This is a genomic window from Paenarthrobacter sp., from assembly GCF_031180005.1.
Lineage (GTDB): Bacteria > Actinomycetota > Actinomycetes > Actinomycetales > Micrococcaceae > Arthrobacter.
In genome coordinates, this window is record NZ_JAPSHI010000004.1 from 1 (window position 1) to 57,074 (window position 57,074).

General features: G+C 61.9%; 54 protein-coding genes, 1 tRNA gene and 2 riboswitches (1 of these 57 running past the window's edge). Of the genes, 32 read left to right on the top strand and 23 right to left on the bottom strand.

The window, feature by feature from the left end; all coding sequences use genetic code 11:
• From RIF72_RS04445 to RIF72_RS04475, 7 genes are all read left to right on the top strand, one after another.
• Positions 1 to 335, top strand: a 335-nt coding sequence (locus RIF72_RS04445; protein WP_309073650.1) for an L-serine ammonia-lyase, iron-sulfur-dependent, subunit alpha, incomplete at its 5' end; no start/stop codon positions are given.
• A gap of 38 nt (positions 336 to 373) precedes the next feature.
• A complete protein-coding gene (locus RIF72_RS04450) occupies positions 374 to 1,195 on the top strand; it encodes a DNA/RNA non-specific endonuclease (RefSeq protein WP_309073651.1) in 822 nt (273 codons plus the stop codon).
• A 463-nt stretch (positions 1,196 to 1,658) separates the two neighbouring features.
• The gene (locus tag RIF72_RS04455) at positions 1,659 to 1,964 is read left to right on the top strand and encodes a hypothetical protein (RefSeq protein ID WP_309073652.1); all 306 of its coding nucleotides are present in this window, start codon (positions 1,659 to 1,661) and stop codon (positions 1,962 to 1,964) included.
• 74 nt (positions 1,965 to 2,038) lie between these two features.
• Positions 2,039 to 2,500, top strand: coding sequence for a hypothetical protein (locus RIF72_RS04460; protein ID WP_309073653.1), 462 nt, complete (start codon positions 2,039 to 2,041; stop codon positions 2,498 to 2,500).
• Positions 2,501 to 2,666: 166 nt separating this feature from the next.
• Positions 2,667 to 3,755, top strand: coding sequence for a peptidoglycan bridge formation glycyltransferase FemA/FemB family protein (locus RIF72_RS04465; RefSeq protein WP_309073654.1), 1,089 nt, complete (start codon positions 2,667 to 2,669; stop codon positions 3,753 to 3,755).
• A gap of 111 nt (positions 3,756 to 3,866) precedes the next feature.
• Entirely contained in the window at positions 3,867 to 5,183 is a 1,317-nt protein-coding gene (locus RIF72_RS04470; protein ID WP_309073655.1) for a peptidoglycan bridge formation glycyltransferase FemA/FemB family protein, read from the top strand.
• Between the two features lie 27 nt (positions 5,184 to 5,210).
• Positions 5,211 to 6,698, top strand: a complete 1,488-nt coding sequence (locus RIF72_RS04475) for a threonine/serine exporter family protein (protein ID WP_309073656.1) — start codon at positions 5,211 to 5,213, stop codon at positions 6,696 to 6,698.
• Between the two features lie 58 nt (positions 6,699 to 6,756).
• On the opposite strand, the gene RIF72_RS04480 is transcribed toward RIF72_RS04475, so the two are convergent.
• On the bottom strand, positions 6,757 to 7,596 hold the full coding sequence (locus RIF72_RS04480) for a siderophore-interacting protein (protein WP_309073657.1): 840 nt from the start codon (positions 7,594 to 7,596) through the stop codon (positions 6,757 to 6,759).
• A 74-nt stretch (positions 7,597 to 7,670) separates the two neighbouring features.
• Entirely contained in the window at positions 7,671 to 8,441 is a 771-nt protein-coding gene (locus RIF72_RS04485; RefSeq protein WP_309073798.1) for a uracil-DNA glycosylase, read from the bottom strand.
• 105 nt (positions 8,442 to 8,546) lie between these two features.
• Between RIF72_RS04485 and RIF72_RS04490 the strand changes: the two genes are divergently transcribed.
• The 5 genes from RIF72_RS04490 (at position 8,547) to RIF72_RS04510 (ending at position 13,158) form a co-directional block, all read left to right on the top strand.
• Positions 8,547 to 8,882, top strand: a complete 336-nt coding sequence (locus RIF72_RS04490) for a DUF3263 domain-containing protein (RefSeq protein ID WP_375164197.1) — start codon at positions 8,547 to 8,549, stop codon at positions 8,880 to 8,882.
• Positions 8,883 to 8,931: 49 nt separating this feature from the next.
• Positions 8,932 to 9,552 carry a LytR C-terminal domain-containing protein gene (locus RIF72_RS04495; RefSeq protein ID WP_309073658.1) on the top strand — a complete coding sequence of 207 codons (621 nt, stop codon included), beginning with the start codon at positions 8,932 to 8,934 and terminating at the stop codon, positions 9,550 to 9,552.
• A gap of 171 nt (positions 9,553 to 9,723) precedes the next feature.
• Entirely contained in the window at positions 9,724 to 9,927 is a 204-nt protein-coding gene (locus RIF72_RS04500) for a cold-shock protein (protein WP_011773737.1), read from the top strand.
• A 324-nt stretch (positions 9,928 to 10,251) separates the two neighbouring features.
• Positions 10,252 to 11,877, top strand: coding sequence for a chaperonin GroEL (gene groL / locus RIF72_RS04505; RefSeq protein WP_011773738.1), 1,626 nt, complete (start codon positions 10,252 to 10,254; stop codon positions 11,875 to 11,877).
• Between the two features lie 234 nt (positions 11,878 to 12,111).
• A complete protein-coding gene (locus RIF72_RS04510; protein WP_309073659.1) occupies positions 12,112 to 13,158 on the top strand; it encodes a ribonuclease HI family protein in 1,047 nt (348 codons plus the stop codon).
• Between the two features lie 133 nt (positions 13,159 to 13,291).
• Here RIF72_RS04510 and RIF72_RS04515 read toward each other — a convergent pair whose 3' ends face one another.
• The 4 genes from RIF72_RS04515 to RIF72_RS04530 form a co-directional block, all read right to left on the bottom strand.
• Positions 13,292 to 13,582 (bottom strand): WXG100 family type VII secretion target, encoded by a 291-nt coding sequence (locus tag RIF72_RS04515; RefSeq protein WP_309073660.1) that lies wholly within the window; start codon positions 13,580 to 13,582, stop codon positions 13,292 to 13,294.
• Positions 13,583 to 13,755: 173 nt separating this feature from the next.
• The gene (locus RIF72_RS04520) at positions 13,756 to 15,219 is read right to left on the bottom strand and encodes a HAMP domain-containing sensor histidine kinase (RefSeq protein ID WP_309073661.1); all 1,464 of its coding nucleotides are present in this window, start codon (positions 15,217 to 15,219) and stop codon (positions 13,756 to 13,758) included.
• A gap of 3 nt (positions 15,220 to 15,222) precedes the next feature.
• Positions 15,223 to 15,933, bottom strand: a complete 711-nt coding sequence (locus RIF72_RS04525; RefSeq protein WP_024819794.1) for a response regulator transcription factor — start codon at positions 15,931 to 15,933, stop codon at positions 15,223 to 15,225.
• Between the two features lie 89 nt (positions 15,934 to 16,022).
• A complete protein-coding gene (locus tag RIF72_RS04530) occupies positions 16,023 to 16,655 on the bottom strand; it encodes a LysE family transporter (RefSeq protein WP_309073662.1) in 633 nt (210 codons plus the stop codon).
• Between the two features lie 68 nt (positions 16,656 to 16,723).
• On the opposite strand from RIF72_RS04530, the gene RIF72_RS04535 reads away from it, so the two are divergent.
• Together RIF72_RS04535 and RIF72_RS04540 are read left to right on the top strand one after the other, a co-directional pair.
• On the top strand, positions 16,724 to 17,665 hold the full coding sequence (locus RIF72_RS04535; RefSeq protein WP_309073663.1) for a LysR family transcriptional regulator ArgP: 942 nt from the start codon (positions 16,724 to 16,726) through the stop codon (positions 17,663 to 17,665).
• Between the two features lie 85 nt (positions 17,666 to 17,750).
• Entirely contained in the window at positions 17,751 to 17,972 is a 222-nt protein-coding gene (locus RIF72_RS04540) for a hypothetical protein (protein WP_309073664.1), read from the top strand.
• Between the two features lie 39 nt (positions 17,973 to 18,011).
• Here the strand turns inward: RIF72_RS04540 and RIF72_RS04545 are convergent, their stop codons facing one another.
• The 5 genes from RIF72_RS04545 to RIF72_RS04565 form a co-directional block, all read right to left on the bottom strand.
• A complete protein-coding gene (locus RIF72_RS04545; RefSeq protein ID WP_309073665.1) occupies positions 18,012 to 20,138 on the bottom strand; it encodes a multicopper oxidase family protein in 2,127 nt (708 codons plus the stop codon).
• Between the two features lie 12 nt (positions 20,139 to 20,150).
• Positions 20,151 to 20,624 carry a hypothetical protein gene (locus RIF72_RS04550; protein WP_309073666.1) on the bottom strand — a complete coding sequence of 158 codons (474 nt, stop codon included), beginning with the start codon at positions 20,622 to 20,624 and terminating at the stop codon, positions 20,151 to 20,153.
• A gap of 219 nt (positions 20,625 to 20,843) precedes the next feature.
• Entirely contained in the window at positions 20,844 to 22,502 is a 1,659-nt protein-coding gene (locus RIF72_RS04555; protein ID WP_309073667.1) for a DNA repair helicase XPB, read from the bottom strand.
• A 13-nt stretch (positions 22,503 to 22,515) separates the two neighbouring features.
• Positions 22,516 to 24,981 carry a helicase-associated domain-containing protein gene (locus tag RIF72_RS04560; protein ID WP_309073668.1) on the bottom strand — a complete coding sequence of 822 codons (2,466 nt, stop codon included), beginning with the start codon at positions 24,979 to 24,981 and terminating at the stop codon, positions 22,516 to 22,518.
• Positions 24,982 to 25,035: 54 nt separating this feature from the next.
• Positions 25,036 to 25,251: a hypothetical protein gene (locus RIF72_RS04565; RefSeq protein WP_309073669.1), complete on the bottom strand. Its 216-nt coding sequence runs from the start codon at positions 25,249 to 25,251 to the stop codon at positions 25,036 to 25,038.
• Between the two features lie 225 nt (positions 25,252 to 25,476).
• On the opposite strand from RIF72_RS04565, the gene RIF72_RS04570 reads away from it, so the two are divergent.
• Genes RIF72_RS04570 through RIF72_RS04580 form a run of 3 tightly spaced genes read left to right on the top strand, consistent with a single transcriptional unit; the run spans position 25,477 to position 27,813 of the window.
• A complete protein-coding gene (locus RIF72_RS04570) occupies positions 25,477 to 25,860 on the top strand; it encodes a cold-shock protein (protein WP_011773749.1) in 384 nt (127 codons plus the stop codon).
• 8 nt (positions 25,861 to 25,868) lie between these two features.
• On the top strand, positions 25,869 to 26,462 hold the full coding sequence (locus RIF72_RS04575; RefSeq protein WP_309073670.1) for a DUF3027 domain-containing protein: 594 nt from the start codon (positions 25,869 to 25,871) through the stop codon (positions 26,460 to 26,462).
• A gap of 43 nt (positions 26,463 to 26,505) precedes the next feature.
• Entirely contained in the window at positions 26,506 to 27,813 is a 1,308-nt protein-coding gene (locus tag RIF72_RS04580) for an MFS transporter (RefSeq protein ID WP_309073671.1), read from the top strand.
• Positions 27,814 to 27,879: 66 nt separating this feature from the next.
• On the opposite strand, the gene serC is transcribed toward RIF72_RS04580, so the two are convergent.
• Positions 27,880 to 29,010, bottom strand: a complete 1,131-nt coding sequence (gene serC, locus RIF72_RS04585; protein ID WP_309073672.1) for a phosphoserine transaminase — start codon at positions 29,008 to 29,010, stop codon at positions 27,880 to 27,882.
• 304 nt (positions 29,011 to 29,314) lie between these two features.
• Between serC and RIF72_RS04590 the strand changes: the two genes are divergently transcribed.
• The 10 genes from RIF72_RS04590 (at position 29,315) to RIF72_RS04635 (ending at position 42,822) form a co-directional block, all read left to right on the top strand.
• Positions 29,315 to 30,010 carry a metal-dependent transcriptional regulator gene (locus RIF72_RS04590; RefSeq protein ID WP_011773753.1) on the top strand — a complete coding sequence of 232 codons (696 nt, stop codon included), beginning with the start codon at positions 29,315 to 29,317 and terminating at the stop codon, positions 30,008 to 30,010.
• 183 nt (positions 30,011 to 30,193) lie between these two features.
• Positions 30,194 to 30,435, top strand: a riboswitch (cyclic di-AMP (ydaO/yuaA leader).
• Positions 30,436 to 30,439: 4 nt separating this feature from the next.
• Positions 30,440 to 31,276, top strand: a complete 837-nt coding sequence (locus RIF72_RS04595) for a M23 family metallopeptidase (RefSeq protein ID WP_309073673.1) — start codon at positions 30,440 to 30,442, stop codon at positions 31,274 to 31,276.
• A 138-nt stretch (positions 31,277 to 31,414) separates the two neighbouring features.
• A riboswitch (cyclic di-AMP (ydaO/yuaA leader) is annotated at positions 31,415 to 31,584 on the top strand.
• 4 nt (positions 31,585 to 31,588) lie between these two features.
• Positions 31,589 to 32,332 (top strand): NlpC/P60 family protein, encoded by a 744-nt coding sequence (locus RIF72_RS04600; RefSeq protein WP_309073674.1) that lies wholly within the window; start codon positions 31,589 to 31,591, stop codon positions 32,330 to 32,332.
• A gap of 94 nt (positions 32,333 to 32,426) precedes the next feature.
• Positions 32,427 to 33,224 carry an NlpC/P60 family protein gene (locus RIF72_RS04605; RefSeq protein WP_309073675.1) on the top strand — a complete coding sequence of 266 codons (798 nt, stop codon included), beginning with the start codon at positions 32,427 to 32,429 and terminating at the stop codon, positions 33,222 to 33,224.
• A gap of 361 nt (positions 33,225 to 33,585) precedes the next feature.
• Positions 33,586 to 34,086, top strand: coding sequence for an HNH endonuclease (locus RIF72_RS04610; RefSeq protein ID WP_014920921.1), 501 nt, complete (start codon positions 33,586 to 33,588; stop codon positions 34,084 to 34,086).
• Between the two features lie 43 nt (positions 34,087 to 34,129).
• Complete coding sequence (locus RIF72_RS04615; protein ID WP_309073676.1) at positions 34,130 to 35,038, top strand: NTP transferase domain-containing protein; 909 nt, start codon at positions 34,130 to 34,132, stop codon at positions 35,036 to 35,038.
• Positions 35,035 to 36,393, top strand: coding sequence for a molybdopterin molybdotransferase MoeA (locus RIF72_RS04620; RefSeq protein WP_309073677.1), 1,359 nt, complete (start codon positions 35,035 to 35,037; stop codon positions 36,391 to 36,393). The genes RIF72_RS04615 and RIF72_RS04620 overlap by 4 nt, the downstream gene beginning before the upstream one ends.
• 51 nt (positions 36,394 to 36,444) lie before the next feature.
• The gene (locus RIF72_RS04625; RefSeq protein WP_309073678.1) at positions 36,445 to 38,751 is read left to right on the top strand and encodes an FdhF/YdeP family oxidoreductase; all 2,307 of its coding nucleotides are present in this window, start codon (positions 36,445 to 36,447) and stop codon (positions 38,749 to 38,751) included.
• 1 nt (position 38,752) lies between these two features.
• Complete coding sequence (gene fdhD, locus RIF72_RS04630) at positions 38,753 to 39,664, top strand: formate dehydrogenase accessory sulfurtransferase FdhD (RefSeq protein ID WP_309073679.1); 912 nt, start codon at positions 38,753 to 38,755, stop codon at positions 39,662 to 39,664.
• A 128-nt stretch (positions 39,665 to 39,792) separates the two neighbouring features.
• Positions 39,793 to 42,822, top strand: coding sequence for a glycoside hydrolase family 38 C-terminal domain-containing protein (locus tag RIF72_RS04635; RefSeq protein WP_309073680.1), 3,030 nt, complete (start codon positions 39,793 to 39,795; stop codon positions 42,820 to 42,822).
• 27 nt (positions 42,823 to 42,849) lie between these two features.
• On the opposite strand, the gene RIF72_RS04640 is transcribed toward RIF72_RS04635, so the two are convergent.
• From RIF72_RS04640 to RIF72_RS04670, 7 genes are all read right to left on the bottom strand, one after another.
• On the bottom strand, positions 42,850 to 43,857 hold the full coding sequence (locus tag RIF72_RS04640; RefSeq protein ID WP_309073681.1) for a hypothetical protein: 1,008 nt from the start codon (positions 43,855 to 43,857) through the stop codon (positions 42,850 to 42,852).
• Between the two features lie 2 nt (positions 43,858 to 43,859).
• The gene (locus RIF72_RS04645; RefSeq protein ID WP_309073682.1) at positions 43,860 to 44,762 is read right to left on the bottom strand and encodes a hypothetical protein; all 903 of its coding nucleotides are present in this window, start codon (positions 44,760 to 44,762) and stop codon (positions 43,860 to 43,862) included.
• Between the two features lie 22 nt (positions 44,763 to 44,784).
• Positions 44,785 to 45,591 carry an amino acid ABC transporter ATP-binding protein gene (locus RIF72_RS04650; protein WP_309073683.1) on the bottom strand — a complete coding sequence of 269 codons (807 nt, stop codon included), beginning with the start codon at positions 45,589 to 45,591 and terminating at the stop codon, positions 44,785 to 44,787.
• Positions 45,578 to 46,237, bottom strand: a complete 660-nt coding sequence (locus tag RIF72_RS04655) for an amino acid ABC transporter permease (protein WP_309073684.1) — start codon at positions 46,235 to 46,237, stop codon at positions 45,578 to 45,580. Before RIF72_RS04655 ends, RIF72_RS04650 begins: the two co-directional genes overlap by 14 nt.
• Entirely contained in the window at positions 46,238 to 47,053 is an 816-nt protein-coding gene (locus tag RIF72_RS04660; protein ID WP_309073685.1) for an amino acid ABC transporter substrate-binding protein, read from the bottom strand.
• Positions 47,054 to 47,282: 229 nt separating this feature from the next.
• A complete protein-coding gene (locus RIF72_RS04665) occupies positions 47,283 to 47,990 on the bottom strand; it encodes a hypothetical protein (protein WP_309073686.1) in 708 nt (235 codons plus the stop codon).
• Entirely contained in the window at positions 47,987 to 48,709 is a 723-nt protein-coding gene (locus RIF72_RS04670) for a hypothetical protein (protein ID WP_309073687.1), read from the bottom strand. Before RIF72_RS04670 ends, RIF72_RS04665 begins: the two co-directional genes overlap by 4 nt.
• A gap of 208 nt (positions 48,710 to 48,917) precedes the next feature.
• Between RIF72_RS04670 and RIF72_RS04675 the strand changes: the two genes are divergently transcribed.
• The gene (locus RIF72_RS04675; protein ID WP_309073688.1) at positions 48,918 to 50,579 is read left to right on the top strand and encodes an ABC-F family ATP-binding cassette domain-containing protein; all 1,662 of its coding nucleotides are present in this window, start codon (positions 48,918 to 48,920) and stop codon (positions 50,577 to 50,579) included.
• A 3-nt stretch (positions 50,580 to 50,582) separates the two neighbouring features.
• The gene (locus RIF72_RS04680) at positions 50,583 to 52,496 is read left to right on the top strand and encodes an ABC transporter ATP-binding protein (protein ID WP_309073689.1); all 1,914 of its coding nucleotides are present in this window, start codon (positions 50,583 to 50,585) and stop codon (positions 52,494 to 52,496) included.
• A 57-nt stretch (positions 52,497 to 52,553) separates the two neighbouring features.
• Here the strand turns inward: RIF72_RS04680 and RIF72_RS04685 are convergent, their stop codons facing one another.
• The 3 genes from RIF72_RS04685 to RIF72_RS04695 form a co-directional block, all read right to left on the bottom strand.
• Positions 52,554 to 52,967: an NUDIX domain-containing protein gene (locus RIF72_RS04685; RefSeq protein ID WP_309073690.1), complete on the bottom strand. Its 414-nt coding sequence runs from the start codon at positions 52,965 to 52,967 to the stop codon at positions 52,554 to 52,556.
• Complete coding sequence (locus RIF72_RS04690) at positions 52,964 to 53,422, bottom strand: DUF6314 family protein (RefSeq protein ID WP_309073691.1); 459 nt, start codon at positions 53,420 to 53,422, stop codon at positions 52,964 to 52,966. The genes RIF72_RS04685 and RIF72_RS04690 overlap by 4 nt, the downstream gene beginning before the upstream one ends.
• A 1-nt stretch (position 53,423) precedes the next feature.
• Positions 53,424 to 53,496: transfer RNA gene (locus tag RIF72_RS04695), tRNA-Arg, on the bottom strand.
• A 108-nt stretch (positions 53,497 to 53,604) separates the two neighbouring features.
• On the opposite strand from RIF72_RS04695, the gene RIF72_RS04700 reads away from it, so the two are divergent.
• Positions 53,605 to 54,390, top strand: coding sequence for a DUF998 domain-containing protein (locus RIF72_RS04700; RefSeq protein WP_309073692.1), 786 nt, complete (start codon positions 53,605 to 53,607; stop codon positions 54,388 to 54,390).
• Here RIF72_RS04700 and RIF72_RS04705 read toward each other — a convergent pair.
• Positions 54,377 to 55,033, bottom strand: coding sequence for a hypothetical protein (locus tag RIF72_RS04705; protein ID WP_309073693.1), 657 nt, complete (start codon positions 55,031 to 55,033; stop codon positions 54,377 to 54,379). The two genes, RIF72_RS04700 and RIF72_RS04705, sit on opposite strands and share 14 nt — an antisense overlap.
• Before the next feature lie 33 nt (positions 55,034 to 55,066).
• Here RIF72_RS04705 and RIF72_RS04710 point away from each other — a divergent pair, with 33 nt between their 5' ends.
• Positions 55,067 to 55,912, top strand: a complete 846-nt coding sequence (locus tag RIF72_RS04710; RefSeq protein ID WP_309073694.1) for an inositol monophosphatase family protein — start codon at positions 55,067 to 55,069, stop codon at positions 55,910 to 55,912.
• 64 nt (positions 55,913 to 55,976) lie between these two features.
• Positions 55,977 to 57,074, top strand: the 5' portion of a protein-coding gene (gene pcrA / locus RIF72_RS04715) for a DNA helicase PcrA (RefSeq protein ID WP_309073695.1). It continues 1,449 nt past the right edge of the window; 1,098 of the gene's 2,547 nt are visible here — the first part of the coding sequence; it begins with the start codon at positions 55,977 to 55,979; its stop codon lies off the right edge, out of view.

The window sequence follows — 57,074 nt, forward strand, 5'->3', positions numbered from 1 at the left end:
GTTCGGCGTCGTCGATGGCTGCTGCGGGGTTGGCTGAGGTGATGGGTGGTACGCCGGGTCAGGTGGAGAACGCGGCGGAGATCGCGATGGAACATAATCTGGGGTTGACGTGTGATCCGATTGGGGGTTTGGTGCAGATTCCGTGTATTGAGCGGAACGCGATTGCTGCAGCGAAGGCGATCAACGCGGCGAAGATGGCGTTGTGGGGTGACGGGACGCACCGGGTGTCGTTGGATGAGGTGATTGTGACCATGCGTGAGACGGGCAAGGACATGTCCTCCAAGTACAAGGAAACCGCGATGGGCGGCCTGGCCGTCAACGTCGTCGAATGCTGACCCTATTTCCTGTCAGTCCCTGATGTCATGCTGTACCCATGAGCGGGGGATACAGCAGGGACTTTTTGCGGACACGGCTTGAACTGCCCAGTCCGCCGGCAACAACGATCCTTTTGGACTACACCCACTTTTCCGTGCGTTTCCGGGCTGCCCGGAAGCTCGCTGCGATCGTGGGCGTCAACATTAGCGGTGCTGAATTGAACCCACTGGCCCGGGAGGGGACGTGGCATTTCGATGACAGGATCCCCAGGGAGCAACAGGCCGGTCCGGACGTCTATAAAAACAACGCCTTCGATCGCGGACACTTGGTCCGTCGCTTGGATCCTGTGTGGGGAGACGCGGCAACGGCCAAAAAAGCCAACCAAGACACGTTTGCCTACACCAACGCCGCGCCACAGATCGATGACTTCAATCAAGGCAAGGAACTGTGGGTAGGGCTGGAAGACCACGTTCTAGGCCATGCCGATGCCCACGACGCAAAGCTCAGCGTCTTCACCGGACCTGTCTTCCTCGACGACGATCCTCTATATAGGGGCGTTCAGATCCCTCGAAAGTTTTGGAAGATCGCGGCCTGGACCAGCGAGGCCAAGCTGGCCGCCGTCGGCTTCGTCCTGGACCAGTCGCCGATGCTGGACAAAGTGGAACTGAAGAAGGCAACCAGCTTGTGGCTCCTTGACGGTGAGCCACCACCGCTAGGACCGTTCCGGACGTTCCAGGTACCCATAGGGCAGATTGCGGACCTGACCGGGCTCAGCCTCAGCAGGCTCAGCCGCGCAGACCGCCTGGTGAGCGGACAGCTGGAATCGGGTGTTGAACCCCGGGCCATGAAGTTGGAGAGGGCGGAGCAGATCCGGCTCTAGACGCCGTCATCTTAGGCGGCACGCCGCGCAACTGTCACCACTGAACGCGAACGTCGAACTGGGCTGCTTTACAGCATTGATAGAGCTTCGCGAACGTCCTGCGTGTTTTGCTAGCGCTGAAAGCACGCGTAAGCTCGCGAGTTGCCGCAATCCTAAGGGATCAATAAGTGCGCAGTATTACAGTATTACGATTTGGCATCAAATCGAATATTTACCGTCACGTTTTAGTGATGATCGATATTTCCCCCGGTGCTTGCATTAAGTATTTCGTTATGTTTGATTCTGTTTTCGGAGGTTGGGCGTTATCTATATGATTAAACTCGTCTTTTCGCATTGGCCATCGTTGTAATTCGGCTGGCCGATACAAATCGACTGGGTTTCAAATATAGCTTTTGTCTGACACGCCTGTTTGAATTTCGGCTAATTATCAATGCAGATAAATCTAAATTTATTGGGGGAAAGAATGCTGTTGAAATCCAGAGCAATCCTGACTGGCGCCGCTATAATGACGACGCTGCTTTTTGCTGCTACGACTCCGGCCTATGCTGAGGGTCCATCTGAAGCGCCCGAAGGGTACACAATCGCCATCCAACCCATGGGTGAATATCTACCGGCCTGCGATGCCTCCCGTGATGGCGACCAAGCCACCTATAACGGCTACCTATTCACCTGTAAGCTCAGTGATGGCCAGTGGCAATGGATCCTCTGTAACTGGGGCTGCGATCCGGGAGGTGGCGGTGATTATCGAATGATCGCACTGCGTTCATAGACCGGTCCTTTGGACTGCCGAAAGTGTTGGCCACGGCCAGCGCTTTCGGCTTTTTTCAGAAACAGGAGATAAGCATGGAGACGCTTCACATCGCACGGGAGTTCGCATCTGCTGCAGGAGAGAAACTCCGGAATATTCATATTTTCAAGGCACTCCTTTCCTTGCCGGAGGGGCAGCGGGTTGAACTTGAACCTGAGGAAGCGGGAAAGGCACTCGCCGCGCAACTGAGCTTTGAGCGGAAGGCATCAAACCAGGAGCCAGCCCAGACTCCCCGCACGCAGCGGCTCCTGAGCTCCGTTTATCCACACATGCCGGTTAACCTGCTCCACGGGTTGTTGGCGGATGCCGGCAATGGCGAGATAGCGGAACTGCTCGATCGTCACCGTGTCACAGGTTTCACAGTGCACGCAGCAGGCGGGCGCCGGAGCATTCCGAATACGTTTGTCTTGGAAGATTCATACATGGCCCTTGACCCTGAAACAGGCGATATTAGACAGCGCTATCGCGGCGGGCAGCAGGCCGGGGAATCCAACTAATTGCAGTAAGGGAGAGTTCCTCCGCAAACACGCGGGATGGTGCTTGATGTCCTTGGGCCCAAGCTCAGCCACCGATTGGATCGCCGATTTTTCCCGGCCCGATAGACTTGGGGCTGCATGTCCGCATGCGCACCGAGCTTTTGAACACTGCACCAAAACCCTGAGATTGGACACGGCCACCTTGCGAGAATTCAGCGCCCGCTTTGCCACCGCCGAGGAAATCGATAACTGGGACAAACATGTCACGGCGAACCCGAACGGCGGCAACATGCTGCAGTCGGATGCCTACGCGGCGGTCAAGGACGGTAACGGCTGGCTGGTCCGGAGGCTCGTCATCGAGACTCAGGAATACAGCAGCTACAACCTGCTCCTGGAAAAGAAGTTCCCCGTGATGGGCAGGCTCTGGTACCTCATCAAGGGACCGGACGTCCTGGATATCGCCGACATCCAGCCTGCTCTGACAGCAGTGGCTGCGCTGGCACGTGAGACGAAGATGAACGTCTTCACCATCAAGATCGAGCCTGACATCATCGAGTCGGACCAGGCAACGGCACAACTGAAAGCCGCGGGTCTGGTCAAGGCCCCCAACATCCAGTCCAACGACTCCACGGCCGTGCTGGATATCTCCGCTCCCGCCAATGAAGTTCTCCGCAGTATCTCCTCCAGGGCCCGTAACGCAGTCCGCAGGGCAGAACGCGAGGGGTGCGAGGTGGTCCAGGAAGAGGCAGGCCAGCAGACGTACAAAAAGCTCTACGCCCTCATGCAGAACACCGTAAACGCCAAGGGCGCCATGCCGCTGCGGAGCTACGACTACTACTCCAAGTTCTGGGAAGAGTTCTGCAGCCGCGGCCAGGGACACTTCTTCTTCATCCACGAGGACGGTGCACCAAGTGTCGGCGCTTTCGTCATCAACTACGGCTCCAAAGCAACGTACAAGGACGGCGGCTCCACCCAGAACCGCAAGCAGTACGGTGACTCCCATCTGGCCCAGTGGGCGGCGATCCAGCGCATGCAGGAACTCGGATGCGTGGAATACGACTTCTGTGGCACACCCCCCGCTGCGAGGATCAAGGACAAGACCCACCCCCTGTACGGCATGGGATTGTTCAAAACGAGCTTCACCAAGACCGTCACGGACTTCGTCGGTTGCTATGACCTCGTCCTGGGACCTGTCCGTCACAAGCTGTGGCTTAAGGGCGCGGAACGCATCTTCCGTCGACTCGAAACCATGCGTACCGGCGGCCAGTTTTACTGACCGCCACCCGCGGCCAGCAAATCAACTTCAGGCCCGCCCCGGCCACCAACGGGTGCATTCTACTTTTTAGGTTAGGTTATTTCTTTGACTCCGATCGAGGCTGGAACCGACATGGAATTTGTGATTCTCAGCGACGCTGATTTCGAAACATTCGCCAAGGGACACCCTCAGGGCAGCTTCATCCAGTCCATGGACCTCACGCGCTTCCAGCGTGCCCGTGGCCAGGAAGTTGAGCTTTTTGGCGTGACGCGCGGCGACAGCCTCATTGCTGCGGGGAAGCTCGTCTACTCGTCCAACCGTCTGGGCTACAAAACCGCAGATTGCGCCAAGGGACCCCTGATGGACTACAGCGACCCCACAGTGGTGCGCTTCGTCGTCGAGCAGTTGAAAAAGCACGCAGCCTCTAAGAAGGCTGCAGAGCTGCGTATCTCGCCCAACATCCGGTACATTGCACGTGATGAAGAGGGCGCCGAACACCCCGAAGTTGAGGATAACCGTCCGCTGCTGAAAGAGTTCGAAGGGCTGGGCTTAAAGCACCAGGGCTTCGACATGAACTTCGCCAACATCAACTGGATGTTCATCAAGCAGCTGGACGGGATCGCCGATTCCGAAGAGCTCATCATGGGCATGAACTACCGCACCCGCAAGGCCATCCGTAAAGCCGAGAAGAACGGCGTCTACCTGGAACAGGCCACGCTGGAAACGCTGGATGAGTTCTACAACGCGCTGAGCACGGCCGGCGATGAGAAGGGCTTCACGTACCGCGAACGCGAGTACTACGAGCAACTCCTCCGGAATACTTCGGACGAGTTCACTAAGCTCATGATGGCCAAGATCAATATTCCCGAATATCGGGCCTCCATAACGGAGCGCCTGGATGCTGAATCCAAGACTTTGGCAGACCTCAAGCGTGAGGTCGAGGAGACCGGCAGCAAGAAGAAGGCCAACCGTGTCAAAGTTGTCCAGGACCTCGTGGACAGCTACGAGCGCAGCCTCAAGGACATCGAACGTTTCCCCGATTCCGTAGGTGTCGCTACGGTGGCTGCCATCCATTTTGCCTGCTCCGGTGACGAACTGGTGTGCGTTATTGGTGGCACGGTTCAGGATTACATCTACTTCAACGGCGCCACGTCATTGTATTGGGGCATGATGCTGCACGCCCTGAACAATGGTTACTCGCGCTACAACTTCTACGGCACGTTCGGCATCCAAGGCCAGGACGAGACCGGGCACGGCGGGTACGAATTCAAGAAGGGCTTCGGTGGCGAGGTTGTCCAACTGGTGGGCGATTTCGTAGCACCGGTGAACCCGCTCGTCTTCCACGGCTACCGTGCGGTCAGGAAGCTTGCAGGGGCCGCCCAGACAGTACTGGGACGATTGCCACTTGAGAAATTGCCGGTAGTAGGAAAACTTCGGAGGAATCGCTAATCACACAAGCCAAGGGAGGATCACCGCGTGACTGAACGCCCCGACGGGTCCGCCAACAGGCCCCATACCGACGGGTTGCCCAAGACCCAGCCGTTGCGGCCGTCCCAGGTCCGGCAGAATGTCAACGCCAAACGCATGCTGATGCGCTTGGTTCAAGGTGACAGCCCGCCGACGGCACCCATGAACATCGTGGACCGGTTGGCCGGAAGTCCCTACGCCAACCCCACCATCCAAGTCGTGGGTGTGGACGCATCGGCCAGGAAGACCATCGATTTCGCTCTTCATCTTGCTGAAGTCATGTTCCGTTACGGTGCGGGTGCCCTTGAGGTGGAGACCAGCATGATTGCGGTCACCGCCGCCCTTGGCCTGAAGAACGTTGAAGTGGACATCACCAACCAGTCGGTGGCCATCAACTACGCGCCCAAGGACCAGACGCCCGTCACGCTGCTCCGCGTGGTGCGCTCGTGGACCAACAATTACGCCGGCCTTGCCCAAGTTCACCAATTGGTCACGGACATCGTGGCAGGTGGAGTGGGCCGTGACGAAGCTGTGCGCAGGTTGAATGAAATCATCCGCAGTGCCAAACCCTTCCCACGGTGGATGGTCACCATGGCCTTCGGCATCTTCGCTGCAGTATTCGTGGGCGTCCTCGGCGGGGGCATCGGTGCGTCCGCGGTCGCTTTTGCTTCCAACATCCTCATCAGCCTCCTCTCCCGGCAACTTGCCAGATGGCGGACGGCTGACTTCTTCAACACCATGGCGTGCGCGTTCCTGGTCACCTTCATCGCGCTGATGCTGCGTTGGGCGGGTGTGGAAATTGCGCCATCCATTGTGGTGGCGGGTGGAATCCTGCTGTTGCTCCCGACAGGTCGTCTCGTGTCCTCAGTACAAGACGCCATCAACGGCTTCCCGGTAACGGCAGCGGGCCGGTTTCTCTCGACTTTACTCACCTTCGGTGCGATCGTTGCGGGAATTGGCGTAGCCGTGGTCGTAGGAACGCTGATGGGCAGTGCAGTCCTGGATGTCACCCAGACATTCCCCGACGCGTATCCCTTGTGGATTCAAGCGGTCCTTATTGCTATCGCGGTTGTAGCCATCGGCGTCACCGAGCAGACGCAAATGCGGCTGTTACTCCCGACGGCGGCAGTGGGCATAGTGGGCTTCTTCGTTTTGTGGGGTGTGGGCGAAGCCGGCCTCGGCGACCGTTTGTCGCCAGCCGTCGCTGCGGTGGTCATCGGCTTGCTGGGTCGCGTGGTGGCGCTCAAGCTGGGTGCCCCGCAACTCGTAGTGGCCGTCCCCGCGGCGCTGATCCTGCTGCCCGGTTTGACGATCTTCCGTTCCATGTACGCCCTCACAGTTGAAGGTGGCAATATCCTGCTCGGTGCAGGTGGCATGCTCAACGCCGGCGCCATTGTGCTCGGAGTAGCGGCCGGCATCGTGCTCGGTGACAACCTGGCCAGGCCCCTGACGAAGGGCCTGTCCAGCAACGAACGGCGCAGGGTACGCAGACGCTAATGAAACCAAGCGAACGGCGCCGCCAGGAGGCGGCGCCGTTCGGCTTTAACGACTGCGGCTAGATCTGTCCCACTGGGAGCTTCTTCTCAGCCTGGAAGACTTCCTCCACGCGACCCTGTGCCCAATAGCCGGACAGCGAGACCTGAGAGCGCTCCAAGCCGCGCTGCACGAAGAAGATCTCGCGGAGTGCCTTCATGTAGCCCCGCTCGCCGTGGGCGAAGACGTCCACGCGTCCCGGCAACCATTCAGTGGCACGGAGGGCTTCGAGCAGCAGTTCGCTGGAGCCCGCTTGAACGCCCTTGCGGAAGAGCCAGTGCAACTCCACACCGGCAGGGGCGGAAATCGGAAGAATGTCGGCCTCGCTATCCACCTCAAGGAACACGGTTCCGCGGGCTTCGGGAGCAAGAACCTCGACGCAGGCTGCGATGGCCGGTATCGCGGCGTCGTCGCCGGCGAACAAGTACCAATCGGCATCGGGGGAGGGGTTGTACCCACCGCCCGGACCTGTGAAGATCAGCGAATCGCCGGGCTTGGCAGCGGCAGCCCAGGGACCGGCCAGTCCTTCATCGCCGTGCACCACAAAGTCGATAGCCAGCTCCTGTGCTTCCAGGTCTACCCAGCGGATGGTGTACGTGCGGGTGTGGGGCCACTGCTCACGGGGCATGGTGTCGCGGATGGCCCACAAGTCCATCGGGAGTTCGTACTCGACACCCGGCTGGGGAAACACAATCTTGATATAACGGTCCACGTATTCGTTGTTCGTGTAGTCGCTGAAACCAGGTCCTCCCGCCACGATGCGCACCATATGAGGCGAGAGGCGTTCATTTCGCAGGACGGTCAGGTTGACCTGCGGGCGGGTTTTGCGTGAGGCGGACGAAGTGACGGGGAGAGCAGTCATGAAGGTAAGCCTAAGCTAATTTCCTGCGCATCGGCTGGGTATGAGTCGAAGGTTACGGACCCGGCGGAACAGGACTACAGAACAGGCAATTCCCAATTAATGGGTTCAGCCCCCAAGCCAATCAGTAGTTCGTTGGTCCGGCTGAAGGGCTTGGAGCCGAAGAATCCTCGTGATGCAGAGAGCGGACTCGGATGGACTGAGACGATGGAAGGCGCCCCGCCCAGCAGGGGCACCACGCCCTCGGCGTCCTTTCCCCACAGGATTGCCACCAGCGGACTTTGGCGCCCCGCTCCGTCGGTGCGATTGGCGACGGCGGTGACCGCCGCCGTCGTGATGGCCTCCCACCCTTTGCCGCGGTGGGAGCCGGCATTTCCCGCTTCGACACTGAGGACACGGTTCAGGAGCAGGACGCCTTGCTCCGTCCAGGCGCTGAGGTCGCCGTGGACGCGGGGCGGAAGGCCGAGGTCGTCGTGGAGTTCGCGGTAGATGTTGGCGAGGCTCCGAGGGATGGGGCGGGTAGGGCGGGAAACGGCGAAGGACAACCCGATGGCGTGGCCCGGGGTCGGGTAAGGATCCTGGCCGAGAATCAATACTTTGACGTCCGCCAGGGGCTGTTTGAAGGCGCGCAACAGGTTCTTTGCAGCAGGCAGAACTTGGGCGCCATTGGCCGATTGACCCGCGACATAATCCAGTGCCTCACGGAGCTGGCCCTCGACAGGGCGCAATGCGTCAGCCCAATCGGGAGCCATCAGCTCTTCCAGCGGCTGTTTGAGCAGGGCGGCGAAGCCCGGGCCAGCAGCATCAGCCGGTTCAAGATCAAAGAGTGCATCCACGCCAGTCACCACGCCATTGTCTCCCGTGCGGGGCGCGGCTGCGAATGACACCGTTGTTATTCGCCCGTAACATGGGGGGTAGGACATTTTCCCCATCAAGCGTCGAAGGAGTGTGCCGTGGCAGAACCAGCACCGGAACCGATGGCGTCGCGGGCAACAGGCTTTGCCCTTGAGGACCTCGCGGCCGAGACCCGCAGTGACTCGCCGTTGAGCGAGCGGGACCAGCAGATGTTGGCGCTGGAGCGGCAATGGTGGAAGTACGCCGGAGCCAAGGAACAGGCTATCCGTGAGCTGTTCGATCTCTCCGCCACGCACTATTACCAAATCCTGAACGCGCTCATGGATACCGAGGACGCGTTGGCCCACGATCCCATGCTCGTCAAGAGACTGCGTAGACTACGTACGTCCCGCCAGCGTGCGAGGACTGCACGTCGCTTGGGGTCCGACGCGTAAATCGCCAGGCTGATCTGTCAGCAGCAACCAGCAAGGACATCGCTTCACCATGACCAAATATGCCAAGGACGAATTCGACCAGGTTCCGCAGAACACGTCCCGCCAGGGCGTTCATCGCGACGCCCAAGAGACTGCACGCCCCACCCTGTGGCCGGTCCTGACCGTCGGGGCAGTGGCCTTGGTGCTTGGACTGGTGGCCTTCCTGATCCTCCCCAACCTTGGGCTGGTAGCACCCAGCGCTTCGTCGAACACCACGACGCCGGCACCCTTGCAAACGTCTGCGGCACCGTCCGTTGCCCCCACTGAATCCAGCAGCGCGCCCCCCGCTTCCAGCGAACCCAGCAGTGACCCGACGCCGTCGGAATCTCCTTCCGCTACTCCATCGTCGGCCCCCGTGGACAAGGCCACTCCAGTGGCTGTCTATAACGGCGCCGGTACGGCAGGCTTGGCAGGCCGGGTAGCTGGCCTCGTCCAGGGCGACGGTTGGGCGCTAAGTACCGTAGGAAACTGGGGCGGACTGCCGCAGCAAACATCCGTGATCTTCTACAACGCTCCGGAGCAGAAGGCCAACGCGGAGGCGCTGGGTACCTTGCTGGGCATCCAGACAATCGTGGAAACGCCCGAGGTTCAACAGCCACTGGTGGTTGTGGCCGGGCCCGGCTACCAGTAGGCATCAGGCCCCTCCCGAGCTGAAAAGCCCCAACTCGGTTAAGCCTCAATAACAAAAGTGATGCCCTGCCCTTCCACGGCAGCGCGCCGCTGGTGACAGTGGTTACAGTGGACTAATTCCGGTACGGAGATCCCGGCTGCCGGTCTTGGCTACTGTGAAAGTGTGGGCATCATGGCTTTGGGAACCGTCAAATGGTTCAACGCCGAAAAAGGCTACGGATTCATCACTGTGGATGAATCCGGCGACGACGTCTTTGTGCACTGGTCTGCCATCCAGATGGATGGCTTCCGCGCCCTCGAAGAAGGCCAGCGGGTTGAGTTTGAACTGGGGGAGGGCCAGAAGGGTCCGCAAGCCGAAGGCGTCCGCGTCGCGTAGTTCGATTGCGGCGTCTACGCCAATTCCCCTCAGCCCACGGCTGAAAGCCCTTGGTTTATCAACCAAAGTGGCATCTCTGCTTGCACTCTCCCCGGTCGAGTGCTAATTATTGATTTAGCACTCCTATGGTTCGACTGCTAAGTCCGGCCCGGTTGACCCCGGCGGCGGGCAGGTAGTGAACCGGCGGAGGATCAAGAAACACCTTGGTGGGGTGAGGTCCGGAGCGCGGGGCATACAGAGGCCGCAAACGAAGGACCGTCCGTCGCGGGCACCCCATCTGATAGGTACCTTCTTAACGACTGTCCCGAAAGGACTACCGCCGTTATGGCCAAGATCATTGCATTTGATGAAGAGGCACGCCGCGGCCTCGAGCGAGGCCTGAACATCCTCGCAGACGCCGTCAAGGTCACCCTCGGCCCGCGTGGACGCAACGTCGTCCTCGAAAAGAAGTGGGGCGCCCCCACGATCACCAACGATGGTGTTTCCATCGCCAAGGAGATCGAGCTGGACGATCCTTACGAGAAGATCGGTGCAGAACTGGTCAAGGAAGTTGCCAAGAAGACGGATGATGTCGCTGGCGACGGTACCACCACTGCAACCGTTCTCGCCCAGGCACTGGTGAAGGAAGGCCTGCGCAACGTTGCCGCCGGCGCCGACCCGCTGTCCCTTAAGCGCGGTATCGAGAAGGCTGTTGAGGCAGTCATCAGCGAACTGCTGGCCTCCGCCAAGGAAATCGAAACCAAGGAAGAGATCGCAGCTACGGCTTCCATCTCCGCCGGTGACCCGGAAATCGGCAGCCTCATCGCCGAGGCCCTGGACAAGGTGGGCAAGGAAGGCGTCATCACGGTCGAGGAATCCAACACCTTCGGCCTTGAGCTCGAACTCACCGAAGGCATGCGCTTCGACAAGGGTTACATCTCTGCTTACTTCGTCACCGACGCAGAGCGTCAGGAAACGGTCCTCGAAGACCCGTACATCCTGATCGTCAACTCCAAGATCTCCAACGTGAAGGAACTCGTCACGGTTCTGGAGAAGGTCATGCAGTCCAACAAGCCGCTGCTGATCATCGCCGAAGACATCGAGGGCGAGGCCCTGGCCACCCTGATCGTCAACAAGATCCGTGGCACCTTCAAGTCCGTAGCCGTCAAGGCTCCGGGCTTCGGTGACCGCCGCAAGGCTCAGCTGGCCGACATCGCCATCCTCACCGGTGGCCAGGTCATCTCCGAAGAAGTTGGCCTCAAGCTCGAAAACGCCGGCCTGGAACTCCTCGGCACCGCCCGCAAGGTTGTTGTCACCAAGGACGAAACCACCATCGTCGAAGGTGCCGGCGACGCCGAGCAGATCGCAGGCCGCGTGGCCCAGATCCGTGCCGAAATCGAGAACTCCGACTCCGACTACGACCGCGAGAAGCTGCAGGAACGCCTGGCCAAGCTGGCCGGCGGCGTTGCAGTCATCAAGGCCGGTGCCGCAACCGAAGTTGAGCTCAAGGAACGCAAGCACCGCATTGAGGACGCAGTCCGCAACGCTAAGGCTGCTGTTGAAGAAGGTATCGTTGCCGGTGGTGGCGTTGCCCTCATCCAGGCAGGCGCAAAGGCATTCGCCAACCTCACCCTGCAGGGTGACGAGGCAACCGGTGCCAACATCGTCAAGGTTGCCATCGACGCACCGCTGAAGCAGATCGCCTTCAACGCTGGCCTCGAGCCGGGCGTTGTGGTGGACAAGGTTCGCGGCCTGCCTTCCGGCCACGGCCTGAACGCTGCCACGGGTGTCTACGAAGACCTTCTGGCTGCCGGCGTCAACGACCCCGTAAAGGTCACCCGTTCGGCTCTCCAGAACGCTGCTTCCATCGCTGGTCTCTTCCTGACCACCGAGGCTGTAGTTGCCGACAAGCCCGAGAAGAACGCTCCGGCTCCCGGTGGCGACGACATGGGTGGCATGGGCGGCTTCTAGGCCTCCCTGCTGTAGCGATACAGCCCCCGGCATCACGCTGAACAGCATCACGACGGCGGTCCTCACCTTTTGGTGGGGGCCGCTGTTTTGTTGCCACGTCAAAGCTGGACCGTCCGGGCTTGCCCAATTAGGTAGCAGATCAGGCCGTTTTGAGCGGCCGTAACGACCTGTACTGCGACTTACTTGGGTATTATCACGGTTTCAGTGTCGGTGGGGTCTGGCAGGATTAACGTCATGACGATTATTGCTGCCGCCGATGGGTCCGCCCTCGGTAATCCTGGGCCGGCCGGTTGGGCCTGGTATGTTGACGACTCCTGTTGGCGTGCAGGGGGTTGGCCGCACGGTACCAACAACCAGGGCGAATTGATGGCCGTCCTCGACCTGTTCAGGTCCACGGCCCACGTGCCACAAGAAGAATTGCTGATCCTTTGCGACAGTCAGTACGTCATCAACTGCATCACCAAGTGGATGCCGGGATGGAAGCGAAAGGGCTGGCGTAAGGCCGACGGAAAGCCCGTGCTGAATGTAGACCTTCTCAAGGACATCGACCAAGCGATCGTAGGCCGCAAATACACCTTCGAATGGGTCAAGGGCCATGCCGGCCATGACCTCAACGAGGCCGCCGATGAGCGTGCACGCGCCGTTGCCACGGCCTACCAGCAGGGCGTAGCGCACCGTGCGGGTCCCGGGTTCCCTGGCGCGCAGGAGCAGCGCGCTTCTCAGCCGCAGATGGAAGCACAGGCAGCACAAACCCGTTCTGCTGAGCCGATCCCTGCAAACGCTGCCGCCAGCGTCTCGTCGGCAAGCGCTGGTTCGGCGCCCGCGAAGACTGATCGCAGCTCCCGGCCGCACTTTGAGCCGGCACTCTTTGGCGAGTCGGGCATCTTTGGCCAAGCCGATCTCTTCAGCGAACTGGAAGATGACGCCTCGGCGCAGCAGTTGTCAGCTGAGGACACGGTCCTGGCGTTGGAACGGGAACTGCTCAGGCCGGACGTGCGGGCGGACATTGGCAGGATCGGTGTGCTGCTGCACCCCGACTTCGCGGAGATCGGCAGCTCGGGCAGGTTCTGGACACGGGACGCCATGATGATGGCCCTTGAAGAGGACCCTGGTGAACCGACTGAGCTTGAACTCCTCAGCGCAGACAGGCTCAGCGACAACACCATCCTGCTGAACTACCGCAGCTTCGCGCACACAGGCTCGGCGCTCCGCAGTTCCGTCTGGATGCTCGACCGCGGTCAATGGCGGTTGCGGTTCCACCAAGGGACTGTCGAGAACTAACTCCGGAGAGTCAAAGCCGGAAGAGGACAAGGGTGGGCGGGAAATCCCTCATGACCTGCGAGGCGGCTGCACAGGGGGGAAGGCAGCCAGCCCCGCAGGAGTTCATGGGTGAGGGAGGACCGGGGCGGGGCAGCTAGTACGTAAAGCGCTGGGTGTTTCCCTGCTCCACTTCCAGGTAGCTTGTGGCAGCTGAGGACAAAGCGATGTTGATGGAAGCCAAGGAGGCCTCAACCTTGCTCTGCGTCAGAGCCCACTCCAAAACGAGCGCCTGGAAATTCGTGGCCGCTGTTCCCCGCCAGGTCGCCTCAAGTTCCTCCAGGCCGCGCCGCATGGTCTGCACATCGGAGCTGATTCGATCAACAGTTCCTTTGACGTTGGCCGACTTGAGCTGGAGCAGGTCGGTATCGACGGAGATGACGCTCATGGGTGGTGCCTTTCGACGAAGAGGTTCCGCGGATTGCGGCGGGATGCGTGGCTACAACATCGAGCCTAGGCAGCCTCCCGCACCCGCAGAACAGGTGTTCGTCGCTATGTGGACAAAGGCATTATGTGGACAATGCCGTTATGTGGACAACGGCGTCATGTGCGTGGGGTGCCTCAGGTGGACAGGAGCTCCGCCGATTCCTCGTGGAACGGAAGGCTGACTACCAAAGTGGCACCGCCGCCGTCGGTCTCTGCCACTTGGACCGAACCGCCATGCGAACCGACAATCGCGGCAACAATCGCCAAGCCCAGGCCGCTGCCGCCCGTCTCGCGGGTCCTCGAGGTATCCGCACGGTAGAAGCGCTCAAAGATCTTGTTGGTTTCAGACTCCGGAATGCCCGGCCCGTGGTCGCGGATTTCAATGACGGAAACTGAACCGGTGGGGGTGTTTCGAACACCGACGGCCAGTTCTATGGGGCTTCCCTCGGGCGTGTACCGCAGCGCATTTCCCACGAGGTTTCCGATGACCTGCCGAAGTTTGGCTTCATCACCTTGGACCGGTGCGGCAGTGGGGGCGGCGCCGTCGAGCCCGGTGAGCGTGATTCTCCGGTCTCCGGATGAGGCCCTGGTGTCCACTACGGCATCGTGTGCAAGGAGCTGCAGGTCCACAGGCTTGAGCTGAAGTGGGCGCTGCTCATCGAGACGGGCCAGCATCAACAGGTCTTCCACCATGGAGCCCATGCGCTTGGCTTCGCTTTCGATCCTGCCCATCGCCATTGCCACGTCGTCTTTGGTGGCCAAGGCGCCGTGACGGTATAGCTCAGAGAAGCCGCGGATGGTCACCAAGGGGGTTCGCAGTTCATGGGAGGCGTCCGCTGCGAAGCGGCGCATGCGCCCTTCTGAAGCGGCACGGGCAGCAAAGGAAGCCTCAATGTGGGCGAGCATGGCATTCAGGGAACCGCCCAGGCGGCCGACCTCGGTGTGGGGGTTATCCACTTCCACGCGGCGGGACAGATCACCGGCTGCGATGGCCGCGGCAGTCTTTTCCACCTTGGCAAGGGGACGGAAGGAGCGGGCAACAGTCCAAGTGGCGATGAAGAACGCCAACACGAGGGTCAGCAGGCCGACGCCTACAACCACCAGGACAGCGTGCTCCATCACTTTGTCTACCGGCGTGAGCGGAAGTCCGATGATGACTACGCCGTTTTGGCCATTTGCGGTGACGCCGATGGCCACCACACGCCAGTTGCTACCGGCAGTACCCTTGACTTGGAAGGGCGAATTGCCGCGGAGCTTGGCCTCAGCCGCGGTGATGTTGGCGATCGCGGGACGATCACTTTGGCTGCCGCCGAAGGGGTACGGCTCCAGGCCCGGCACATACAGCGTCAGCGAGTAGTCCGTGGGCACGGCGGAGTCGGTGGGAGTCGCCGGGTTGGGTTGGGCCAGCCTGTCAAAGGACTGCTGATCCTGTGCCAAAGCAACAGCAGCCTTGAGTTTGTCGTCCACCTGGCCCTGCAGGTAGCTCTTGACTAGCGTCAGCGTTCCCGCGCCCGTAGCCGCCAAGGCGAGCAGGAGTAGCCCCATGATGATGGCGACGAGCTGCGACCTCAGGGACGCCGATTTCCAGCGAAGCAGCAAGGGTCAGCGCTTCTCTGCCGTTCGCAGCACGTAGCCCACGCCGCGCTTGGTCTGAATGAGGGCTGCGGCATCGGGATCGATGTCCACCTTGCGTCGCAGGTAGGAGATGTAGGACTCTACGATCGAGGCGTCGCCGTTGAAGTCGTACTCCCAAACGTGGTCCAGGATCTGGGCCTTGGACAGTACGCGGTTGGGATTCAGCATGAGGTAGCGAAGGAGCTTGAACTCGGTGGGGGACAGCTCGATTACGGTCCCACCGCGGCGAACCTCATGGGCGTCGTCGTCGAGTTCAAGATCGTCAACGCGGATCACGGCGTCGTCGTCCTCCAGCGGCTGTGTGCGGCGAAGGACGGCCCGGATGCGAGCCACCACTTCGTCCAGGCTGAAGGGTTTGGTGACGTAGTCGTCGCCGCCCACAGTAAGGCCCGTAACTTTGTCCTCGGTATCGTCCTTCGCCGTGAGGAACAGGACGGGGAAGTGCTTGCCGGCGGCGCGGAGACGCCGGGTCACCGTGAAGCCATCCATGTCCGGAAGCATGACGTCGAGTACTGCCAAATCGGGTGAGTGGAGATCGGCCGCGGCGAGGGCTTCGCGACCGTTGGCGGCCGCGACGACCTCGAAGCCTGCAAAACGCAGCGACGTGGACAGCAGCTCGCGGATGTTGGGCTCGTCGTCGACAACGAGAAGCTTGGCTTCGGGACCGTTCTTTTTCATGACATCCATGATGCTCCCAGAATCTGGGAGTTCACTGGATGCTGCATGTGAGCGGACTGCGTGGGCCAGGGTGGCTGCCTCGCCGCGCTTCAGGCTCCGAACACCAGACCGGCTCCCAGCGCAACCATGGTTACGGCGATCCCTCCGTCAAGGAATCGCCAGGATAGTGGCCGGGCGAAGAAGCCGCGGAGGAAGCGTGCCCCGAATCCAAGGGAGGAGAACCATACGATGCTGCCCAGCATGGCCCCGGCCCCGAACCACCATTGCAGTTGAGCTCCTTGAGCGCTGGCTATCGAGCCAAGGAGGGCTATGTCCAGGTAGACGTGCGGGTTAAGCCAGGTCAGGGTCAGTACGGTGGTAACGGCGGCAGCGAGCCCACGCTTCGCGCCGCCGTCGGTGGCTGATGCTTCGCTTGTCAGTGGTTGCGGACGCAGCGCCCGGCGGGCGGCCATGGCGCCATACGCCACCAGGAAGGCTGCCCCCACGTACCGAAGAACGACGACGGCGGCCGGAGCTGCCGTAACGAGGGCACCGGTCCCGAGGACTCCGGCAGCGATAAGGACGGCGTCGCTCAACGCGCAGACCGCCACGACAGGGACGATGTGCTCGCCGCGGATTCCCTGGCGGAGTACGAAAGCATTTTGGGCTCCGATGGCAACGATGAGGGCGAGGCCAGTTGCCATTCCCAGGCCTGCGGAGTGGAAGAAATCAATAAGGTTCACCCTTCGAAATTACGTTCATCGCCATATTTAGACCAGCTAAAGATTCTCATGCCACATAAGATTGTCTTATGTCGCAATTTCCCTCAGAACAGCTGCTGACCTTCGCTACCGTCCTCTCCGAGGGCACATTGGATGCTGCTGCGCGACTGCTTCACATCACGCCGTCGGCAGTGTCCCAAAGGCTGAAGGCGCTCGAACAGTCCGCTGGCAGGGTCTTGCTGCAACGCAGGAACCCTGTCAAAGCCACTGAAGCCGGAGAGGTTGTGCTGCGCCTCGCGCGGCAGGTGGCACAACTGGAAGCTGATGCCGGGCGGGAACTGGGATTGGGCGCCGACGGCGTGCAGCTTGCCGTTCCGATCGTTGTCAACGCGGATTCGCTGGCGGTGTGGTTCCTCCAAGCGTTGGCCAAGGTTCCGGCAGGCCTCAACGTCACCTTCGACCTTCACCGGGACGACGAACAACACTCCACTTCATTGCTGCGCTCCGGCACGGTCATGGCTGCCGTCACCGCCACTCCCGAGCCAGTGCAGGGGTGCCGCGTGGAAAGCCTCGGGGTCATGCGGTATCGCGCGGTTGCGGCACCTCATTTTGTGGACCGGTGGTTCCCCGGATTGGAAGCGGGCGTGGACTCGGGAAGGGGGTTGACCGGGGCCGCACTCAATGCGGCCACCACCGTGGACTTCGACCGCAAGGACACTTATCAGTGGGCTTTTGTGCAGTCGGCATTCAAAGCCAAGGATGAGCCTGCTCCGGAACGGAAAGGACCGCGGCATTACGTCCCGGCTTCCCAGGACTTCGGCGATGCGATCCGTTTGGGGCTCGGCTGGGGGCTGATCCCGGAAGTTCAATGCGGACCGGACATCGCCGACGGCAGGCTGATCGAGCTCGCCCCCGATCATCCTTTTGATGTGCCGCTCTACTGGCAACGGTGGCGGACCGCGTCCCGTGTGCTGGATGTGCTCAGCGGAACTGTCCGCGAGGTTTCAGCGCTGTATCTGCGGAAACCTTGAAACGGCGGAAGTCCTGCGTGGTCGAAATCCGAACACGCCCAGGGATGCTTCTAAAAATGTCAGTGCCCCGCTCCACACTTAAAACATGGCAAGCACAGCAGCTCCCGCAAGCATCCATCAGCACCGTGACAGTGACGTCGAGTTCCACGTGACGTACCTGGACACCGATTCCGGCCGCATCCGGCGCGAGCAATTTGAGGATCTGGTCGCAGCCGAGCGGTTCGCCAGTGCCCAACTCCGAGATGAGGACGGCTGGGCTGTGGTGGACCACGTCAAGATCGAGGTCACCAGCCGGATGGTCGCTTGAGGCGCAGGCCTCCCGGCCTGCTCCCTCGGCCCGACCAGCTCACTCCGGTCGGTTGTTGGAGTGCCCGCCGTGCACGAACGGAGATGACACACCTTGGTACTTCAGCAGCATCATCATTCCCTCGGCGGCATGGTCCAAGTTGTGGCAATGGTCCATCCAGATGCCTGGGTTATCGGCATGAAGCAGCAACTCCCATACTTCGCCCGGCAACACATCCACGGTGTCCAGGATGAGCGGTGACCCGCTTGGAGCGACGCCATTCCTGCTCAGCACTTGCACGTGATGTCCGTGGGGATGCATTGGATGAGGTTCGGAGGTGCGGTTCACTACCGTGACCTTTACGGTGTCGCCCTCGGCAACCTCGATGGACGGAACCAGCGGATACGCTGCCCCGTTCACGGTGAACGCGTACCGGGGAATCCCGTCAACAAAACGGAACTGCCGGTCGAGCACCATCACCTCTTCGCGGGTGATCGGCCGGGCGAGCTCTCCGGCCTGGCCGGCACCCGCCATTTCCGCGGCAGCCTCCAGATTCCCGGCCAGGGGTTTGCCATACTCCAAAAGGTCGAGAACGGGCATGGTGGTGAAAACGCCTGCTGGTGCTTTTGACGGAACCATCTCCTCAAGCTCGGCGGCCTTATCTGCGGCAGCCGTGCCAGCGGGATCAGCCGGGGCGATGACGACGACGGCGTTGGCCGCAGCGTCCGAACGAACGGTCACTGGTGCGCCAGGCATCGTGAAGGCGATGTCCACGCGGCCGCCAGCACCAAGTCGCACCAATTTGTCCGTCACTTCCTGGGGCTGGTTCACGTCCGTCCCATCGACTGCAACGGCTTTGAAGGCCGTTCCGTGGATTAGGTACCGCTGCTGCACGGAATCAGTGTTGATGAGCCGGACCCGTACGCTCGATCCAGGGGCAGCCGCATACCCGGTGACACGGTCTGAGGAGCCCAGCAACCCCAGACCGCTGAGGTCGTGCCCGGCCACCACAATGTCCCTGTCAGCACGGGGCGAAGTGGGGTGGTGCACGACGAACGTGCCGTAGAGGCCTTTGCGGACCCCCTCGGCTGAATCTTGATGCGTGTGGTACCAGTAGGTGCCGGTTTGGGCGGCCAGGAAACGGTAGGTCATGGATTCCCCGGGCATGACGGCGTCCTGTGTCGCCCCGGCCACACCATCCATGGCGTTGGGGACGTCGTAACCGTGCCAGTGAAGGGTTACGCCGGCAGTCACATCGCGGTTATTCAGCACCACCTCCATGACTTCGCCCAGTTGGGCCTCCAGGGCTGGACCAGGAAGACTGCCGTATGTCCAAGCTTCCGCTGTTTGCCCGGATGGCAGCACCACCTGTTCCACCCGGGCAGTCAATTCGTAGTGCCGGACCACAGCGTTGGCGGGGGTTTCGCCTACCAAGCTGTTCACCGACGTCGGATCCGTCACCACGAGGTCGGCACCGCCGTGATGCCCGACGGCGGCGGCGATGGTTGCCCCGTCGGCGGACCGGCTGCCAAGCCAGGCAAAGACTCCGGAGCCCAAAGCGGTACAGATCATGAGTCCGGCAAGTGCGGTAGCCGCCGTCGGACGCCTGCTGGCGGGGGAAGCACCGCTGCCGCGACCCGCGAGACCGGCCGCGTTTGACTGCATGCTGCGTCGTGACGAGGGACGCGGCGAAAACAATGCGAGCTTGGCGATCAGCGCGGATGCGGCCACCATGAACAGCAGCACCACAAGGCTCCAGGGAGCCGGGAATGGCCCCAAAAGCAACGTCAGGGCGAGTGAGGCCACGGCAGAGGCTGCAGCAGCCACCATGGCGAGCACCGCCCACTCGCGGGACCGTCGCTGATCTTCAGGTTGGGGGCCGGTGTTCCGCCTCCTCAGCAAGAACGGAACACCGGCCGCCGCGGCCCAAGCCGCGGGGATGGCGGTCAGAGGCAGGTTGATGGTTATGCGTTCGCTGGCAAACCACCAACTACCCGCCACCAAAGCAGGAAGCAATGCGTACCGCCCCACTGTCACTGCGACGGCTATACCCACTAACAGCAGGGCCAGTTCAGTCCGAAGCGACTTGTCTGTTAAAGGCGCGGTCATCCAAGCAGCGGCAATCCACGCGCCGGCCGTAAGCACGGACAGCAGCAGGTCCACCGCCAGCAGCTGCGAGGTGTTCACAGCTGCAAGTGCTCACGCTGGGCTGGACGACGTGGAAGCATCCGAGGAGGCAGCCTTGGGAGGCAGCGGTTGCGGGTTGAGGGCTGCGGCGCGGGCGCGATTGAACAGCCAATAGGACATGAAGATCATCAGAATGCCAACAATCGGGTGGATGGCAACCACCCACGAGCCTGCCGGCGTGATGAATTCCGGTGAGGAACCGGTCAACATGCCGCCGATGATGAAGATGAACAGCTGAAGCCAGGACAGCAGGAAGATGCCCGCGGCCAACCAGATGGTGCGGGATCCCACCTTGGCAATCGCCGCTACGATCGCGGCCAGCAATGCTGAGTATCGCAGCACGTATTGGCCATTGACGGCATGGTAGACGCCAGCTTCACGCTGGGCTTCGATGGTGTTTTGGAAGTGGAAGTATCCGGCGAAAAACAGCTGTGCGAGTGCTGACAGCAGGACGATCGCGGAGAGGACCAAGAGGGCTTTGCGCATGGGGAATCCTCTGGTAATCAATTCACAGATTCTTCAAGGCCTTCAAACCGCCGGCTCCCTGGCTGCGGGCTTCCCCCACTGCCGACGGCTGGCCGCCAGGTTGCCTGGACCAAGGGCAACCATTAAGGGCGGAGAGCTTCACTTGGAATCGTAAAGTTGCTGGAGATGAATAGCAAGAGGCCTGAGGATTATTGTTCCGCCGAAATCAGCAGGGGCTGCTTACTGCTCCTGTCCAACGTCTTTACCCACGTCCTTGGCGTCCATGATTCTGTACGCGTAGCCCTGCTCCGCGAGGAACCTCTGGCGCTTCGCCGCGAAATCCTGGTCCAGGGTGTCCCGTGCTACCAACGAGTAAAACCTGGCCGCTCGGCCGTCCTGCTTGGGACGAAGGAGGCGTCCCAGCCGCTGGGCCTCTTCCTGCCGCGAGCCGAAGGAACCTGAGACCTGGATGGCGACCGATGCTTCAGGGAGGTCGATGGAGAAGTTGGCCACCTTGGACACCACCAACGTGTGGATCTCACCATTGCGGAACGCGTCGAAGAGCTTCTGCCGTGCCTTGACGCTCGTTTCGCCCTTGATCAGGGGAGCGTCAAGCCGTTCGGCGATCTCATCGAGTTGGTCAATGTACTGGCCGATCACCAACAACTGCTCACCCTTGTGGACTGCCACGAGTTCTTCCACCAGTTTTGTCTTGGTTTCCGACGTAGCGCAGAGCCGGTATTTGTCGGCATCATCTGCCATGGCGTAGGCCACCCGCTCATCCCGGGGGAGGTCCACGCGGACTTCGACACAGTCGGCGGGCGCGATGTAACCCTGTGCCTCGATGTCCTTCCACGGTGCGTCGTAGCGTTTGGGCCCGATGAGGCTGAACACCTCGCCTTCGCGGCCGTCCTCCCGAACCAACGTTGCCGTGAGGCCGAGCCGACGCCGGGCCTGAAGGTCCGCGGTCATCCGGAAGATCGGGGCGGGGAGCAGGTGCACCTCGTCATAGATGATGAGGCCCCAGTCGTGTCCATCAACGAGTTCCAAGTGCGGGTAAAGCCCGCCGCGCTTTGTGGTGAGGACCTGATAGGTGGCGATGGTGACGGGCCGGACTTCCTTGACCGCGCCGGAGTATTCGCCGATCTCGTCTTCGGTCAGGGACGTCCGCTTGAGCAGTTCATCCTTCCACTGCCGGGCAGAGACGGTGTTGGTGACCAGGATCAGGGTGGTGGTGGACGACGTCGCCATCGCTGCCGCACCCACCAGGGTCTTTCCCGCACCACAGGGAAGCACGACGACGCCGCTGCCGCCGGCCCAGAAGTTCTCCGTAGCCAGCTTTTGGTACGGGCGCAGCTGCCAGCCGCTCTCGTCCAGCATGATGAGGTGCGGTTGCCCATCCACGTAGCCGGCAAGATCCTCTGCGGGCCAACCCAACTTGAGGAGCAGCTGCTTCAACTGTCCACGCTGGGAGGAGTGCACCACCACGGTTTCGCCGTCGATCCGCGGCCCCAGCAGGGGTGCGATCTTCTTGGCACGGATGACTTCCTCCAATACGGGGTAGTCGTCCGTCCGCATCACCAGTCCGTGCTGGGCATCCTTTTCAAGCCTGAGCCGGCCATAGCGCGACATGGTCTCTTCGATGTCGATCAGCAGCGCATGCGGTACGGGAAAGCGGGAGTACTTCAGCAGCGTATCGAGCACCTGCTCCGCATCCAGCCCTGCCGCCCGGGCGTTCCAGAGACCCAGCGGCGTGAGCCTGTAGCTGTGCATATGTTCCGGGGCGCGCTCCAACTCGGCGAAGGCGGCGATTGCGTGCCGGGCCTCCGTGGCCAGCTCATGGTCGACCTCCAGCAGGATGGTCTTGTCACTTTGTACGATCAGCGGACCGTCGGTCACTGTTGAATCCTTTTCATGAACGCAGTTCTCCTGCGGGTTCCACATCGATGATCCGGTGTATGGACAACACCCGTTCGGTGTCCTTGGCGGGATCGAAAACCCTGACGCGTCCACCGGAGACGGATACAGGAACAACGGTTTCGGTGTTGGCATTCCCCAAGCTGTCCACCACGTTCATGGTGACTGCCTGTTTAAGCCGGATTGCCGTTTGTAGTGTCTCCAAGCCGAGTTGGGTAGAGGCCTCGCCCGTCGCTTCGGCCGGTACCGCGCGGTGTTGCCGCAGGACCGAAAGCTGTGCCTCGACGTCGTCGTCCGGCGGTGCCGTCCGGGGCGCCGTATAAACCGGGCGGGCGCTGCCGGGCACCGCCGTGGTCCGTTTGAAACGTACGACGGCGGGTTCGGCCTCCTGCACTGCAGGCGAGAGTCCCAGCTCGCGGAGGACACGCGCCGTTTCGCGCGGACTCGCAGAGGAAGTCAGGACAGTGGGGGCTATTCGGACCAGGCTCAAGGCTGACGTCCGGGCCTCGCGAAGGAGATCGGCAATGGCTGTTTCGTCATCGCTCTGGATGAAGCTGGCACTGGTGCCGACACGAAGGCGGCCATGTCGGGAAGCCGTGTCCTGAACAAGGTACTCCAACGGTTGCGGCACGTCCGTGGCTGAATGCTCTCGGAGGAATGCCAACAACGATTCCGCATCCTGTCCGGCGTCGAGCGCCCTCCTGATGGTGGCGGCGGAGAACCGGTAGATCGACGCCGGGCCTTGGCCCTCGGCGTCGGCCATCAATAAGAGGGTTTCGCTGAGTTCCGGGGCAAGGTAACCGGGCGCCACAGCCGTGAGATCGGCCTGAAGAAGGATGTGGTTCACGGCAGCCGGCAAATGCTCGCCAAGGATGGTCATGGCCTTTTCCGGTTGGCCATCAGCGATGGCTGAACCCAGCTGTGTCAACGCACCCGATCCCATGAGGCCCAGGAGCGTCGCTTCCTCCAAGATGCCGCGGACCAGGGAACTGAACCGGCGGGACATCCGGGGCTGCGCCCATTCGGCACGCTGCAGGACGGCTCGGGCATCCAAAACGGGTGCCTTTCCATCCGGTGCTGCGGCCTCGACCGTGAGCTCGTTCAGGATCTCCAGGACCCGGCGGCGTACCACAGGGGCGTCAGGCCGCTGCGCTTCCGCGGACAAGGCGTTGATGGTGGTCCCGGCCGCGCCTTGATGGGCTGACGACGACGAGGGACCAGTGAGCGGCTGCCCCACCAGTGAAGGTGCCCGTTCACTGGCCAGCCAGGCGTTGACCAGCCACAGCCACTGTTCCTGCCGGGGCAGGTTGAGCCATTCAAGCGACGGCGGCTGTATCCACGTGGAACTGTCCACGTCCAAGCGGAGCAGCCCGGCCATGGCGCACAACTCCAAGAGGATGGCTGTCTCATGGACGCCCAGACGGATGGACTCCGCCAAACGCCTCAGTTCACGCACACCCACACCACCGCTACGGAGAGTGGCCAAGGGTTGCTCCCGAACTGCGAACAGCAGCTCGGCAGTCAACCGCAGAATTTCGGCGATGGCACCCATGGCCGCGTTGCGGCGCAGGGCAGCGCTGGTATGGCCAAGTTCAGGAACAGGTGGGGCCAGCGTGAAGTCATCCACGATCGCACCACCACGCAAGGCAAGACCCACACTGTGGGGCAGCTCCACATGGCCGGCGTCCAAGGGGACCAGCAAGCCGCGCGCCAACAGCCAATCGATAGGCCCGACGTCGTGACTTTCGTGGGTGACCGACGCCCGGCGCTGTGCTTGGGGTACTGCGCCCATGGCCCAGTTGCCGAACTTGTCCAACAAACCCACGGTCCGCTCCGGGGCCGTAGCCAGAATGGTACGCAGGTTCTCAGGAGTGGACGTCCAGCGCTGCAAGGCCAATGCTGCATCCATCGGAGTGCTGGCGGGGTGGATGCCCGCGCCGCTTTGGTGTAGCTCGGCCACCAACTGCACAACCCGCTGGGCAAAGGCCGGTTGGAGCCGCACAAGTTCGGTGTAGCTGCGGCCGAGGCCTGCCGGATAAATGCCGATGACGTCCTTGAGGCTGCCCACGGGAAGGTAGAAGCGCTGACGGGACGATGTTGCCGGCGAGCCGGCGGGTGGATCTGCCCTGTGTACCAGTGCCAATTCCTGCAATTTAGCAAGAATGGGGTCCAGTGCCGAGAGAGTGGAACCGGCGATGACCTTTTTTAGCCCCGCAGCGGAAATGCTGTGGCCGGTATCGGCGTTCGTGCACAGGTGCAGGGTTTCCAACACCTGCATTTCCGGCTTGTTCAAACGCTCCAAGGCCCGTTGCACACTGACCCGGGCGCTCGCCCTCGCTGCCAGCGCCGCGAAGTCCGGTGCCATGGGGGAGATGAGGTCCGGCCGCGCAGCAAACAAGGCCCGCAGCGAGTCGTCGCTGCGCGCTTCAAGTTCCTTGCTGAGCGCGCGAATAAGGGACATCAATCCAACGTTACCGCCCCCGGGCCGCTGGTGCCCCGTCACTGGGGGAGGAGGTTACTGTCGGCGGCGCTGGCGAACGGAGTCAACCACCAGGACTACCGCGAGCATGAAGGCGACCGGCAGTCCGTAAAGGGCCGTCCACGTCACCCATACCGGTGCCACGCCTCCGTTGAACGCCACAGCCATGACCGTGCCAACGGCAGCCAGGGAGATGACGGCGATAACGGCTGCAGTGATCATGATGGGGCGGCGGTAACCCGGGGAAGTCATGCCCACAACGCTAGCAGCCGCACGGGATCCCGATACATTGATGCGGCTCTTGTGCTGTTCGTGTACTGCGTGGTCGCGGCAAAGCGGGAATAGGGGGTTCGGCAGGTAACCTTGAAGGAACAGACCAACACGAACAGGGCTGCCACCCTCGATCCCGCAGATCCCTGCGGATGCGGTGAACGGCCCGACGTGTCTCCCAAAGCAAGAACGAAGAAGGTTGATTACGTGCCTACCGGCAAGGTCAAGTGGTATGACAAGGAAAAAGGGTTCGGATTCCTCGCGGCTGAAGACGGCCAGGAAGTGTTCCTGCCCAAAACGTCCCTGCCCGCGGGCGTAACGGAGCTCAAAGCCGGGACCCGCGTGGAGTTCGGTGTGGCCGACGGCCGCCGCGGAGCACAGGCACTGGGGCTGCGTGTCCTGGAGAAGACGCCATCCATTGCCAAGGCCAAGCGCATGAACGCCAGGGACCTCGCACCTATGGTGCAGGACCTGGTCACGGTGCTGGACAACCTCTCCGGCTCCCTGTCTTCAGGCAAATATCCCGATGGCAACAAGGCCAAGGCCATCAGCATGGCACTGCGCAAGGTTGCCGACGAGCTGGAAGCCTAGGACCGGCCATGACATCGGAATCCGCACAGGACACCAAGGCCGGCCCTGACGCTGCCCAGGCTCCTGGAAACGGGGATGCCCCCGCGCGGAAGACCGTCGCGGCCAAGTCCCGCGCTGGTTTGCCTGTGTGGCGCACCGGTAAGCCGGACGCGTTCCTGGCTGCCGCCGTCGATACTGCACGTGAGGCAGTTGAAGGCATAGCCAGCCCGGGCGAGGTCGGGGCGCACCTGGGCGCAAAGTCAGAGGGCGACCGCGTAGTAACCCACCTGTTCGAGTCACGGCTGGCCGGCTATGGCGGTTGGCAGTGGTATGCCGTGGTGACCCGTAACTCCCGCTCCAAGGTGGTGACCGTGAGTGAGCTGGGTTTGCTGCCCTCCGAGGATTCCATCCTGGCTCCCGAATGGGTGCCGTGGGCTAAGCGGGTCCGCCCCGAGGACGAGACTCCGCTGGTGGAAGAGACCGTCGAGGATGTCACGGAAGAGTCCGTTCAGGCGGCGGAAGATGAGGCCACTGAACCGGCTGACGCTGAATCCGGTGATGAGGCCACCGAACCGGCCGACGACGAAACCCAGGACGAAGACGACGAAACCGAGGCTGAATAGGCGTTGCGGAAACCCGGGGTGACCACAGTGAAGGCGGATGCTGATGTCCACCTTTAGGTCACTCGGAATCCTCAATTACCGCATCTGGTTCTTCGGTGCGCTGATCTCCAATATCGGCACGTGGATGCAGCGTACTGCGCAGGACTGGTTGGTCTTCGACCACCTGACAGCGCACGACGCCGGTGCCATGGGCATTACTTTGGCACTCCAACTTGGTCCGCAGCTTTTTCTTGCTCCGTGGGCAGGCCTGCTGGCCGACCGTTATAGCCGACGCAAGCTGCTTCTCCTCACCTTGGTGGCCATGGCCCTCCTCAGCGCGGGGTTGGGTGTGCTGGTGCTGCTGGGTATCGCTGAACTTTGGCATGTCTACCTCTTTGCCTTGCTCCTGGGAATCGTGACCGCCCTGGACGCTCCGGTCCGACAGACCTTTGTCTCCGAACTCGTCACCGACGATTACCTCCCCAACGCAGTCGCCCTCAACAGTGCTTCGTTCAATGTGGCCCGGATGATCGGGCCTGCCGTCTCAGGCGTGCTGACGGTGGTAGTCGGCCCCGGCTGGGTGTTCCTCATCAATACCGTGTCATTCGTGGCCATGCTCTGGGCACTCAAACTCATTCCCGCATCATCGCTTCGTATCCAGCCCAGGGTGGCGGCCGGAAAAGGGCGCATCCGGGAAGGATTGCGCTACGTCAGGAACAGGCCGGACATTCAGGTGGTCCTGGTGGCGATCTTTATCGTGGGCACCTTCGGACTTAATTTCCCCTTGTTCATCGCCGCGATGGTGGGGACCCAATTCGGCATGGATGCCGGCGCGTTCGGAGCGTTGAACTCGGTCATGGCCATCGGGTCGGTGACCGGTGCGCTGCTGGCTGCCCGACGCGGAAGGCCCCGCCTCAGGTTGATCTTCGGGGCCGCCGGCGGCTTCGGAGTTGCCAGCGCCTTGGCCGCCCTGGCACCCAATGCTGTGCTCTTCGGGCTTGCCCTGGTTCCCTGTGGCCTGTTCGCACTGACCCTGATCACCAGCGCCAATGGCTACGTGCAATCCACCACGGAGGCTGTCATGCGGGGGAGGGTCATGTCCCTCTACATGGCCATTTTTATGGGCGGCACTCCCCTCGGGGCACCGTTGGTGGGCCTGGTGGCCAACGTCGGTGGCCCTCGATGGGCGGTCGGCGTTGCAGCGGTTGCCGGCGTCAGCACCGCCGTCGTGGGTTTGCTGTGGATCATCCGCGCGAAGCAGCTACGGCTCCGGTTCGATCGTCGGGCCCGCGGACTGAAGCACTTCCGGGTGGAGTCGCTGCTGGCACGCCCGGAAACGGACGACGACGGAAGCCGCCAACAAGGCGGTTAACGCGCCTTAAACGGCGGCGGCGCCGTCCGGGAACCACCCGCACGACGCCGACCAAAGCCTTCGGTGCTACTTCTTCAGCTCGCCCACAACGTAGTCGATGCTCGCGAGCAGAGCCGAAACGTCGTCCGGCTCAATGGCAACGAACGTCGCGATGCGCAGCTGGTTGCGGCCGAGCTTACGGTACGGCTCCGTATCCACAACGCCGTTGGCGCGCAGGACCTTGGCAATGGCTGCGGCGTCAACGGAGTCATCGAAGTCGATGGTGGCGATGACGTTGGAGCGGTCTTCGGCGTTGGTCACGAAAGGCGTTGCGTACTCCGAAGCCTCGGCCCAGGAGTAGATGCGGTTGGCGGAGTCTGCCGTACGCTTGCTGGCGAAGTCCAGGCCACCGTTGCTGTTGAGCCACTGCACTTGGGCGTCCAGGGTTACCAGGGTGGTCAGCGAAGGGGTGTTGTAGGTCTGGTTCAGCTTGGAGTTGTCGATGGCAGTCTGCAGGTCCAGGAAGTCCGGGATCCAGCGGCCGCTCGCCTTGACCCGTGCAGCCCGCTCCAAGGCGGCGGGGGAGAAGAGGCCAAGCCAGAGGCCACCGTCGGAGGCGAAGTTCTTTTGCGGTGCGAAGTAGTAGACATCCGTCTCGGCGACGTCCACGTCCAATCCGCCGGCTGCGGAGGTGGCGTCCACCAGGATGAGGGAGCCTTCATCGGCACCCTGGACACGCTTCACAGGAGCGGCCACGCCAGTTGATGTTTCATTCTGGGGCCAAGCGTAGACGTCCACGCCGGCTTCGGCCCTTGCCTCGGGGCGGGTGCCGGGTTCAGCTTTGATGATGGACGAAGCGTCAAGGAACGGTGCCTTGTTGGTGGCGGCAGCGAACTTTGAGCCGAACTCGCCGAATGAGAGGTGCTGGGCCTTCTTCTCGACCAAGCCAAATGCAGCCACGTCCCAGAACGCCGTGGAGCCGCCAACGCCGAGGACAACCTCGTAGCCTTCAGGAGCACGGAAGAATTGGCTGAGTCCTTCACGGACTGAACCCACCAGGTTCTTGACCGGAGCCTGACGGTGGGAGGTGCCGAGGATGGTGGTCGATGCGGCAGACAACGCTTCGATCTGTTCCGGGCGAACCTTGGACGGTCCAGCGCCGAAGCGTCCGTCCTTGGGCAGCAGGTCGGCGGGAATGGTGATGCTGTTGTCGCTCACGTAGGGCTCCAATGGGTATCGGCTAGAGATGGGTCGTGGCAGGGGGCAGCAACTGCCCCTTCGACACCCCAATTCTGCCTGACCCGGCCCGGGCGCAGGAACCTGCGACCGTCATAGTCCGCCACGTGGAACGTGGACGAACAAGATGCGACCACGATGCGACCGGAATTATCCAGAGTAATTCCAAATAAGCTAGGCTGGTGGTTGGCGTTCATGGGGCGGCGGTGCACACCGTCCGACCTTGCTGGGGACGCGGTACGGTGGAGATTACGCAAGGAACTGCGTTCGAGGAGAGCTGAGCTGGATGACGGATCTGATCGATACCACTGAGATGTATCTTCGGACCATTTTGGAGCTTGAAGAAGAAAACATAGTGGCTCTCCGGGCCCGCATTGCCGAGCGATTGCGCCACTCCGGACCCACTGTTTCCCAAACTATCGGACGCATGGAGCGCGACGGTTTGGTGATCGTGTCCAACGACCGCCACCTGGAACTCACTGAAGTGGGCCGGAAGCGCGCTACCGAGGTCATGCGCAAGCACCGCCTTGCAGAGCGACTGTTGGCCGACGTTATTGGTCTGGACTGGGCCTACGTGCACGATGAAGCGTGTCGCTGGGAGCACGTCATGAGTGAGCGCGTGGAGCGTCGTCTCTACGAGCTCCTGGAGCACCCTACGGAGTCTCCCTATGGCAACCCTATTCCAGGACTTGAAGCACTTGGTGGCCTTGCCAGCCAGCCCTTCCCCCGGCTTGACGTCAACCTGTTGCAGGCCATGGATGGCTACGCCGCCGATTCGCGTGTGGTGGTCAGCCGCTTGGCGGAGCCCATCCAGGTGGAGCCCGAGCTCCTTACCCAGTTGGACGAAGGCGGAATCCGTCCGGGCGCCAGCGTCTCGCTGGAACGCGTCGGTGAGTACATCTCGGTCCGGGTCCCTGGTATTGAAGGCGCCTTGGAGCTACCTCCTGAAGTTGCCGCGCACGTCTTCGTCTCCCTCAGCTGACCGGAGCTGGCCCAGTACCGTGTCAAACCTCACTTTTGGTCCTTCGGCGCGCGTGTGACCTGCGGTTTTTCGGAATTGATGATAAGGGGCTGCTGCGTTCAGACCGTTCCTGTTGATAACGAATTTATTACCGAACGCCTTAATCCCCTATAGTTATCTACTAGCGCTGATACCAAAGCGTTACCTGATCCGGAGCCGAGCTCTGCCAGCGGATCAGGTGTGTTACCCACCACTGGCAGAGGCGGGGGAACCACAAGCGGCTGTCTAAAGAAGCAGCCTTGGGGTGAAGTCCGCAGCAGAAGTGCCCACGTATACAAGTCCCTCTTGGGATACCTGTGTGCCGTGAGCGCCTCGTGCGGACCGGGTCTTTGTACTCTCTGACCCGAATCCGACAGCTAACTTCGCAGGCTTTTGAGAGAGGAACAGAGTTTGACATCGCAGAACGTCAGGGGCCGCCGCCGTGCGTCCGGCCCCGCTGCTGAGCTGCGGCCAGCCACCGTCGTAACGGAGATCCGGCCTCGCGACACCGAGCGTCAGGTGCGCCGCCGTAAGAGCCCGATGCGCCAGGTTGCCGACTTCGCCGCTGCCAGCGGCGTCGGGCAGAAGGCCGGTGTTGCGCTAGCCGCCACCGGACTTGCCCTGACTGTCGGCCTGCCCGCCACTAGTCCTGTCATGGCCACCTCGGAATCGGGCCAAACCGAGTCCGCCCTTGCAGTGGCCGCTCCTGCTGGCAGCCAGCCCGAAGTCTCCGCTGCCGCGTCAGCCAAGATCGACTTCAGCCGCGCCGCCGTCGCAACTGCTGCCGACCCGGATGGCAAGCTGAAGCAGCTGCTCAGTGCGCAGTCGACAGAAAGCATCCAGCGGACCTCGTCCGTTGGCAGCATGGCCAGCCCCCTTGACACGCTCTCCACGGCATCCCCTTTTGGTTACCGCATCAGCCCCCTCACGGGTGGCGCCGGTGACTTCCACCGTGGCCAGGATTTCGTTGCCCAGTGCGGCACGGCTGTGCACGCCGCGGCGACAGGCAAGGTCACCTTCGCCGGATGGCACGAGTATGGCGGAGGCAACCGCGTGGTCGTTGATCACGGCAATGGCCTTGAAACCACGTACAACCACCTGTCGTCGTTCACCGTCCAGGTTGGACAGACCGTAAACCGTGGCGACACCGTCGCCCTGAGCGGCACCACTGGCGCTTCCACCGGCTGCCACCTCCACTTCGAGGTCCAGGTCAACGGTGAAGTTGTAGACCCCATGGGCTGGCTCTGAGCCAGGTGATGGCTGCCTCTCGCATTCGCGAGACACCCCGTGACCTGAATGTGACATTCGCGTTCAACTGTTGTAGCGTACAGAGCGCATCGGCTTTTTAGGGGGCCGATGCACTTGAGTGGATTGCCTAGCTCTGCCACCGCTCAGGGTCCGTTCGCATAAATCGTCTGGCAGGGGCGGGGGAACCATTTCTGGTCTTCGAAAGAAGGCCTTGGGGTTAAGTCGCAAAAGCTTCCTTGGAAGCAGCGCGGCCGGATGACTCCCATCCGAATCCGACAGCTCACCTCGCAGGCATTGGGAGAGGCTACCTTCGTGTCATCACGCACTACCCCTGCGCGCCATCGCGCCCAAACGGTTCGTACGAACCCGTTGAACACTCTTTCCAAGGCTGTTTCCTCCAATGCAGGGACCGTAGGCCGTCAGGCCGCCGTCCTCGCAGCAGCCTCAGGCCTCGTCCTCACCGTCGGCTTGCCGGCACAAGCAGCAGACACCGACGTTTCCAAGTTGGAAGCCTCCAGCACCCAACAGCTGGTGGCTACCGCGGTGGTTACCGCAGAACCGACAGCTACTGTTTCCTTCGAGAGCCCCATCGTGGCCACCAAGGAAGCCCCCAAAGTAGTCCAGCGCGCAGCGCAGATTACCGAGCGTGCAGCGGCCACCACTGAAGAAACAGTGCAAGCAGTTACAGCTAAGTCCTCCGAGGCCAAGGATTCGCCTTCCAACGCAGCTGCCTCCGGTCTCGCCGCCATTGCCTACACCGGCATCGGCTCTCCCTACGTTTGGGGCGGCACCACACCCAACGGTTGGGATTGCTCCGGCTTCACCCAATGGGTCTACGCACAGGCAGGAATCAGCATCCCCCGCGTCAACGCCTGGACGGCCATGACGCCTACCAGCACTCCTGCTCCCGGCGACCTCGTCATGCAGAACGGCGGAGCCCATGTGGGCATCTACGTCGGCAACGGCATGATGATCAGCGCCTTGAACCCCGGTCAAGGAACGCTGCTGCACTCCGTAGCGTCCACCGGCTCCTCCTCGTTCTACACCCTCCGCTAAAAATCCGGTTCGGGGTCGGCCGAATGCCCCACTTGCTGGCCAACCCACTACCCGCGTGTACCCCAACTGCACGCGGATACGAAAAGAGAAAATCATGACCAGTGCAAATAAGGTTGCACGGCACCGCGCTGAGGCCCCCAAGACCAGCTCGCTTGCCGTCATCGCCAAGGCCGTCAGCAACAACGCCGGTGGCGTTGGACGCCAGGCAGCAGTTATTGCCGCAGCTTCAGGCCTGGTCCTGACCAGTGGCATCGCCGCCAACGCTGCCGACACCAACGTGGACCGTGAATCTACGTCCACGTCCACCCTGGACGTACAGTCGGTAGTCCAGGCCACCATCGCCGCGGACTCCACTGTAGCCATTTCCTACGAGCGCCCCGTGGTCACCACCGTGGAAGCCCCGGCTCCCGTGGTAGTTGAGGAAGTTCCGGCCAAGGTTGAAGCCAAGGTCGAAACCAAAGAGGCACCTGCGGTTACCGCCAACGCAGCTCCGGCAGCCAATGCAACCGTTGCCGTCAGCAACGCGACCCCAGCTCCGGCAGCTCCCGCCGCATCCAGCGGACTCGGTGCCGCTATCGCTGCGGCGGCTTACGCCCAGCTCGGCGTCACCCAGGACTGCACCATGCTGGTGACCAACTCCCTGGCTGCGGTTGGCATCAACTTCCACGACTGGCCCGCCGGGTACCTCTCCCTCGGCCGCACCGTCAGTGCAGCAGAAGCCCAGCCCGGCGACCTCGCCTACTACGCCAACGGCGGTTTGGCCGGACAGGCCCACATCGCTGTATACGTAGGCAACGGCCAGGCAGTCCACGGTGGATGGAACGGATCCACCACGGCCCTCTTCAGCGCCAACGTTGGCTCCGGCCCGGTCTTCATCCGCGTCAACGGCTGATCCATCTTCTTCAGAACACCCCGCGGGCTTCGGCCGGCGGGGTGTTCTGCATTAACCGTTGCCGATTTTCGGGGTGCCTGCAGTAAGGGGCGTGCGCCCACCACCGACTTTGGTTCTGAAAACCGTCCGACACGCGTCAACCAAGTGTGTCGGGCCGGAATTGCCCCTCAAAGCAGGTGATAGCGGCACGCAACCCTTAACCGCGCATGAAATCTTGCCGACACCGCACACGAAACGACAGAAAAATTCGTTGATACGGCATATAAGTGCTTACCCTTATGTTGTCGATCCACAGCCCGTACATGCAGAGGGCAGCCGGCCCTCGTGCCCCTGACGGGTGCGGCCGTGAAGAGGTACGTGCATGCGCACACTCGTTCTGAATGCTGGATATGAACCGCTGGCGGTAATAACATTCCGCCGGGCGCTGGTCCTTGTGCTCACTGGGAAAGCTAGCGTGGTGGCCGAAGGCGACGAGCCTGTCGTCGGGCCACAGGAGATTCTCGGAAGACCTTCCGTGATCCTCCTCAACCGCTACATCCGTCCCCGGTACAACAGGATCACTGCCGTGAGTCGCCGCGGGGTACTTCGCCGCGACGGCCATCGCTGCGCCTACTGCGGGAAAACAGCCCACACCATAGACCACGTCCACCCCAAATCCAGGGGCGGCGCGGATTCCTGGGAAAACCTGGTTGCGGCGTGCTTGAAATGCAATAACGCCAAGAGCGACCACACGCTGGCCGAGATGGGTTGGAAACTCCGTTTCAAGCCCGGTGTGCCCCAGGGAACCATGTGGCAGATTAAGGAACTCGAGAAACCTGCGCCGGACTGGGACCCGTTCCTGTTGCCGGAATCCGCTGCCTGATCGATTTCTGCCGGTCTCCACCCGTCCCGGGTAATCTGGGCGAATGGAGTTCAATGCCGTGATTCTGGCGGGTGGCCGGGCCACCCGCCTCGGTGGCGTGCCCAAGCCATCATTGAAGTACGACGGCGATACCCTCCTTTCGCACGCCCTGCACGCGGCCAGGGGTGCTTCGGCTGTGGTTGTGGTGGGGCCGGACGCTCCAGATGGGTCGGAAAGGACGCAACTACCGGTCGGTGTCTTGCGGTCTCGGGAAGAACCGGCGTTCGCGGGCCCCGCCGCGGCAATCGCTGCCGGTATGGCTGCACTGAAGGAGAATAGCCCGAGCACCCCGTGGACGCTGGTGCTGGCTTGCGATATGCCGCATGCTTCCCGCGGTGTAGGCCTCCTCTGGACCGCAATCGCGTCCAGTCCGGACGTGGAGGGAGCCATGGCTGTTTCTCCTGATGGACGCAAGCAACCGCTCTTGGGGGCCTACAGTACAGCTGCGTTGGAAAGGGAAGTGGCCGTAGCTTCCGAAGGCACGGGGTTAACGAACTCTTCAGTGTTCCGCCTGCTTGCTAGGCTGAACGTGCTGGACGTTGACGTCCCCGCGGGTTCCACGGATGACGTGGACACGTGGGAGGACGCAGCGGCCTTGGGCATTGACTACGAGTTGGAGGCGGACGTGAAGAGCCAGGAAGAGACGCTCGAGGAATGGTGCCGCACACTGCTGCAGGCTTTCGAGCTTGAGGGTGTGGAAGTGGACATCAACGAGGTCCTTGCGGTCGCAGGAGTAGCAGCGCATTCAGTAGTGCGGCCCGCCGCGCCCTTGACCACGTTCATCGCCGGCTACGCGGCAGGCATGGCCCGCGGGATCGGTCAGGCCAGCGATGACGCATCCATGAACGCAGCCCTGGAACTGGCCCGCAAAGTTGCCAAGGAGTACTCGGAGTCCGGGACTGACCCGGAATGACGGAGGCCCCCAACGAGGGCCATCACGCGGCACACACGTGGCATGAGGCCCGGCAGCGCGCATTCGATGTTGCTGCCCCCATCCCGCCGGGGCCCGTGCCTCTCAGCTCCGCTCTCGGCCGCACCCTGGCTTCCGATGCCTTGGCACTGCAGGACATGCCCCACTATGCCTCGTCGGCTATGGACGGGTGGGCCGTCAATGGCAGCGGTCCTTGGATCCTGAGTGAGCCCGGGCAGAGGCTGGCACCGCACCAAGCTAGTCCAATTGTCACGGGCGGACTGATACCGCCCGGCACCAAGGCAGTACTGCGCAGCGAGAGTGGCGTCATTACCACGGACGACGACGGCCTGCCGGTTCTTGCGCTGGGCGGCACCGCCAAACCGGGGGAGCCCCGGAACGGCCAACACATCCGTAAAGCTGCAGAAGAAGCCGCCGAGGGTGACGTCTTGTTGAAAGCCGGAACGGTAGTAAACCCGGCGCATATTGCCTTGGCAGCGCTGGCGGGTTTGGACCACTTGGAAGTTCTGGGAAAACCGTTGGTCCGGTTCCTCCTGACGGGTTCGGAAGTCGTGGCGGGGGGTGTTCCTTTGCCCGGGCAGGTCAGGGACACCTTCGGCCCGCAGCTGGGTGCCGTCGTCGAGCTTTTGGGCGGTATCGCAGGGGAGCAGCTCAAGGTGGGCGACAACTACGAGGAATGGATTGCCGCACTTCGCGACGCAGAGCCCGCGCTTGATGAACTGGCACCGGACGAACCGTACGTTGAAGCGGAGGCCCCTGCCGACGTCGTTATTACCACGGGCGGAACGGGACGTTCCGGAACGGACCACCTCCGCAAAGCGGTGGCAGAGCTTGGTGGCAGTTTGCTGATCGATGGCATCGCCATGCGCCCGGGGCACCCCGCTGTGTTGGCGGAGCTGCCCGATGGCCGCTTTGTGTTGGGACTGCCAGGGAATCCGCTCGCCGCGATGATGGCCTTGTTTACCGTGGGTGGACCCCTGCTGGCTGGTTTGGGCCATGGTCGCTTGGAAGAAGTGGGTGAGGTTCCCTGTGGCACTACTATCGACGCGGATCCCGGACGGACCCGCCTGACGCCGTTCAAGCTCGTGTACGGGCTGGCGTCGCCGGCGCAGCATGCGGGTCCCGGAATGATGCGGGGCCTGGCAGGTGCAGACGGGGTGATGGTGGTGCCGCCCCACGGTGTCCAGCTGGGTGAAATGGTGCCCGCATTCGCCTTGCCTTGGGGCAAACCGCTGCCCTTGCCGAAGGCGCCGGAGGACAAGCCCCGAAAAGCCGCATCCCGGCAACAGAGGAAGGCTCCCTCGGGCCCGGTTGACTGGAGTGCTTTGGACGCTTGAGGGGTGCCTTGAGCGGATTCCGGACTGAGGACAAAGTGCAATGATGGACTCATGAACAGGCATGCTCCAGAACAGGACATCAACGAAGATGACCTGCAAATCCACCCGCCCAAACAAGCCGCAGCAGGCCTTAAAGCTGTCACGGTTGCCCTTGAACGAGGTTACGCCCAGGCCGGAGTGACCCGTACGGTCCGTTCCATGCTCAGAGTCAACCAGCATGATGGCTTTGACTGCCCAGGGTGTGCATGGCCGGAATCAATCACCGGCAGGCGAAGCCCCGCAGAGTTTTGTGAGAACGGCGCCAAGGCCATCGCCGAGGAGAGCACCACTCGGACAGTCGGTGCCGAATTCTGGGCGAAGCACTCCCTTGCGGACCTCGAGGACAAGACGGAGTACTGGCTGGGAAGCCAGGGAAGACTTTCCGAGCCGGTGGTCATCAAACCGGGCGACACGCACTATTCTCCGATCAGTTGGACTGAAGCCTTCGCTTTGATCGGCGAGCACATCAACGCCACCACGCCTGACAAATGCGTGTTCTACACCTCCGGCCGGACGGCCAACGAGACTGCTTTCATGTACCAGCTATTCGCGCGGAGCCTCGGCACCAACAACCTTCCCGATTGCTCGAACATGTGCCACGAGTCCTCCGGCAGCGCCCTCAACCCGACCATCGGAATCGGGAAAGGCACTGTTTCCTTGGAGGACATCCATCATGCGGAGCTGGTTCTGGTTGTAGGCCAAAACCCTGGAACGAATCACCCCCGCATGCTCTCCGCCCTCCGTGACTGCAAGAACAACCGCGGAAAGATCATCGCGGTCAACCCGCTTCCCGAAGCCGGCCTCCTGAACTTTAAGGACCCCCAGTCCCTCAACGGTGTCATCGGTGGCGGCACCACCATCGCTGATGAGTTCCTGCAGATCAAAGTGGGTGGCGATCTCGCCTTGTTCCAAGCACTGGGACACCTGCTCCTGGAGGAAGAGAAACGCAGCCCCGGGACCGTCGTCGACCATTCCTTCATCGAGGAGCAGACCGAAGGCTTCGAAGCCTATAAGGAAGCACGTTCGGTGCTGGACTGGGACGAGACAGAGCGGGCAACAGGGCTGAGCCGCGAAGAGATCACCAAGGCAGCCGGGATGATGGCGGCGTCGAAGGCAACCATCATTTGCTGGGCACTCGGATTGACCCAGCAACCGCACTCTGTGGATACGCTCCGCGAGATCATCAACCTTCTATTGCTCCAGGGCAACTTCGGTAAGCGGGGAGCCGGCGCCTGTCCCGTCCGGGGCCACTCAAACGTGCAGGGCGACCGGACCATGGGCATCTGGGAGAAACCCAAGGAATCCTTCCTGGCCGCGCTGGACAAGGAGTTCGACTTCCACATGCCGCGGGATCACGGCTACGACTCTGTGGAAACCCAGCACGCCTTGGAAAAGGGCGAAGTGGATGTCTTCGTCTCCATGGGTGGGAACTTCGCCGCGGCTGGATCGGACACGGCTGCTTTGGAACAAGGCTTGAAGAAGGCCGGCTTGACCGTCCACATCTCCACCAAGCCCAACCGGGCACACATCGTTCACGGCAAAACGTCCCTGATTCTGCCCACGCTCGGCCGGACGGACACTGATGACAAACACCCCAAAGGCAAGCAGTTCCTCTCGGTGGAGGATTCCATGTCCGTCATCCATAAAACGCAAGGGCGGCTGGAGCCGGTTTCAGAACACCTGCTGAGTGAACCCGTGATTGTGGCACGAATGGCCCAGGCGGCGCTGGGGGACAACCACAGCGTGGACTGGCGCGCCATGGCCGAGGACTATGACGTGATTCGCGACCATATCTCACGCGTCATTCCCGGCTTTGAGGATTTCAACGCCCGGGTCCGCACGAAGAACGGCTTTGTCCTCCCCAACCCACCCCGGGACACCCGGACCTTCGCCACGGACATCGGCAAGGGGCGTTTCTCCGTTCGGCCGCTTGAGTACCTGGAGGCCCCGGATGGCCACCTGATCCTCCAGACTGTCCGCAGCCACGACCAATACAACACCACGTTCTACGGCCTGGATGACCGGTACCGCGGTGTCTCGGACGGCCGTCGGGTGATCCTGGTCCATCCTGGTGACCTGGCGGAATTGGGCTTCGAGGACCGTGACCTGGTGGATGTCATCTCCACCTTCGCGGGAACTGAACGGCGTGCCAACAAGTTCCGCCTGATCGGGTACCCCACGGCCAAAGGATGCGCCGCTGCGTACTTCCCGGAGGCCAATGCCCTGGTGCACCGTGAACTGGTGGCCCGGGAATCCAACACCCCCGGCTACAAAGCAATGACCGTACGCTTCGTGAAGCATGAGGAGAACGGTTCGTGATATGGGACGAGTAACCCAGCGCCGCAAGGTGCACAAGTTTGTCCTGGATGGCTCGCCCCAGGCCCTGGAGCATCCCATCCGCTTCAAGGAAGACGTCCTGGCTGTGGAGGAGCCGCTGGAGATCCGCTTGGGTGACATGTCTTTCTCCGTGACCATGCGGACCCCCGGAGACGACTTCGACCTCGTTGCGGGATTCCTCGTCTCGGAAGGGATCGTGTGGGAACCGGGTCAGCTGGTCTCGGAGCGTTTCTGCGCCGGGGAGGACGAGAACGGGGTGCAGACCTTCAACGTCGTGGATGCACAACTCCGGCCTGATGTTGAACGACCCGACACCGGCCGCAACGTCTACACCTCCAGCTCGTGCGGAATCTGCGGCACGGACTCCATTGATGCCGTTCGCAAGTCTTCGCACCACAGCCCCAAGGAAGACCATGTCACTGTTCCGGTACGGGCGCTCGCCGCCCTGCCGGACCGTCTCCGTGAAGCCCAGGCGGTCTTTGACAAGACCGGTGGCGTGCACGCTGCCGGCCTTTTCAAAATCCATGACGACGGCTCTACTGAGTTGCTCTGCCTCCGGGAGGACGTGGGCAGGCACAACGCCGTGGATAAAGTAGTGGGCTGGGCGTTGCGTGCGGGCATGTTGCCGCTCAAAGGGACTGTTCTTCAGGTTTCGGGCCGGGCTTCGTTTGAACTCGTCCAGAAAGCTGCCATGGCGGGAATCCCCGTGTTGGCTGCAGTGAGCGCCCCCTCCAGCCTTGCGGCGGAACTTGCGGAGGAAACGGGGATTACCCTGGCCGGTTTCAGTCGCGGGCTCAGCCTCAATGTATATGCCGGACGGGACAGAATCGTTGCAGAGGTGGCGGAAACAGACTCGCATACCGTGGAGGATAGCCGGCAATCACTTGGCTATTGAGCTGGAACAACGTAGATTTTATCCATCGAATGGAAACACGGTGACCCAAGATTAGCCGTCCGCGCCCAGCAGTTTCGGGTCGCGGTAAACAAGCCCTGTCACCCAGCGAACGCCCAAAGGGGAATTAATTGCACGACGACCGCCGGATCACTGAACAGCGTCTCGATCGGTTTGTTCGGGAACGCATTCTTCCGGCCATCTACGGTAGGGCGATCCCGCTTCAGCTCAGCAGCTGGGACGCTCCGGGCGAACCAGTGCCCGCCGCGGAAGCCCTGCGCCAGGTCTTCACACCGCAGGAGCCCGGTTCCGCGTGGGGCAGGGCTTGGAGCACCAAGTGGCTACGCCTCCAAGGTGAGGTGCCGCAGGACTGGGGAATGACGGATTCCACCACTGTGGAGATCATCGTCGATCTAGGCTTCAACAGCGATGTCCCGGGGTTTCAGTGTGAAGGCACAGCATGGCGCTCCGATGGAAGCATCATCAAGGCGATCTCGCCCAGGAACTTCCACGTTCCGCTCAAGCTTCTGGGTGGAGGGCATTCCGTGGACTTCTACGTGGAGGCCGCCGCCAACCCGGATGTAGCACAGGGCTGGTCGTTCGCCCCCACACCGCTGGGGGATAGGGCCACCTCCGGCGATGAGCCCCGGTACCGCCTGGGCCGCATCGCCATTGCTGAACTGAACGAAACCGTGTGGGAACTCAACCAGGACATCTGGACCCTCAGCGGTTTGATGCACGAACTACCCATGGACATGCCCCGGCGCCACGAGATCCTGCGCGCACTCGAGCGCATGATGGACATCATGGATCCGGACGATGTTGCCGGAACCGCTGCCGCAGGCCGTGCAGAGCTGAGGCAGGTCCTCAGCCGTCCCGCGTATGCGTCGGCCCATGAACTGCTCGCTACCGGCCACGCGCACATCGACTCCGCTTGGCTGTGGCCCGTCCGTGAAACCATCCGCAAGTGTGCCCGCACCTTCTCCAACGTTGTGGCCTTGATGGATGAAGACCCGGACTTCGTGTTCTCCTGTTCTTCGGCCCAGCAGATGGCGTGGATGAAGGAGTTCTTCCCTGAGCTCTTTGTGCGCATCAGGGAAAAAGTGAAGGCCGGCCAGTTCGTCCCGGTGGGCGGCATGTGGGTGGAATCGGACACCAATATGCCAGGTGGCGAGGCCATGGCCCGCCAGTTTGTGGAAGGCAAGAGTTTCTTCCTGAACGAGTTCGATATCGAGTGCCAGGAAGCCTGGCTTCCCGATTCGTTTGGCTATTCCGGTGCCATCCCGCAGATAGTCAAGGAAGCCGGCTCCCGCTGGTTCCTCACGCAGAAGATCTCGTGGAACAAGGTCAACCGTATGCCTCACCACACCTTTGCCTGGGAGGGCATCGACGGCACCCGGCTGTTTACGCACTTCCCGCCCGTGGACACTTACAACGCTGAGCTGCACGGACGGGAATTGGCCCATGCACAGCGTAATTACCGCGATCACGGCCGCGGGACCATGTCCTTGGTGCCGTTCGGCTATGGCGACGGCGGTGGCGGACCTACACGCGAAATGGTTGCCGCTGCGCATCGCACGGCGGATCTGGAAGGCTCCCCGAAGGTCCGCATGGGCACGGCAAAGGACTTCTTCACCAAGGCCGAGGCCGAGTACACCAACCTGCCGGTCTGGGTGGGGGAGATGTACCTGGAAATGCACCGTGGAACGTACACCAGCCAGGCCAAGACCAAGCGTGGCAACCGTCGGAGCGAACACCTCCTGCGTGAGGCGGAGCTCTGGTGTGCCACTGCCGCTGTTCGGCTCGGCGCTGCCTACTCCTATCCTACGGATGAGCTCAAGCGACTCTGGCGGCTGGTCCTCCTCCAGCAGTTCCACGACATCCTTCCGGGCAGCTCCATTGCCTGGGTCCACCAGGACGCAGAGCGCAACTATGAGGCCATAGCCCGGAATCTCGAGGACATCATCAACCATGCCGCTCAGGCCTTGGTAGGCGAGGGCGAGCAACTGCTCCTCTTGAACGCCGCGCCGCATCAACGCAACGGAGTGCCTGCATTGGGTGCGGCCGAGGCCACGAAGCCCGCTCCCAGTGTCCACGTGGAGGAACTTGAAGACGGCTACGCCTTGGACAACGGCATCATCCGCGCGGTCCTTAGCAAGGACGGCCTGCTTACCTCGCTGGTTGACTACCTCAGCGGCCGCGACGCCATCGCTCCAGGACAGGCCGGAAACCTGCTGGAGCTTTTCAGGGACACTCCTAACGAGTGGGACGCCTGGGATATCGAAGAGTTCTATCGCCGAAACGTCACACCACTGACCCAAGCGGATGGCGTCGATGTTGAGCGTTCGCCCGCCGGCGTCGTCGTAGTGGTCAAACGAAAGGTGGGTGCCTCCACCATCACGCAACGCCTGACTCTCGACGCCGGTGCGGCGTCGCTGGGGATTGCCACCACGGTGGACTGGCAGGAACGCGAAAAGATGCTCAAAATCGCCTTCCCATTGGATGTCAGGGCGGATCGTTCAGCATCCGAGACGCAGTTCGGCCACGTCTTCCGGCCGACGCACACCAACACATCCTGGGAAGCGGCCAAGTTCGAGATCTGTGCCCACCGCTGGATCCACGTAGCCGAACCCGGCTATGGCGTCGCAGTGAGCAATTCCTCCAGTTACGGGCACGATGTCACCCGGGCCGTCCGTGCCGATGGCGGAACCACGACGACGGTCCGCACTTCGCTGCTGCGCTCTGCCCGGTTCCCTGACCCGGAAGCTGACCGGGGTGAGCACACACTTGAGGTGACCATCAGGCCTGGCGCTGCGATCGCGGATGCCGTGGAAGAGGGATACCGCACCAACCTGAAACCGAGGTTCATCTCCGGCGAAAGGCCCGTGGAACCGCTGCTTTCCGTGTCCAATCCCGCGATCGTGGTGGAGGCAGTGAAGCTGGCCGAAGATGACTCGGGCGACGTCATTGTTCGGCTCTACGAATCGTTGGGGGAGCGTTCAACGGGCCTTCTAACGGCCAACTTTGAGTGCTCGGATGCAGTGGCGACGGACCTGTTGGAGCGTCCCACGGAAGCCGCCGCTGTGGATGTGGAGCAGGGGCCCTTGGTCAAGCTGGTACTACGGCCTTTCCAGCTGGTCACGCTGCGGCTAATACGCTGATTGCCTGGCTTCGCTGAGCCGCCTGGGTTACTCCGCCAGTTCCGCGTCGATGGCATCTTTCAACACTTGAACCCGAACGGGGATCACGGTGTCATGGTGTTTGATTTGGGCTGCGACGTTCTTCGAGAAGACATCCTCAACCAAGGTGGGCATGTCCTTTACTCCGCTAACGTAGCGTTTGGCGGCGAAGTCGAACTCTGACCTGTTGTTCCTTATCCGGGTGTTGAGAGCCTTGAGTTCGTCGGCAATCTTGAGGTATTCCGCTTCCGGGGCATTCCGGGCGGTGGCGTCATCGATCTTCTTGACGTACTCATCCTTGAGCCGAACGAATTCGTTGTAGTTCTCCTCGGACTTTGCGGTCGTTTCTGCGTGCGATTCCAGCTGTGCAATCTCGTTGTCCAAGGTGCGGGCAAACTCAACATAGGAGATGTTCTTGGACTTCTTGAGTTGGTTCACGGCTTCGCGGCACGGAACAGCTGCCTGTGCAAGGAGCGTTTGGCGCTCCCGGAGGTTGGCTGCTTTGGAGCCCACAAAGAGTCCGCTGCATCCGGCGTCCTCCCTGAAGAGCCCTTCGAACTGCGGGTATGACTCCACAAGGCCCTCCATGGAGTCGAGGTAAGCCTGGTAGGAATCGCCCAGCTGGGTTATGGCCACAGCAATCGTCTCCGCTTCGCCCCCGGCACCGTTGCCAGTCTGCACGTCGTTCAAAGCGGTCCGTGCGGAGTCCACGGCCTGTTGGAACTCGTCCCGCTCCTTGGCGGAGTTCTTCTCAGCATCTTCACGTGAAGCGGGGACGTTGCGTGCCTTCTTATACGCGGCCAAGTAGGCGTTGACAGCGGGCTGGATCTTGCCCCTTGCCTCAACGAGCGATGTCAGACGATCCTCCTTGAGGAGGGCCAGGCTTTCCTTGCGCTGCTGGCCGGCGAAGTTGGTCAAGGCGATCACCACTGCCGAGGCAACCACCGCCAGCACAACTGCAATGGCAAGGGCAATAAGGACGGGGCGGCGCTTACTGCGAACGGGTTCAATGGTCATGGCTATTTCCCCTCACCGGATGCGGCATCAAACTGTTCAAGGCTCTTCTTGAGAACGCCTTCGAATTCGGAGTTTGAGCTGTTGGCGCTTTCGATGATCTTTGAGTACTTATCCTTGGTGGCAGTTTCATACGTTGTTTGCGCCTTGGCGAACGCATCATTGATGTCCAACAATGCAATGCCCGCGAGGGTGCTCTTGCTGAGGCGCTCAAAGTTGTCCTTGCTGTTGAGCACTTCCTGTTGCTTGTCCCGCTGGCCTCTGATGACGGACTCAACGTCCGTGAGCAAGGTGGTGGTCTCGGCGTCGGCACCTTCCTTGGCCGTGCCCAGCGCTGCCAGGCACTCATCAGCACTCTTGACATAGTCCTGGGCATAGGTCTCACTGGCGACGTTCAGGGATGAATGCAGGGCCGCGCACGGTCCACCCACGGAGCGGTAGATGTTGGAAGTGTTGACCACCAGTTGATCGTTGTAAGCGATCACCGCACCGTACTGATCCTTGAAGCGGTTGAAGGATTCGGCGACTTCCTGATCCTGCAGTGCCGGCGATTCCGCCATTTGTTGCAGACGGTCACGATTTACCTGTGACTCACGCACGATGCGCTCACGGTCCTGGCTGAGGACTTTATCCTCTTCCGCCTGTCCCGCCTTTTCGGAAATCGCGTTCGAGTACCGGCCCGAAAACTGCTGCACCAGGGGGTCGTAGAGATTCATCGAGTTGTCAACGATGACGCGTTGTTTGTCCAAGCGGACGACGTCGGCACGGCCTGGTCCTGCAGGCCGCGAGAGGGCGAACCAGGTGCCAAGCCCTGCGGCTACCAAGGCCACCACTACGGCAACCACAATGATTACGGTACGCCTGGAACCACTCCGGCCAGGTTCGCTGATTGTTTCTTCCAAATTCATATCCCCCATATTGGTGAACCACTTAGACGTCGTGCTGGAGCCGCTTCACGAAGAGTTTGGTCCGTTCTTGGCGCGGTGCCCGCAATACCTCGGCTGCCGGCCCGCGTTCCACTACCACCCCGCCGTCCATGAAAATTACCTCGTCGGCCACATGCTGGGCAAAGGCAAGCTCATGGGTCACGATCACCATGGTCCAGCCCTCTTCGGCAAGTTCTTTGATGACGCCCAGTACGTCGCCCACAAGTTCGGGGTCCAGTGCGGACGTGGGCTCGTCAAACAGGAGCAGTTGGGGCTTGAGTGCCAACGCCCGGACGATTCCCACGCGCTGCTGCTGGCCGCCTGAGAGCTCGAAAGGGTAGGCGTCGCGCTTGTCGGCAAGACCAACACGTTCCAGCAGGCGTTCGGCTTCGGCGATTGCCTCGGCGCGAGGCCGTTTTTGGACCTGGACGGGGCCTTCGATGATGTTTTTCAGCACGGTCATGTGGGGGAACAGGTTGTAGTGCTGGAAGACCATGGCGCTGCGGTCGCGGAGTGCAGCCACCTCCTTCTTCCCTACCTTGGCACCGAAGTCGATGGCGAGCTCAGCTGAGGAGTCGCCGCTTCCAAAAGCCACCGTTCCGGCGTCGGGAATTTCCAGCCCGTTGAGGGAACGCAGGACCGTGGTCTTGCCTGAGCCGGAAGGCCCGATCAGGGCCACCACCTGGCCGCGCCGGATATCGATGTCGATGTCGCGCAGGACAACGTTGCTTCCGAAGGCTTTGGCAAGGCCCCGTGCCTTCAGGACCGACGTGACGCGCGGCTGGCGGGAGGGGTCGTTAGTGAGCGACATAGCGGTCCAATCTCTTTTCCGCGGCGGATTGCGCAGTGGAAAGTACCAGGCAAATGACCCAATAGACCAAGGCTGCCTGCACGTAAAGGGCCATGAACTCCTGGCTGAACGCGGCGATCTGCTGTGCGTTGCGGAACAGTTCAGTAACCAGGATGAGCGACGCGAGGGACGTGTCTTTCACCAGCGAAATGAAGGTGTTGGACAACGGGGGAACTGACACCCGTGCTGCCTGCGGAAGGATGATGCGCACCAAGGCCTGCGGACGGGACATTCCGATGGTGTGGCCGGCTTCCCATTGGCCTTTCGGCACGGAGAGGATGGCAGCACGGATGATCTCGGCTGCGTACCCGCCCACGTTCAGGGAGAAGGCGATGATGGCGCTTGGCCAGGGATCAAGCCGGATGCCGATGCTGGGCAGGCCGAAGAAGATGACAAAGAGCTGCACCAGCAGGGGAGTGCCGCGGATCACCGAGACGTAAAACCGGCCGATGCCCGAGAGCAGCCAGTTTGGGCTCAGGCGCATCAGCGCGACCACAAGCGCAAGCACCAAGCCGAAGGCGAAGGACGCGAGCGTCAGCGGAATGGTTCCCGTGACGGCGCCGGTGATGAGCGGACCGAAGGAACTCCAGATGAGGTCCCAGTTCATCTATTTGGTGACGTCCGCGCCGAAGTACTTTTCCGAAATCCTAGCCAGGGTGCCATCGGCTTGGAGATCAGCCAGCGCCTTGTCCACTGCTGCCGTGAGTTCCGTAGACCCCTTACGGAATACCATGGCGCTTTCGGTCTTTTCCGGTGCTTCGGCTGCGACCTTCAGGCCGGAATCAGGAGTGTTCTTGGCGTAGTCCAAGTACGTGAGTTTGTCGTTCACCGTGGCATCCACGCGTCCTTGTTGCACCAGCGTGGCAGACTGCGCCCAGCCTTCCACGGCCTGGACGTTAGCGCCGGCTTCAACGGCCATCTTGTAGAAGTTGCTGGTGAGCGACTGGGCGGTGGTCTTGCCCTTAAGGTCTGCAAAGCTGTTGATGCTGCTGTTGTCCGATTTGGTGACTACCACGCCGGTGGAGATGGTGTACGGAGTTGAGAACTCGTACTTGGCCTTGCGTTCGTCATTGATGGAGATCTGGTTGGCGATGGTATCGAACCGCTTGGATTCCAGCCCGGCAAAGATGCCGTCGAACTGCGTCTCCTGGAAGGTAGCCTTCACTCCAAGTTTCCCTGCCACGGCCTGGGCAATTTCGACGTCGAACCCGGTGAGCTCTCCGGCTCCGTCAGCATGGAAGCTGAAGGGGCGGTACGTACCTTCGGTGGCGATGACAAGTTCGGCCTTGGATTTCACGTCCGAAAGGGACGTGTCCCCACCGGACTGGGCGGGTGCCGATCCTCCACCGCAGGCAGAAAGTGCAAGGGCGGCCGAGGCCAAGGTGGCTGCGAGGACAGAGCGGCGGGTGCGAAGGCTGTTCATGGAGCCATCTTAGTCACCGCCCGGGGCAGGCTTGGCGGGCGGCTTGCGAAAGGACGTTAAAAAGGCTGAGTGGGGGCGGTCCCCAACAGCCCGCCACCACTCATCCCCCCAATTGTGATCACGTGGGCGCCACATCCACCGGAAACCCGTTCTCTGATTCCGGTGTCAGGCTGCAAGCCGCATTCACACATTCATGATTGTGCCACGATCTAATGGTTTTGTGAAAGTCTTACGCCGAGAGGCGTTGCTTTCGTCGCGCGAAAGACTTGGAGAACCAGATTCCGGCGAGTCCCAGGCACGTGAACAGGGCAGCCGAATAGTTGATGAGTACCCGCAACCAAGCCTCCGAGAAAGGAATGAGGGGAAAGAGCTGGGACGACAGGAGCAAAGAAAGTCCCAGCAGCAAGAGCCCGGAGGCCACGCGCAGCAGTATGGGGGCCGTGCTTACCACCGTGCGCCAGATGGCGGGTATCAGGCAGGCGGCCACAAACCCCGGATACAAACGACCCATCGCCGCATATCCGTCCAAGGAAGGGCCCCATTTCAGCCCGCTCATCCCCGCCGAGGATCCTTGTGTGTCCGTGATGACGAAGAAGTAGATAGTCAGGGCGCCAACAATTACCGCCGCCGCTATCCCGAGGGGTCCGCGGATGGCGCGCACGGCTGAGGCTGAACCGAAAGCCGTGGCGATTTTGATGCCCATGAAGTAGAAGGTGCCGTACAGCAGGAAACGCAGTATCAAGTTGCCGATGTTCATCCCGCCGAGCCACCCATCGATGAGCAGGTAAGGCGCTTCGATGCTGATGAAAATACTCAACGAGATCAGCGAAAAAATGTAAAAAACCTCACGGTTCTCTCCGCGCAAGGCGCTCGGAATCCGGGCAATGGTAATCGCCAGGCACACTGCCAGCGTGACCCAGGGCAGGACAGCCGTCATCCGAGGTTCTCCCAAATTCGTTCGGTTCGTTCGTGGTCTTGTTCCTGCCGGCGCAGTGTCTTGCCGAGCGCCAAAAGACGTTCGCCGGCCAACGTCACCAATCGTCCCTGCGACAACTTGTCCAGCGCTTCCTGGCGGGCATTGGGCGGCCAGCCGGCTTCGGCCTCGGTGATCAACCCACCGGCCACCAAACCTCCCGCAGGCCCAACCCCGGCCGCGCGCGATGTGGCGATGGCCAACTCCGGCGGAAGCCTATTGGCGGTCAGGTGGGCGGAGAAGTTCTGTGGCGCGATCCCGGTGGTATCGCTGACACGGTGCCGCAACTCGCCGTCGTCGATCGCGTCTACCCAGTTACGCACTGAGGTGGGGTGCGGTGGTTCAGAAAGGCGCGGAGCGGGGGCGGCGCCGGGCTCGCTCCGGTCCACCACTGCACGCAGCAAATCGATAGTAGCCACCTGGCTGACGAGTTCGCAGGGCGTGGGTGGGACGGGGTCTCCCCGAAGCTCGGCGTAAAGATCGAAAGTGGACAGGGCCTGTACTGGATTGATGTGGAAGCCGCGGCTGATGCTCACCAAAGTGGACTCGGCAACCTTGCCGCGAACCAGCTGCTGGGCCAGTGTTGTTCGCTTGATGCCGGCGATCCTGCAGACGTCAGCAGTGCTGGCATCGGGCGCAATGCCATGAAGCCAGCGCTGGAACGCCTTGGACGGTAAGGGCATGTGGGACTTTCATGGACGGGCCGCGAGGGCAAGGCTGCGTTAGCCGTAAGTGGGAGTACGAAACGATTTTACGCCGAAGCCACATTGAATTATGCTTGATGATTGAACCCGCTGGTCCGTACACCCCCCAAGTCCGGACCAGCGGGTTTTTCCATGCCCGCGGGAATCGCGGCCTGAATTTCTGCGTTTCCTTGCTGGAGGATAAACAATGACTGCAACTTTGGTGGCCAAGGATCTTGCTGGTGGTCATGGCCATCGCACACTATTTACGGAGCTGTCCCTGACCGTTGCCCCGGGCGATGTTGTGGGAGTTGTGGGAGCGAACGGTGCCGGTAAGTCTACGCTGCTGCGCATTCTTGCCGGAGTGGACCAGCCCGAGGCCGGCAGCGTCAACCTGGCGCCTTCGGACGCGTTCGTGGGCTGGTTGCCGCAGGAACACGAGCGAACTGCTGACGAAACAATCGCCGCATATATTGCCCGACGCACCGGCTGTGCCCAGGCAACAAGCGACATGGAAGCCACTGCCGAAGCCCTCGGCTCGGGAGCTCCCGGAGCCGATGACGCTTATTCCCTGGCCTTTGATCGATGGATGGCCTCCGGCGCCGCAGACCTGGAGGACCGCATTCCGTCTGTCCTGGCCGATCTCGGTTTGGAGCTTGGCGCCGACGCCCTCATGACGGGTCTTTCCGGCGGTCAGGCTGCACGCGTGGCTTTGGCCGCCCTGCTGCTCAGCCGCTTCGACGTGGTGCTCCTGGACGAACCCACCAACGATCTCGACCTTGACGGGCTCGCCCGGCTTGAGGCCTTCGTCCAAGGCCTCCGCGGAGGTGTGGTCCTGGTGTCGCACGACCGCGAATTCCTGGCCCGCTGTGTCACTACCGTGGTGGAACTGGACCTCGCCCAGAACTCCGTGGCCGTATACGACGGCGGCTACGAAGCGTTCCTCGAAGAGCGGGCCGTCGCCAAACGCCACGCCCGGGAACGTTACGAGGAGTTTGCCAACACCAAGGCCGACCTCGTCTCCCGTGCACGTACCCAGCGTGAGTGGAGCTCCCAAGGCGTCCGGAACGCCATGAAGAAAAACCCGGACAATGACAAGATCCGTCGCGCCGCGAGCAGCGAATCGTCGGAGAAACAGGCCCAGAAAGTCCGCCAGATGGAGTCCCGTATCTCGAGGCTTACCGAGGTGGAGGAGCCCCGAAAAGAGTGGCAACTGCAGTTCAGCATCGGCCAGGCGCCCCGCTCAAGTGCCGTCGTCGCTACCTTGCGCAACGTCGTCGCCCGCCAAGGTGACTTCACGCTGGGTCCGGTGAACCTCCAACTCAACGGCGGCGAACGCATAGGCATCACCGGACCGAACGGTGCCGGGAAGTCGACGCTTTTGCGTCTGTTATTGGGGACGCAGGAACCGGACGACGGCGACGCCTCCATGGGTGCGTCTGTGGCCATCGGCGAAATTGACCAAGCGCGCGGACTGCTCGACGGCGGGCGGCAACTTGGCGACGCTGTGGAAGCGGTGCTGGTGGACTGGAACAGCGCGGATGTGCGTACACTCCTGGCAAAGTTCGGCCTGAAAGCGGATCACACCTCCCGGACAGTGGATTCGTTGTCCCCAGGGGAACGGACCCGTGCCGCGCTGGCGTTGCTGCAGGCCCGTGGCGTGAACCTGCTGGTGCTGGACGAGCCCACCAACCATTTGGATCTTCCAGCCATTGAGCAGCTGGAGGAGGCGCTGGAAAGCTACGAGGGTGCGCTCCTGCTGGTCACGCACGATCGCAGGTTGCTGGAGAACGTCCGGCTCGATTCGCGCTGGCATCTGGAAAACGGACAAGTGCAAGAGCTTCACCACACCCCAAGCCAGGAGAAGTAACCCATGAGCATGGACCGCGTGGCCTGGAGCTCGCTGTACAACATCACTACCGCCAAGAGCGCCTCGAAGCCTTTCTCCAAGGAAACCCTGAAGCGGGTCATGGCTTTTGCCGCGCCGCACAAGGGCAAGCTCATTGCCTTTGTGATTGCGTCCATCGCGGGCGCTTTCCTGGCCGTCGCTACTCCGGTGTTGGCCGGTCAGGTGGTGGATTCCATCATTGCCAATGCCGGCGTGGGCACGGTGATCTGGTTGGCTGTCCTGATCGCCATCGTCGCCATTGGCGAGGCTGGGGTGGGCTTACTGACCCGCTGGTTGTCTTCCATCATTGGCGAGGGTGTCATTGTGGACCTTCGCACACGGGTTTTCGATCATGTGCAGCGGATGCCCATCGCGTTTTTCACCCGGACACGAACCGGTGCCCTGGTCAGCCGCCTGAACAACGACGTCATCGGAGCGCAATCGGCCTTCGCCGGAACATTGTCCGGGGTAGTCAGCAATGTGGTGGCTTTGGCCCTGACCCTTGTGGTCATGCTTAACACGTCTTGGCTGGTGACCGTGCTGGCCATGGTGTTGCTGCCGATCTTCCTGATTCCGGCACGGCGCATGGGCTCCAAACTGGCGGATCTCCGCCGCGAAGCTGCCGCGCACAACGCTGCCATGGGCACGCAAATGACGGAGAGGTTCTCCGCGCCAGGAGCCACGCTGGTGAAATTGTTCGGCCGCCCGGACGAGGAATCCCGGGAGTTCGCTGACCGTGCCGGTCGCGTCCGGGATATTGGTATCCGGACTGCCATGTTGCAGTTCACGTTTGTGACGGCCCTGACCTTGGTGTCGGCGCTGGCTTTGGCTTTGGTCTATGGACTGGGCGGTTGGCTGGCAATTGGCGGGCAGTTGGCGCCCGGTGACGTGGTGGTTCTCGCCCTCCTCCTCACCCGGCTTTACGCTCCGCTGACGGCGCTGTCCAATGCCCGCGTGGAAATCATGAGTGCTTTGGTCAGCTTTGAGCGGGTCTTTGAAATTCTTGACCTTGAGCCGCTGATCACCGAGAAGCCGGACGCCGTCAGTGTTCCGGCTGGCCCTGTTGCTGTGGAATTCAACGACGTCCGTTTCTCCTACCCTTCGGCCGAGAAGGTGTCGCTGGCTTCCCTTGAGGACGTCGCCACCTTGGATACCCGTGGCGGCGAGGAAGTCCTGCACGGTGTGAGCTTCAGGGTTGAACCGGGGCAGACCGTTGCCCTGGTGGGTTCCTCCGGTGCGGGTAAGTCCACGGTGGCCCAACTGCTGTCGCGCTTGTATGACGTCGACTCCGGCGCAGTGCGCCTTGGCGGACAAAAGCCCGGAACAGGCGTGGACGTCCGCGATCTGAGCTTCGATTCCTTGCGCGACACCATGGGTATGGTGACCCAGGACGGACATCTTTTCCACGAAACCATCGCGTCAAACCTGCGCCTCGCCCGGCCGGACGCTACGGAAGCTGACATGTGGGATGTGCTTCGGCGGGCGCGACTGGAGCCGATGATCCGGTCCTTGCCCGATGGCTTGGAAACCGTGGTGGGGGAGCGCGGCTACCGGCTCTCCGGTGGTGAACGCCAAAGGCTCACCATCGCCCGCCTGCTGATCAAGCAACCTCGCGTCGTGATCCTTGACGAAGCCACTGCAGCCTTGGACTCCACCAATGAAGCCGCCGTCCAGGCGGCCTTGGGCGAGGCACTCGAGGGGCGCACCGCCGTCGTGATTGCCCACCGGCTGTCCACCATCCGTGCTGCCGATGCCATTTTGGTGGTTGAGGACGGCAGGATCGTGGAGCGTGGCACGCACACCGAGCTGCTGGCGGCGGATGGACGATACGCCGAGCTGTATCAAACCCAGTTCGCCGAAGCCACGGCGGTGGCCCAGGAAGCGGTCCCGGAGCTGTAACCCAAGTAAGTAGCAGATCAGGCCGTTATGAGCGCTCATAACGGCCTGATCTGCGACTTACTTGGGTGAGGTGAGCGCTGGAAGTACGTGGTCCGTCAGCAGCGGGGCCAAGTCAGTGGGGAGAGGCGCGTCGAGGTCCAGCCAGCGAATCTCGGCGATCTCCGCCGACGGGTGTGCCTCCCACCTTCCAGGCGCAGTGAAAACGGTGGCTTCGATGTTCGTCGCTGCCTCGTTGGCCGCCACGGCCAGCCACACGCCGAGAAGCTCGAGGCGCTTCGGCGCCACGTCAATGCCGACTTCCTCCAGGAGCTCACGGGAAGCGGCTTCCGCGGCGGTTTCACCGGACTCGGGTTTGCCGCCAGGATGCATGAACTTCTCAGTGCCACGCTTGCGGACGGTCAGGAGTTGGCCGTGGTGGTTGTAGACGCAGACTGCGCTGACGACGATCAGGTCCGTGCCGGTTCCAGTCATGATTGCCTCCCGGCGTCGATTCGGACCAAGCGCGATTCAAGCAGCAGATCCTTGGCGGGCCCGCGGACGTCCCAGGTGAAGTTGAACGAGTCCGGGCCCTCCCAGGTGTACCTGACGCGGTAGTCGTCGGGGTCGCACCAGTGCTTGTCCTGGTTACCCTGTTCGGAGAAGCTCATGACATGGAAGGGCCTGCCGTCGGGGAAAAACACGTCCATCGACTCCGGCCCGGCACCCGGTTTCAGGACGTACTCGCGGAATGCCGGACCCGAATGGGTGGGCCAGTGCATGGTTCCGTCTTCGCGGTAGTCCAGGCCGCCGTCGGGGTTCCGGGTATAGCGCACGACGCCGGCGAAGGTTCCGTTGGTGCCGGACGTCCGGTCCAGGAGGGTGCGCTCAACAAGCCAGCTGCCGGCCAAGTAGGCCTGCAAGTCCTGGATGGGCTGCTGGTGGTTCAAGTGCCCTCGATTGGAATCGAACCAACGACACCGGCTTTAGGAGAGCCGTGCTCTATCCACTGAGCTACGAGGGCCTGTGTGTCCATGGCTCTTAATCCCACTGCTGGAGCTCGAGGGCCCGGACACGACTACAAGCATACAAGCTGCGGGGGCGCTGCCCGAACACCGCTAGGCTGGCGTTCATGAAAGGGCACGCGACTGCACCGGCGCCAGCTGGATCCTTCCTTCCGGACACCCGAAGCATCAGGGCGAACATCGGAGGGTGGGCGCAGCTGAGCGTGGTCCAATACTTCGTGGCCGAGGCTGCCGTGATCGAGGCCTGGGCAGGTCCCGAGCCTTACAGCAGAGCCACAGGATTCATCAGTGACCTCGGAGCAATTTCCTGCGGAATCTACGAGGACAGGGCCGTCTGCTCGCCTTTGCACTGGCTGATGAATGCCTCGTTCGTGGTTCAGGGCATGGCTCTGGTCCTTGGTGCACTTTTCCTGACGGCGGGTTTGCTGAGCGTGGCCGCGCGGCCCGGTGTAGCGGCCCGGCGTTTTCGAGCCGTTGCAGGAGATTCACCACAAACCCGGGTCCTGACCGTTCCTTGGATACTGGCTGTTGCCATCCGGATCCTTACCGGTGTTGCCGGCGTGGGAACGGTAATAGTGGGTCTGGTTCCCGAAGACGTGGGCTCCCCTTGGCACTTTGCGGGTGCGCTGATGTTCTTCATCGCCGGAGGGTTTGCCCTCCTGCTCCTTGGAATCCTGTGGTGGCGACAGACGCCGGTGAGTTGGTTCCTGGCCGCGTGCGGGCTTGTCTGCATCGGGGCGCTCATCATTGGCGCAATCACCGGGATGGAGGTGCCCCGGCCGGGGTTGCTGGAGCGCCTCATGGGCTACCCGGTGACCATCGGCCTGGCCGCTGCCGGTTTGGTGATTGCCCAGCGTGTCCACACGGAACGGAAAGCGCTCAGGGCCGGCTGAGACCTCCCGCGCCCTTTGCCGCAGGCTTTGCGCTTTTTCGCCCAAGGAACACTGCCAGCACGCCGCACAGGAGACTGATCAGGAACAACACCCATGACGCCACGGTGACAGCCGAGGCCAGGGCCACCGAACCGGCGTCGGGCGCCTCAGCGGCCAGCACGGAATCGATGGCGACATTGGACCATAGGTGGGCCACGGCGAACAGCAGGGGAGCAGCCCACATGGCCCAACGCCAGGACTTTCGCGCCACATTGGTGCCAATCAGCAGGAGCCAACTGAAGCCGAAAATCAGCGGAAACAGGGTGCCGGCAGTCTTATGGACGTAGTTGAGCTGCCCGCGCGCCGAGTCATCCATGGCCTCTCTAAGCTGGACGATGTAGTCCTGTGAGAAGCCGCCAATCAGCGAATCCGGCATCGCCAGGCCACCGGAGAGCTGCGTCATCTGGTTCAAGGTGAGCAGGTGCAGGTACCAGAACAGGAACAGGCTGGCCACGACGCCCGCGATCACGATGAGTTTGGAGTTGCTCTGCGCCTTTTGAGGAGTGCGCTGCGTGGTGGTGTTGATCACAGGTGGCAGCGAGTGATCGGGGACCACTGCCTTTGCTCCGTGCTTCTTGACGCGCTGGGCTGGTGTCTTGGCCATGTCATCCATTATTCCGCCACATAAGCTGGAACCATGACCACCGGCAGGCACACAGCAACTGAACTCGATCCAACACTGGATGACTACCAACTGGCGAGCGCCCTGGTCCGCGAGGCAGGCCAGCTTGCGCTGCTCATGCGGATGGGTGGCCTCCAAGGCGAACGCAAGACCTCAGTGTCCGACGTCGTCACTGCAGCCGATCACGCAGCCGAGGCTTACGTCCTTGAACAGTTGCGGCGCTGCCGTCCGGAAGACGGCATCCTCGGCGAGGAGGGTGCCTCCGTCGCGGGGACGAGCGGCCGGACCTGGGTGATCGACCCCGTTGACGGCACGTACAACTTCCTCCACGGGTCCACGTACTGGTGCTCGGCCATTGCCCTCAAGCGTGACGACTCGGACCACGGCGGCAACCCGGTCGCGGATCCGGACGTGTTGCTCGGGGCCATCTATCAGCCCGAACTGGATAAGCTCTGGCTGGGAGGGGCGGAGCGCCCCGCAACCCTGAACGGCGAGGCGATCTCCGGTTCAGGTGACTTCCCCGTTGGCCAAATCTCCGCAGCCACGTACATCCACCCCACCTGGCTCGCCGACCCCCGGGCCGCCATGCCCTGGCACGCGGCCGCAGTCTCCGCGGCGTCCCTGCGGATGTTCGGGTCAGGGTCCTGCGACCTCGGCCGGGTGGCTGACGGGGAGCTCGGCTGCTGGTTCCAGCACAGCTGCCCGGAATGGGACTGGCTCCCCGGGAAGGCGATCGTCCGCGCTGCCGGCGGGGACACCGCCGTCGTGCAGGTCAATGGCTTGAATTGGTTCGTGGCCGGGGGCTCGACGGCGGTACGCGAGTTGAGTGCTGCCCTCACCTCTGTTCCCCAATTTGCCTAGCATCCGCTACTGCTGACCATGGCGCCTTATAGTGTCAGGGGCACCGCCTAGACTGGTAGGCACCATGGATATGTTGTTTGACCCCTACGCAGACGGACCCTTCAAAGCTGGCACCAAAGCCGCAGTCAAGGCTGCCCCGGAACTTTCCCATTCCGGCGGTGGCGCCTCCGGGCCGCGGCTCCAGGAGGGAACCGGCGGGTCAGGGAACGCTCCCCAAGCACTCGCCCCAGGGGGATGGGGCGATCAGGGCGCCCACGGGTTGCCAAGCGCTGAGGCACTCCTCCAAGGACTGAATCCGCAGCAGGAAGAGGCAGTGAAGCACGCCGGAAGCCCCCTGCTGATCGTTGCGGGTGCGGGCTCGGGGAAGACGCGCGTACTGAGTAACCGGATCGCCTACCTCATTGCCACCAAGCGTGCGCATCACGGCGAAATCCTGGCCATCACCTTCACCAACAAGGCAGCGGCCGAAATGCGGGAACGCATCGAAGCCTTGGTCGGCGCCCGGGCAAAGGGCATGTGGATTTCCACGTTCCACTCGTCCTGTGTGCGAATCCTGCGCCGGGAAGCCGCCAACGTCGGGCTGAATTCGAACTTCTCCATCTATGACTCCGCTGATTCGCTGCGTCTGATCACGCTCGTGGCAAAGAACCTGGACCTGGATCCCAAGAAGTTCGCACCCAAGGCCATCCAGCACAAGATTTCTGCGCTCAAGAACGAGCTCATTGACGCCGACTCGTACGTCTCCTCGGCAAACCACAACGACCCCTTCGAACAAGCCGTGGCCGACGTCTTCAAGGGCTACACGCAGCGTCTCCGGCAAGCCAACGCGATGGACTTCGACGACCTCATCGCGGAAACCGTTTACATGTTCCGGGCTTTCCCTGCGCTCGCGGAATCTTACCGGCGCCGCTTCCGGCACGTGTTGGTGGACGAGTACCAGGACACCAACCACGCGCAGTACGCGCTGGTCAGGGAAATCGTGGGCTTGGGAACGGACACGGACGTGCCACCCAGCGAATTGACTGTGGTGGGCGATTCCGATCAGTCAATTTATGCTTTCCGGGGCGCGGACATCCGCAACATCGTGGAGTTTGAGCACGACTACCCCAACGCCCGCACCATCAAACTGGAGCAGAACTATCGCTCCACGCAGAACATCCTG

What these genes read in the sequence shown, in the direction of transcription:
- RIF72_RS04450 (WP_309073651.1), top strand. Translation starts at nt 374, where the DNA reads ATGAGCGGGGGATACAGCAGGGACTTTTTGCGGACACGGCTTGAACTG.
- RIF72_RS04455 (WP_309073652.1), top strand. Translation starts at nt 1,659, where the DNA reads ATGCTGTTGAAATCCAGAGCAATCCTGACTGGCGCCGCTATAATGACG.
- RIF72_RS04460 (WP_309073653.1), top strand. Translation starts at nt 2,039, where the DNA reads ATGGAGACGCTTCACATCGCACGGGAGTTCGCATCTGCTGCAGGAGAG.
- RIF72_RS04470 (WP_309073655.1), top strand. Translation starts at nt 3,867, where the DNA reads ATGGAATTTGTGATTCTCAGCGACGCTGATTTCGAAACATTCGCCAAG.
- RIF72_RS04480 (WP_309073657.1), bottom strand. Translation starts at nt 7,596, where the DNA reads ATGACTGCTCTCCCCGTCACTTCGTCCGCCTCACGCAAAACCCGCCCG.
- RIF72_RS04495 (WP_309073658.1), top strand. Translation starts at nt 8,932, where the DNA reads ATGACCAAATATGCCAAGGACGAATTCGACCAGGTTCCGCAGAACACG.
- RIF72_RS04500 (WP_011773737.1), top strand. Translation starts at nt 9,724, where the DNA reads ATGGCTTTGGGAACCGTCAAATGGTTCAACGCCGAAAAAGGCTACGGA.
- groL (WP_011773738.1), top strand. Translation starts at nt 10,252, where the DNA reads ATGGCCAAGATCATTGCATTTGATGAAGAGGCACGCCGCGGCCTCGAG.
- RIF72_RS04510 (WP_309073659.1), top strand. Translation starts at nt 12,112, where the DNA reads ATGACGATTATTGCTGCCGCCGATGGGTCCGCCCTCGGTAATCCTGGG.
- RIF72_RS04515 (WP_309073660.1), bottom strand. Translation starts at nt 13,582, where the DNA reads ATGAGCGTCATCTCCGTCGATACCGACCTGCTCCAGCTCAAGTCGGCC.
- RIF72_RS04525 (WP_024819794.1), bottom strand. Translation starts at nt 15,933, where the DNA reads ATGAAAAAGAACGGTCCCGAAGCCAAGCTTCTCGTTGTCGACGACGAG.
- RIF72_RS04535 (WP_309073663.1), top strand. Translation starts at nt 16,724, where the DNA reads ATGTCGCAATTTCCCTCAGAACAGCTGCTGACCTTCGCTACCGTCCTC.
- RIF72_RS04540 (WP_309073664.1), top strand. Translation starts at nt 17,751, where the DNA reads ATGGCAAGCACAGCAGCTCCCGCAAGCATCCATCAGCACCGTGACAGT.
- RIF72_RS04550 (WP_309073666.1), bottom strand. Translation starts at nt 20,624, where the DNA reads ATGCGCAAAGCCCTCTTGGTCCTCTCCGCGATCGTCCTGCTGTCAGCA.
- RIF72_RS04560 (WP_309073668.1), bottom strand. Translation starts at nt 24,981, where the DNA reads ATGTCCCTTATTCGCGCGCTCAGCAAGGAACTTGAAGCGCGCAGCGAC.
- RIF72_RS04565 (WP_309073669.1), bottom strand. Translation starts at nt 25,251, where the DNA reads ATGACTTCCCCGGGTTACCGCCGCCCCATCATGATCACTGCAGCCGTT.
- RIF72_RS04575 (WP_309073670.1), top strand. Translation starts at nt 25,869, where the DNA reads ATGACATCGGAATCCGCACAGGACACCAAGGCCGGCCCTGACGCTGCC.
- RIF72_RS04580 (WP_309073671.1), top strand. Translation starts at nt 26,506, where the DNA reads ATGTCCACCTTTAGGTCACTCGGAATCCTCAATTACCGCATCTGGTTC.
- RIF72_RS04590 (WP_011773753.1), top strand. Translation starts at nt 29,315, where the DNA reads ATGACGGATCTGATCGATACCACTGAGATGTATCTTCGGACCATTTTG.
- RIF72_RS04605 (WP_309073675.1), top strand. Translation starts at nt 32,427, where the DNA reads ATGACCAGTGCAAATAAGGTTGCACGGCACCGCGCTGAGGCCCCCAAG.
- RIF72_RS04610 (WP_014920921.1), top strand. Translation starts at nt 33,586, where the DNA reads ATGCGCACACTCGTTCTGAATGCTGGATATGAACCGCTGGCGGTAATA.
- RIF72_RS04615 (WP_309073676.1), top strand. Translation starts at nt 34,130, where the DNA reads ATGGAGTTCAATGCCGTGATTCTGGCGGGTGGCCGGGCCACCCGCCTC.
- RIF72_RS04620 (WP_309073677.1), top strand. Translation starts at nt 35,035, where the DNA reads ATGACGGAGGCCCCCAACGAGGGCCATCACGCGGCACACACGTGGCAT.
- RIF72_RS04625 (WP_309073678.1), top strand. Translation starts at nt 36,445, where the DNA reads ATGAACAGGCATGCTCCAGAACAGGACATCAACGAAGATGACCTGCAA.
- fdhD (WP_309073679.1), top strand. Translation starts at nt 38,753, where the DNA reads ATGGGACGAGTAACCCAGCGCCGCAAGGTGCACAAGTTTGTCCTGGAT.
- RIF72_RS04640 (WP_309073681.1), bottom strand. Translation starts at nt 43,857, where the DNA reads ATGACCATTGAACCCGTTCGCAGTAAGCGCCGCCCCGTCCTTATTGCC.
- RIF72_RS04645 (WP_309073682.1), bottom strand. Translation starts at nt 44,762, where the DNA reads ATGAATTTGGAAGAAACAATCAGCGAACCTGGCCGGAGTGGTTCCAGG.
- RIF72_RS04650 (WP_309073683.1), bottom strand. Translation starts at nt 45,591, where the DNA reads ATGTCGCTCACTAACGACCCCTCCCGCCAGCCGCGCGTCACGTCGGTC.
- RIF72_RS04655 (WP_309073684.1), bottom strand. Translation starts at nt 46,237, where the DNA reads ATGAACTGGGACCTCATCTGGAGTTCCTTCGGTCCGCTCATCACCGGC.
- RIF72_RS04660 (WP_309073685.1), bottom strand. Translation starts at nt 47,053, where the DNA reads ATGAACAGCCTTCGCACCCGCCGCTCTGTCCTCGCAGCCACCTTGGCC.
- RIF72_RS04665 (WP_309073686.1), bottom strand. Translation starts at nt 47,990, where the DNA reads ATGACGGCTGTCCTGCCCTGGGTCACGCTGGCAGTGTGCCTGGCGATT.
- RIF72_RS04670 (WP_309073687.1), bottom strand. Translation starts at nt 48,709, where the DNA reads ATGCCCTTACCGTCCAAGGCGTTCCAGCGCTGGCTTCATGGCATTGCG.
- RIF72_RS04675 (WP_309073688.1), top strand. Translation starts at nt 48,918, where the DNA reads ATGACTGCAACTTTGGTGGCCAAGGATCTTGCTGGTGGTCATGGCCAT.
- RIF72_RS04680 (WP_309073689.1), top strand. Translation starts at nt 50,583, where the DNA reads ATGAGCATGGACCGCGTGGCCTGGAGCTCGCTGTACAACATCACTACC.
- RIF72_RS04685 (WP_309073690.1), bottom strand. Translation starts at nt 52,967, where the DNA reads ATGACTGGAACCGGCACGGACCTGATCGTCGTCAGCGCAGTCTGCGTC.
- RIF72_RS04700 (WP_309073692.1), top strand. Translation starts at nt 53,605, where the DNA reads ATGAAAGGGCACGCGACTGCACCGGCGCCAGCTGGATCCTTCCTTCCG.
- RIF72_RS04705 (WP_309073693.1), bottom strand. Translation starts at nt 55,033, where the DNA reads ATGGCCAAGACACCAGCCCAGCGCGTCAAGAAGCACGGAGCAAAGGCA.
- RIF72_RS04710 (WP_309073694.1), top strand. Translation starts at nt 55,067, where the DNA reads ATGACCACCGGCAGGCACACAGCAACTGAACTCGATCCAACACTGGAT.